Genomic DNA, 57,671 nt, shown 5'->3' on the forward strand with positions numbered 1-57,671 from the left:
AGCTGAAGAATTATTATTGTTGAATTTTTTGATATTTTCTTTGAGTGATTCAATTTTTTCTCTATCTTTTAAAGTTTCTTTTATAATTTTTAAAATATTTGTATTTACAATTTCATCTTCATCTATATAAATGCAAGCATTTTGATTTTTTAGTAGTTTTGCATTTTTAATTTGATCTCCTCTAGAGCCTTTTTTAAATGGAATCAAAATTACACATGTTTTAGCATTTGCAAACTCTTTTATTGCCCCAGCTCCAGCTCTGCTTATTATTATATTGGAAAATTTAACTATGCTTGCCATTTCTTCTGCATTAAAAAATTGTCTTCTTAGGTAATTATCTTCTCTGATGTCATTTAAGTTTTTTCCCGATTGATGGATGAAGTAGATTTCAATATCCTTTTTAATACAGAGTGCAAGGTTGTTTAAAGCATTAGCCCCAAGAGATCCTCCAAGTATACTAACAATTGGTTTGTTAGTGTTGTGGGTTAGTTGTTTGATGATTTTGGGATTTGGATTTAAAAATTCTCTTCTTATGGGAGATCCTGTATAGACAATGTTTTTATGGTTTTTGAAGTATTTTTCACTTTCTTTAAAGCTTATGTGTATTTTGTTTGCAAATTTAGAGTTAATTTTTGTTGCAAGTCCGGGGTCTAAATCCATTTCGTGGGTTATTCTTTTGATTTTTAGCAGGCTAGATGCAATAATTGTGGGGGTTGAAACAAATCCCCCAGTTGCATAGATAATACGAGGTTTATATTTGTGTAAAATGTAGAAGCTTTTTATTATTCCAAGTATTACTTTAAAAAAGTCAGTAAAGTTTTGAAAAGAAAAATAGCGTCTAAGTTTTCCACATGGAACCGAAATAAATTTAATATTATTTTCTTCTTTGATTAATTTTTCTTCTATGGAATTTTTTTTGCCTATCCAAAAAAATTCAATTTCATTGTCAAATTCTTTTAATGCCTGTATTATAGATATTCCTGGAAATACGTGCCCCCCAGTCCCCCCTCCTGTAAAAAATATTATTTTTTTATTTGACATATGTTTGTTTACTCATAAAAATAATAAAGCACTCGCTTTTTAATAGATTTTTTGTACATTTTATTCTATAATGTATTGCAATTCAAATATTTTCTTTTTACTAAAATGTATTTTTTAAAAAATTTTCAATCCGAACCCCTTCTTTTTTTAAAGCATTTTCTTTAATTGAATCTTTTATTATTAAGTGAATAGCTTTTGTTGTTTTTTCTAAGGCCCGTTCTATTTCGAATTTTTCCAAATATCCTATAAGCAAGCTAGTAAATAAGTCCCCCGTTCCACTGAAATTTTGTTCTAATTTTTCTAAAAAAAACTCGGAGTATTCTTTGTTTTTAGGGTTGTAACAAATGTTTCCCAAAAGATCCCCCTTTTTAACGCTTGTAACAACTACTATTCCTTTTATATCAAGATTTAATATTGCTTTTATGATATCATCTTTGTTGTTAAGTTGTGAGCTTTTGCTTAGCATTTTAAGTTCTGTGATATTGGGTGTTATTATGTTTGCGTACTTTATAATTTTTCTAAATCCGTCAATTATTTTATTATCAAATATAGGGTAAATTATTCCATCGTCAGCAAACACAGGGTCAATTACGGTTTTTTCAAATTTTATTAATTTAATTATTTTTTCTATTGTTATTTGTTGTTTTTCACTTCCCAAAAATCCGGTATATAGTATGTCAAAGTGTGCATTTTGCTCTTTCCATATATTGATAAATTTTTCCAGATAATCGGTTAAATCTACTATTTCAAATTTTTTATAAGCTGTGGAAGCAGAAAGGACGGCTGTCACAAAAGGACAAACTTGCATATTAAACGAAGATATTACTGGTATGCACATTGTAAGAGATGTTCTTCCCATGCTTGAAATATCATGCATTGCTAAAATTTTTTTCATTATTTTTTGCCTCCATGCTGGTTTTTATAATTTTCTATTCTTGAATTTGCATCAATTTCGATTGGACTTGCTCCATATTTTAAATACATATTAAATCCAAGTCCCGCAATCATTGCTCCATTATCTGTGCAAAGGTCAAGAGGAGGGTAGTAGGTTTGTATTTTAAGCTTATCTATTTTTTCTCTTAAATATAAATTGCTTGCAACACCGCCAGCTATTACCAATTTGTTGATTTTAGTATCTTTTATTGCCCTTTTTAGTGGGGTGATTAGATTTTCAAAGGCAGCTTTTTGGAAGCTTGCAGCTATATTATTTTTTGTTGTTGGATTATCTTTGCTTTTGAATTTTTCGAGTTGGTGTATGCAAGCTGTTTTTAGTCCAGAGTATGAAAAATCATACCAGTTTTCTTTTTTTTTAAAGGTGGTAACTGGAAATTGAAATGTATTTTCATCACCAGTTTTAGATATTTGTTCGATGTTTGGACCCCCCGGAAATCCCATGTCATAATGTTTTGCTACTTTATCAAAAGCCTCTCCACAAGCATCATCTAGAGTTCTTCCAAGTATTTCAACATCATCGAAATTTTTTTGTTTAGCAATCAATGTATGTCCACCGCTTAATAATAATGATATAAATGGATATTCTATTTTTGAGTGCATTAAAGGGGCATAAAGATGCCCTAAGATGTGATCAATGCAAATAATAGGTTTTTTTAATGAAATTGCTAGACCTTTGGCAAAGTTTAATCCAACTATTAAAGACCCAATAAGTCCAGGCCTAGATGTTACAGCTATTAAGTCAATTTCAGATATTTTAGTATTTGCCTTTTTGAGTGCTTTTATGCAAACAGACATAATAGCTTCAGTATGAAGCCTTGAAGCAATCTCGGGTACTATGCCGTAATATTTTTTGTGTTCGGTTTGATTTAATTTTATATTGCTTAAAATATGAATTCCATTTTCTACTACAGCTATGCAACAGTCGTCACAAGAGGTTTCTATTCCAAGCACTTTCATCTGATTGTTTCCTCGTAAAGATTTAATAAGTTGTCAAATTCGAATTCCCGGTTTAAATTAGGTCCTTCTTTTTTAAGGACTTTTAGCGTATTTTTAGACCAAATGTGTCCGATTACTTTTACCACTCCGTTTTTTCTAGCAATATTTTTTGCTTTTTCAAGCTCCTTGATTACGGACCCCTCTGTATCTTTACTATCAAGAAATACGTCTCTTTTTTCTACTTTAACCCCAATTTCTTTGCCTATTATTTCCGGTATGCCTCCTGCAATAGTTACGCTATCGAAAAAATACCTGTCAATCTCTTTAAGCTTTTCTAAAATAATTTTCATCAAATCTTTATTTGAAGTGATTAAACTTCCCATATGGTTATTCATTATTTTTGCATCAGGATACTTTTTAAATGCTTTTTCGATTTTTTTCTGTATTTCTTCTTTTTTATCTTTTATGCTTATATGAAATTTTTCTATTGAATTTCTATGTTTTGATTGCATTGGGAAATGTATTATTACTGTTTTGTTAGCATTTTTTAGTTTTTTGTATAAACTCATTGATTTTGGTAAAAATGGAATAATAGCATAATTTATTTTAAGATTAAGTTTTATAAATTGTTCTAACATAAATTCATCATAACCCACGTCGTCGATGATTAAGTAAAACTTAGGTTTGCTTTTGGCTTTTTGATCTTCTTTGTTGTTTGTTATTATTAAGCTTTCTTTTTGTATTTCTTCAAGCCTATTTTTAAGTGAGACATTCGCAACTTTTGAGTTGTTGTTAAAATGGAAAAAACTTGCAAATACCTGAGCTATTGTAATAGCAATAGAAATTATAATAAAAATTACAATAATAAACTTGTTTTTTTTAATATAAAATATAAACATTCATGACCACTGACTTAAAAGTAGACCAGAACACGTCATGAATGTCAATGTTAATTTATCTCTTCTTTTAGTTTTTTAAGAACCCTTTTTTCAATCTGTCTTACAGTTTCTGATGATATTCCAAGTTCTGTTGAAATGTCTTTTAAGGTGCTTTTTTTGGGACTATTGTCTAGGTTATATCTTTTTTTGATTATATATCTTTCCTTTTCATTTAATTTTGTTTCAAGTATATAATTCAAATGTTTTAAAGTTGAATCTTGTTCAAGGGTAATTTCAGGATTAAAAGAATTATCCTCGTATAGATTCAATAGTGTTGAATTCTCAGATCCCTCTATTTCTTTGTCCAGAGAATATTCTTTTTCAAGATAGGGAATGATTTTTATATACTGGGCAGGAGATAGGTTGAATCTTTTCATTATTTCTTCTTTTTTGGGCGATTTTTCTTCTTCTGTTAAATATTTATTTATTTGTAGTATTAGATTTTCTTTTCTGTATGGGACTTTTACCAACCTAGTTTTAGTGTTTAGTGCTCTTTGTAGTGATTGCTTAATCCAAAATGATGCATAAGTTGAAAATTTGGTATTTTTATTTGGGTCATATTTTTCAGCAGCCCTTATTAATCCTAAGTTGCCTTCTTGAATTAGATCTTCAATTTTTAGCCCTTTGCCCGCATATCTTTTTATTATTTTTAAAACAAGTCGCAAATTTGCATTTATCATCTTGTTTTTGGCTTTTGCATTGCCTCTTTGTATTTGTCCTGCAAGTTTAATCTCTTCTTCGTGAGTAATTAGCTTGTGTTCTCTTACCGATTTTAAATATATGTTTAAATCCTCATTACTAAATATATTCATAGTATTATATTTTCTCCCCTTTCTTGAATATTGTGATTAAATTTTTACTACTTAACTTTCATGCAAAAATTGTGCCAATTTAGTTTAAAGTTATTTTTAAATTAAATTGGATATAATTTTGAGGGGGGGGTGTTTTTCAAATTATTTACTTTTTTTGTAATTGATTGTAAATTAAATCGGCAAGTCCAAAGCTTTGAGTTTGTGCTATTTGTTTAGCTCTTTGTTCGCAAAGCATGTCTTCAAAAATTTCTTCTACCTGCCCTCCGTTTAGTAAATTTTGATCTTTGTTAAGAGTTTTTTTCATGCTTTCAAGCATTTGCTTGATAAGCATAGCTTCAAATTCTAAAGAAGCTTTTCGAAGTTCTTCATTCTTTTGAAAGGATTTTTTTATTTCCAAAGAATTTTTTAAATTATTTATTTTATGTATTTGATTTTTAAATTTTAGATTTTGTGAATTAATTTTAGTTTCCATCAATTTTCTCCAAAATAATTGCTCCATTTAACTTATTGATTTTTTTAGCAGCTTGAATAATTTGAATTAATTCTTTATTGCTAAGATTGTTCGAATTTTTTAATATAAATTCATTTACTTTCATTGAGTTTACTTGAATTGTTGTTTTATTATTTTTATTTAAAATGTTTTGGTCGTCTTTTTCAATGGAAAATGTAAACGTTCCTATTTTTGCATTTTCACTTGCCAGGATAATACCATTTTTTTTGTCTATTAATATTTTAGGATTTGTTTCTATTTTAATATTTTCAATCTCTTCTAATAAGCTTATGTTTTTTGCTTCTATTTCTATTGTGCTGTCTGATTTAATTTTGTTGTTGATTTTTTTAGAGGTCAATATTTTATGAATTCTATTTATTAATGTATAATTTCCTTTTTTAAGAGGTATATTATAACTGTGGTTAATATTTTGATTCTCATTCATTATTACACTATCTAGAGTATATCCGGATCCTTTTAATTTATTGTTGGTTTTGATAATTCCTGATGCAATTGCTATTATTTCTCCCTTTTTATTTATAAGATTTGTTTGTAAAAGTATTCCATTTGTTAAATCTTTTGAGTCTAGTATTGGTACAATGTAAGCTTTGTGTTTTGAACCTTTGATTGTATTGCCTGTTACCCCCCCCCGGAGGCTAACATTTACCATTGCAATATTTTTACTTTCTATATTATTAGAGCCTATTTCATTTGTTGTATTGCTTTTTTCTAAAATTTTAATTATAAGGTCTTTTTGTTTTGTAGAGTCTCCTTTTCCAGCAAGCCCTGCTACTATTCCAATGCCTGTTAAAAAATTTGTATTTGTGGGATAAATATCCGCAATTTCTTTTAATTTTACGCTTTCAGAAAGGCTATTGTTAAATAATTGTTCTGTTTTTAGTCCTGTTGAATCTTTGTTTGTTTGGGCTAATAGACTTGTTGCAAATGTAATTAACATCAACATTAGTTTGTTCATTTTTTACCCTATTTATTTTATTTCTTTAATATCTATTATTTTATATCAATTATTGCAATTAATTAAACTTTTTTTCGTCAAATTGCTAATTAATCTTTAATTTGTTGAATATTGTCTGTATTAAGGCAAATTAAAATTAATAATAATAATTTTTAGATTGCGTAAGATGAAATGATGCATTATTCTTTTTGCACTTTATTTAATCTTATCTCTTCATTTTTTATTGTGTTGCGTATAACTTTATATTTACTGTCGTTTAATTCATTTAGACTTAAAACATCGTTTATTCCTATTGTGTTAATTTTGTACTTAAAGTATATGTTGTGTTCATTAAGGATTTCATTTTTTTTTAGATTTTCTTTTGCAAATACAATTGGTTCGATTATATCAATATACATATTAATGTAATTATGTCTTTTGTAGCTTTCAAAGTTTTTAGCATAATAAACCATAGTTTTTTGAATTGGAATATTTTTGTACGAGTTGTTGCTTTTTACTTTAAATTTTATTTTTTTGAAAAATTTATCTTCTATGTTTATTTCAGATTCATCAAAGTTAAATTGAAGTATATAGATATTTTCATTTGATAAATTTTTTGTAATATAATAGATCATTTCAAAAATTATTGATTTTTTTGTTAAGTGTGGGGGGATATATATTTTTGATAAACTTTGATTGTTGCATATTTTTGAATACTTCTTTGAAAAGAAATACGCTTTATTAGGAGTAATATTGAAGCACAAATTATGAGTGGCACTTATAATTGGGCTTGTTGTTAAAAATAAAATAAAAACTAATAATCTTTTTTTTATTTTATTGCCTTTTTAAGTTATTTGCAATTCCTAACATATTGTCAGAAGTTTGAATTGCCTTTGAGTTTATTTCATAAGCTCTTTGAGCTACTATCATTGTTACCATTTCTTCAGCAATAGATACATTTGACATTTCAAGTATGCCTTGTCTTAACCTTCCCATGCCTTCACTTCCTGGTATTCCTGCTATTTCTTGGCCTGATCCAGCTGTTTCTTTAAATAAATTACTTCCAATAGCACTTAGTCCTGCAGGATTAACAAATCTTGATATTTCAATTTGTCCAAGCTCTATTGGTTCGTTGCTGTTATCAATTTTTACGGACACCATTCCTTGCTCGGTTATTGTAATTGAGTTTTGGATATATTCTTCTGGGAAAAATATATTAGGTAATAACTTGTATCCCTGGCTTGTTACAAGCTCTCGATTAGAATCTATTTTAAATGATCCGTCTCTAGTATATGCATAAGTTCCATCGGGTAGAAGAATTTTGTAAAATCCATCTCCTTCAATAGCAACATCAGTGAGTAAATTAGTTGATTGCATTTTTCCTTGTTCAAATATTCTCTGAGTTGCAGCAATTTTTGTTCCGTGACCAACTTGATTCCCAAGCGGTCTTAAAGTATTTTCAGTTGCAGGGGTTCCTGCTCTGTATTGGGTCTGATAAATCAAATCTTCAAATTCTGCTCTTATTTTTTTGAATCCTGTAGTATTTACATTTGAAAGATTGTTAGCAATTGTATCTACATTGTATTGTTGGGCAGTCATTCCGCTTGCTGCTGTCCATAATGCTCTCATCATAAAATATGCTCCTTAATATTTTCCAACTTCATTTATTAATTTTCCTAAGAGGCTGTCTTCAGTTTGTATTGTTTTTTGATTAGCTTCATAAGCTCTGTTAATTTCAATCATTAAAACCATTTCTTTAACAGCATTAACATTGGAAGCCTCAAGTGTTTCTGTTTCTATTTTAGGCCTTAATGATACATCAATTTCTTGTGCTTTGCCAGATGTTTTTGTATCGATCCATAAAGAATTTCCCTGTTTTTTGAGGAATCTGGGATTTTCAAAATTTACAATTCTAATAGTATCAAGCAGTTCATAATTTTCCCAAGAATTTTCATATTCACTAATAAGTCTTTTTGGGTCTGATTCAAAGCTTGAATTGTAAAAAATTTGTCCCTGAGGCGTTATTTTAAAATTATTTTTTTTAAGATGTATATATCCCTTTTCTCCTAGAACAGGAAATCCGCTTTTTGTAACAAGGATTCCTTCTTTTCCAATAGTAAAAGAACCGTTTCTTGTGTATCTTTCTCCATCTGAAGTTTGTATTACGAAAAATCCTTGATCTGTGAGCGCTAAATCTAATGGATTGCCAGTAGTTTTTAATGGACCTTGTTCAAATACTGTGTATATTTCATTTTCTTCAACCCCTGTTCCTAGTTTGCCTACAACTGGAGCTGTTTCAAGATGCCCTTTGGGAAATTTATAAAGGCCATCATCATTTAGTCTTCTTATTAACATTTCTGGAAATGCTTTTTGAATGGACAAATCTTTTTTGTATCCAATAAGATCTATATTTGCCAAATTATTTGATACTGTGTCAAGCTTTCGCCTTTCTGCCATCATTCCGCTGGCAGCTGTATAAATTCCTCTTACCACGGTTAAATCCTTCAAGACAATTAACTTTATTAATATTAGCATTAATTGTCCCATATAACAATTAATTTATCCATTGTGTTTTTGTTTAATTTTATATTTTTTGTCCGGGTTTTTATCTTAATAATTGAAATTATAAAATAAGTTGTATAATGATCTTTGTAGCTAATTTTTAAATTAGCTACCTTAAATTAGTATTAGTAATTTAAAAAAAAGAGCCATAATTTAGGATTATTTAGTTTTAAGGAGGATTGATGATTAGAGTTTTTTCAAAGTTTTTTCTTTTTTTTTGTTTTTCAATACTTTTATTTGCAAATTCAGAAGATTCAAATGAAAAAGAAATTGTGAATAAGGGTGAAAGCCCTGGTTTTGAGAATGAAGTTTTGGGGTATTGGATTGGCTATAATGATGTGAGTAACATAAAAAATTCTATTATTTATGTTTATAAATATAATGGAGAAGTTTATGGCCGAATTTTAACTATAATAAAAGATGGCAAAAAGTATGATGCTAAAAATCCTTCAGGAGACACTGTAGTTGGGTTTGAAAATCTTGCAATAGAGGGGCTTGATTTTATGTGGGGCCTTAAGTATTCTTCTTCTTCTAAAAAGTGGGATAGAGGCAAAATAATAGATCCTAAAAACGGTAAAATTTATAATTCCGAGATGAGCGTTGATAGTAAAACGGGGAATCTTATTACTAAGGGGAAAGTTTGGATTTTTGGCAGAAGCAAAATTTGGACAAGAGCTAAAGATGATGAAATACCAAAGGTAGACTTACATAATCTTGTTCCAGAGCCCCCTGTAAAAAAATAAATTGGGCTTTTGGCTTTGCTATTTTGAAAAAATGTATAAACATATAGATGGGATAAGTAGGTTATGAAAAATAAGACAGAGTATTTTGATCAATTTATTTCAAAAATACCCGATTTTCCTAAAAAGGGTGTTCTTTTTTATGATATTACTAGTGTGTTGCTAAAACCTGAGGTTTATAGTTCATTAATAAATGAGATATATTCTTTTTATAATTTAAAAAAGATTGATTGTATTGCGGTTGTGGAGTCCAGGGGATATTTGATAGGGGCTCCTTTGTCTTTAAAAATGCAACTTCCTCTTGTTTTAATTCGAAAAGAGGGCAAATTACCCAGAGAGGTTTTTAGTGAAGAGTATGAGCTTGAATATGGTTTTGGAAGAATAGAGGTGCACAAAGATGATGTTAGGGCGTATTCCAATATTCTTTTAATAGATGATATATTAGCTACCGGCGGAACTTTAAAGTCGTCTGTAGTTTTGCTAGAGAGAGCCGGAGGCAAGGTTAAGGATATTTTTTGTTTTATTGAACTTTGTAGTATTAATGGTAGACAAAGCCTTGAAAGTTATGAAGTTAATTCCCTTGTAAGGTATAATTAATTTAATGCTTGACTTTTCTTTTTTATTAAATTTACAATGTTTAGTTGAGGTAATATATGTATGCACTGGTAGAAATAAATGGCAAGCAATATAAGGCTATTGAAGGTGAATTTTTAAAAATAGATAAAATTTCTCCTATTGAAAAAGATAAGTTGGAATTTAATAGTGTTTTGCTTATTAATAAAGGTGGAGAGGTTAAAATAGGAAAGCCGTATGTTGTAAATTCTCTTATTAGATGTACCTATAAAGAAGATAAAAAGGATAAAAAGGTTGTTTCTTACAGATACAGAAGAAGAAAATCAAGCGAGAGAAAGGTTGGGCACAGACAAACTTATTCTTATATTTTGGTTGATGAAATAGTTTTTTAAGTAATTGATTAATGTTTTAATAAAAGTAAAAGACGATGTAATCATTTATCTTTCAGCCAATGGTCATGCTATAAGCAAGAATAATGTTAACGTTGTCTGTTCTTCTTTTTCTTTTATTTTGAGAACCTTTTTTAGCGTTCTTGATCTTGAAGGTGAGGTTTTTTTTGTGAAAAATTCAAAAAGAGGTTATTTAGAATTTAAGTCCCTTTTTAAGGATTTGAGCAAAAAAAGTCTTTTTTATTATAGTAGATTTTTAATTAGAGGAATAAATGATTTATGTTTTGAGTATCCTGATGATATTAAATTAGTTTTGGAGGAAAATTAATGGCAACAAGTAAAAGTGGTGGTAGTTCAAAAAATGGACGAGATTCTATATCTAAGCGACTTGGAGTTAAAAGAAGTGGCGGTCAGTTTGTTAAAGCCGGAGAAATAATTGTTAGACAAAGAGGTACAAAATTCCATAAGGGTAAAAACGTTGGTCTTGGAAGAGATTATACAATATTTGCGCTTTCATCTGGTAAGGTGGAGTTTAAAACTTTAAGGGGACGAAAATATGTAAGTATTGTTTAGTTTTAATTGAAAATTGGAGATTTTTAGCTTTAATTGAAAGATTGGAGAAAGTTTGTACAACTTTAAAGACTCTGTAAATATAACGGTAGTTTCAGGTAATGGTGGTTCTGGGTGTGTTTCTTTTTTAAGAGAAAGGTTTAATGCAAAAGGCGGTCCAGATGGTGGAAACGGTGGGAGTGGTGGGAGTGTAATTTTCAAAGTGAAAGAAGATCTTAGCACTTTATCTTTTTATAAAAATGGTCATGTTCTTTGTGCCGAAAATGGTAAAGCTGGAATGGGTTTTAAAAAAAGTGGTGCTAATGGTAAAGATTTAATCCTTTTTGTTCCCCCAAATACACAAGTTTATAATGAAAATGATGGAACTCTTTTGTATAGGCTTAAAAATTTAAATGACGAATTTGTTGTTTTAAAAGGTGGCAGAGGAGGTCTTGGCAATTGGAATTTTAAAACTTCAGTTAGAAGGATTCCAAGATTTGCTCAACCCGGAGAAGCGGGCAATAGTTTAAACGTGCGCCTTGAACTTTTTTTGGTGGCGGATATCGGGCTTGTTGGTTTACCCAATGCTGGTAAGTCTTCTCTTCTTAATAGAATAACTTCGGCAAAATCTAGGGTAGCAAATTATCCTTTTACAACAAAGATTCCTCATCTTGGCATGCTGAGGTGCTCTTATAATGATTTAATTATTGCAGATATTCCGGGAATAATTAAAGGTGCTAGCTTTGGAGTAGGACTTGGAACTAAATTTTTAAAACATATTGCCAAAACTAAAATTTTAGCTTTGATTATTGATGTTTCTGAAGCAAATTTTTTGGAATCATACAGCATTCTTTTAAATGAATTAAAATCTTATAGCCATAAACTTTTTAATAAAAAAAAAATTATTATTGCCAACAAACTCGATTTGGATGGTGCTGAGAAAAATTTTGATTGCTTGCAAAAAACCTTAGGAAAAGAAAAGGTTATTGGCATCTCTATTTATGAGAATAGAGGAATTGATGAACTTATTAAAGAATTTTTTATTTTGGCTAAAACTTTTTAATAAAATTGATTTTATTGTGGTATTTTTTATTTTTAAGGCTTGATTTTTGAATATCAGATTTGATTTAGGAAAGAAATCATGAGAATTGCAATATTAGGAGGCACTTATAATCCAGTCCATATTGGACATATTTTTTTGGCTAAAGAAATAGAGTATTTATTAAATATTGACAGGGTAATATTTATTCCTACTTGCAATCCAGTTCATAAATTGATTGATGAGGATGTTAGTATTAACAATAGAATAGATATGCTCAAGCTTGCATTAGAAAATGAAGATAAAATGTTTATAGATGATTGTGACATAATAAATGGTGGTATAACTTATACCGTTGATACTATTTCTTGTGTTAAAAAAAAATACAAAAACGCCAAACTTTTTTTAGTTATTGGTGATGATCTTTTTCAAAATTTTGATTCATGGAAAGATCCCCAAAGCATTGTAAGCTCTGTTGACCTTGTTGTTGCTCACAGAATCTACAAAGAGAGACTTAAAAGTTTTTTTAAGCATATTTATATAGATAATAAAATAATGCCGATTTCCTCATCAGAGATTAGAAATAGAATTGCAAATGGATTTCCAGTTAGCTATTTATTGCCTTTTGGTGTGTTAAAATACATTAAAGATAATAATTTGTATGTTAAAAAGGTAAATGTTTGAAAAAGGATTTAATTTTTTTATTTTTAATTGTTCTAATAATAGCAAGTGTAGCAGTCTTTTTTATTAGAAGCTCAAAAAAAGAGTTGGTTTACTTTGAGCTTAATACAAAGAGTAATATTAGTTTTTTGTTCCTAATAGAAGATCTTAACAAAAACCTTATAAGTATGCAAGAAATTTTTATTAATATGAAAACAGGAAATATTGGATTTTTAGATATTCCAATTCATACTGGATATGAAGATTTAAAAGGGAATATATCTTGGTTTAAAGATCTTTATAAAAAAAATTCTTTTAATAAATTTTTATCTAAAATTTATACACAATTATCTCATGAATCAGATTATTATATTCGGTTTCAAAAAGAAAATTTTGTTAAACTTATTGATTATTTAGGGGGAGTTAGGCTTCTTGTTAAAAACCCAGTAAAAGTTTATAGTTTTGAGGATTCTATTTTAATACCCTCTGGTACTTCTAATTTTGATGGTGATAAAGCGTATGATTATTTGAGATATTTTAATGATGTTAATCAGTTTGAAGAGAGAATTGAATTTTTTAAAGAGTTTTTTAAAAGACTTCTTTTTCAAATTTCGGATTTTGGTATTGAAAATGACAATTTTTTTAAAATATATTCTATGTTAGATACTAACCTTTCAGAGGTTGTTTTTAAATATATTGTTAAAAATTATAAAATAAATAATGATAAAATTATTTCTATTAATATTAAAGGACAAGAAGAGATTTTTAAGGATAATGATAATAATTTGATAAAGGTAGTTTTTCCTTATTATGGGGGCGCTATTTTAAAAGAATCGGTGGATAAATTAAACAAAGAACTTGTTAATGAAGGCGCAGAAGAGATAGTAAAGATTGTTGTTTTGAATGGAACAAAAGTTGTTGGGCTTGCAAAAAAAACAGCAAATATTTTTAATTCTTTAAAATTTAAAGTTTTAAAATTTGGCAATGCAGATAAAAATTCTTATAAAAATACCTTGATTATAAATAATTCGGATAATTTAGAAATGGCTGTTAGGGTTGGAGAAGCAATTAAAACCTCAAATATTAAGCCAATTTCTGAAGTTCAAACTAAAAGATTGTTAGAGCTTGATAATCTTGATATTAATCCTGATGTAATAGTTATTTTAGGAGATGATTTTGATGGAAGATATGTTAAAAGTAAATGATATTAATGATTTATGTAAAATAATAAGTGATTTTAATGGAATTGATGTTATAGGTATTAATGTTAGTGATGTTTGCAATTGGACTGATTTTTTTATAATAGCTACTTTTGTATCATTTAAGCAAATGGAAGCTTTATATGTTGATAAAATAATTAAATTTTTTAAAGAAAAAAAAATTAATCTTAATGTTCAAGGAAAAGGCTTGGTTTATGATTGGACTGTTGTTTCTGGTTCAAATTTGGTAATTCATTTAATGAGTGAAAAATCTAGGGAATACTATGAGCTTGAAAAAATATGGTCCAAAGGAATCATTATTTATCCTTAATGGCTGCTTAGTTTAATTAAAATTAATTAAAAAAACTAAAAATATCATAAAAATATGTTTACAAAAAATAGAAAATATTTTAGATTTAAGTTATGTACTTTTTGCGGGAGGCTTATAAGTGGATATTACAGACATAAGGATTAAGAAAGTTGATAGTAAAAATTCGGGTTCTAAATTATTAGCATATGTTGCAGTTACTTTTGATAACTGTTTGGTTCTTCACAATATTAGAGTTATTAAAGGTCAAAAGGGAGTATTTATTGCTATGCCCAACAGAAGAACTAGAGTCGGTGAATATAAAGACATTGTACATCCTATTAGTCAAGATTTTAGAAAAGCTTTGCAAACTTCTATTTTTAAGGAATATATAAGAGAAAATCCAGCTGATCTTGAACTTGAATTAGATTTTTAGATAATTGTTGACAAAGCTCGTTGTATCTTGTATGCTTGTCAATTGTAAGTATTAATAAGGTATTTGGGACGTCGACAAGTGGTAAGTCAACTGGTTTTGGTCCAGTCATTCGAGGGTTCGAATCCTTCCGTCCCAGTATTTTACATTAGGAGTTTTTTGGTGGAAAATAGCAGGATTTTAAGTTGCCAATATAGGTCAAGTTTTGGATCTTCTAATGCTCGCAGAATAAGAGCTAAGTGTGAAATACCGGCTGTTGTTTACGGTCAAGGCAATGGTGTTTCACACTTAAGAATTAAAAGTAGTGAGTTTAATAAGAAATTTGCAAAATTTACGGATAATACTGTCTTAATATTAGATGATGGCAAGCTTGAAAGATGCGTTTTTGTTAAAGATGTCGCAGAAAATATTGCCAGCAAGCTTATTTATCATATTGATTTTTACGAAGTAGATAGGGATGTTGAGCTTGAAAAATATGTTCCTATTAAGTTTATTGGAGCTTCTATTGGGGTTAAAGAGGGTGGAATTTTGACTGTTTTAAAAGAGCGGGTTAGGGTAAGGTCTTTGCCCTTGGATTTGCCAGAATTTATAGAGCTTGATTTAACTCCTATTAATAAAGGGGATAGCGTTCTTCTTAAAGATCTTGTGTTGCCTTCTAATGTTAGGCTTGCAGAAAATGACGAGAATTTGGAAGTTGTTATTATAAAGTGATTTTATGGGGTTGTTGATACTTGGATTAGGAAACCCTGGATTGGAATTTTCTTTAACTAGGCATAATGTTGGTTTTTCTCTTTTGGATAGAATTGTTTCTAAAAATGGCCTTTTTTTAAAAAGAAAAAAAAAATATGAATATTCAGAATTAAAAATGATTTCTGGAAGTGTAATTTTGGTTAAGCCATTGACCTATATGAATCTAAGTGGGTCTTTATTTCCTTCAATATTTTCAGATTTTTATATGTGTATAAATAATTTATTAGTGGTTCTTGATAATGTTGATCTTCCTTTGGGAAAATGCAGGCTTAAAGAGCGAGGTGGCGTGTCTACTCATAATGGTCTTAGGTCAATTTCAAGTGTTCTTGGAAGCTCTAATTATAGTAGACTTTATATTGGGGTTGGAAGCAACGTTATGTGCGATATAAAGAGTTTTGTTCTTTCTAGATTTCGCAAGGATGAAATAGATAGGCTTGAAAAATTGTATGATTTTTTAAGCGATGAGCTTATTGATATTAGCAAAGCTAATTTTAAAAATAAGGTTCAAAAAATCAATTCTAGTAATTTTTAATGCATTTTTTAGACGATAATATACAAATTAAAATAGATAAATTTTATAAAAAAAACTCTTTAAATAAAAATCGGGTTATTGTTGCTTTTTCTGGTGGGGCTGATTCTACAGCTTTGCTATTGAATTTAAAATATTACTTAAGCAATAATGTTGTTGCATTTTATTTTGCTCATTTTATTAGATCTGATAATGAACAAAATCAAGAGATAGAGCATGTAAAGGGGTTTTGCGATCTTTACAATGTTGCTTTACAAATTAAAAAATGTGATATAGATATAAAAAGTGAATCAGCTAGGTTGGGAGTATCTATTGAAGAGCTTGCAAGAGAATGCAGATATACTGCCTTAGGAAATGCTCTTAAAGAAAATAGTGCAGATTATATTGCACTTGCTCATAACGAAAACGATCAAATTGAAACAATAATTATGAGATTTTTTCAAGGATCTTTTTTGGATGGTCTTTCAGGCATTCCTAGTGTCAATAGAAACATTATAAGACCCTTGCTTGGGGTTTCAAGACTAGAAATTGAAAATTTTTTATCTTTGAATAATATTGGATTTTTCGTTGATAGTACAAATGCTCAAGATTTATATCTAAGAAATAGAGTTAGAAATAATTTACTACCCGCTATAAAAAAGGTTTTTAAAGGATATGAAAAATGTATTAAAAGAATATCTGAATTTTCAAAGGAATTTGTGGATTATTTTGAAAAAGATGAATTTTTTCCTGTTGAGAAGGGCAAATATTATTATTCTTTTGACTTGAAAACTTTTTTAGATTTTCCTAAGTATTTGGTGTTTAGATTGATTTTTAAAATTTTAAATTCAGAAGGAATTGCAGCTAAAATTTCCTATAAAGCTCTTAATGAAGCATTTAAAGTAGAAATTAATAGAAAGAAAAATAATGTTTTGCTAAAAACCAATGAATTTTTTTTAGAAAAAAGGCATAATAAAATTAATTTGATTTTTAAAAGGGATGAAAAATTTTACAAACCTTTTGATTTTATTTTGGAAGTTGGTAAATGGCATAGTTTATCTTTAGGTAAGATTTTGTTAAAATATTTAGAGTGTAATGTAGATTCTGTATCAAGATTAAAATGTTGTTCTTATGAGTTTAGGTATAAATTTTTTAAGGATAGATTAAAAGCAAAAAAATTTTTTTCTAAGTTTATAAGGTGTAATCCAATTTATTTAATGTTGTTAGCATTAGATAACAGATTAATTGGAATTGTTGATTTAAATACTTTAAACTTAGTATGGAGTGAAAAAAGCATTCTTAAAAAAATTAGTATATCTTTGATTGGAGGGCTTTTAAAGGAATGAATGGCAATAATAATATGAATAATAATGGAAAATCTAATAACAAAAAGAAGAATAAAAATTGGATTTTAGGGCTTGTTGTTGTTTTTCTAATTTCAGCAATATTTATGTCATATTTTATAAGGGGGGGGGGGAGCTATAAAAATGTTCCTTACAGCACTTTTCAGAGTTATTTAGACAATGGTCTAGTTGAGTCTGTAGTAATAATTGATAAAAATTTGATTCAATTTGTTGTCAAGGGTTCTAACTTTGCAAAGTCTTATTTTTCTACCAGTATTCCCTATCTTGATATAAATTTACTTTCAGAACTAAAAAGTAAAAAAGTTGAGCTTAGCTCAGGAAAAAGTCAAGCTTCTCTGATTGGTGTGTTATTACAAACTTTGCCATGGATTTTATTTTTTATTTTCTTTTTCTTTATATTTCGTCAAACTCAAGGTGGTGGTGGAAAGGTTTTTACATTTGGAAAAAGTAATGCTCAAAAGTATGAAGCTGGAAAGAATAAAATCACCTTTAAAGATGTGGCTGGTCAAGAAGAGGTTAAGCAGGAGCTTCGCGAAGTTGTTGAATTTCTTAAAAATCCAAAAAAATTTGAAAAAATAGGTGCAAAAATTCCCAAAGGAGTGCTTTTAGTTGGCTCTCCAGGTACTGGCAAGACTTTGCTTGCCAAAGCCGTTGCCGGTGAAGCTGGAGTTAGTTTTTTTCATATGTCAGGCTCGGATTTTGTTGAAATGTTTGTTGGGGTTGGAGCAAGTCGTGTTAGAGATTTATTTGATAATGCTAGAAAAAATTCTCCATGTATTATTTTTATTGATGAGCTTGATGCTGTTGGTCGAAGTCGTGGCGCAGGGCTTGGCGGTGGTCATGATGAAAGAGAACAAACTCTTAATCAGCTGTTGGTTGAAATGGATGGATTTGGAACGCATACCAATGTAATTGTTATGGCTGCTACAAATCGTCCAGATGTTCTTGACTCTGCTTTGCTTAGGCCCGGACGATTTGACAGGCAAGTAACAGTTTCTTTGCCTGATATTAAGGAAAGAGAGGCAATATTAAATATTCATTCTGCAAAAACAAAGCTTTCAAAAGATATTAATTTACAGGTAATAGCAAGAGCTACTCCTGGAGCTAGTGGTGCTGATCTTGCAAATTTAATTAATGAAGGAGCCTTAATAGCCGCAAGGAATAATCAGAATGAAATTTTAATGAAGGATATGGAAGAAGCCAGAGATAAAATATTGATGGGGGTTGCAAAAAAATCCATGACTATTACTGATAGGCAAAAGCTTGAGACGGCTTATCATGAGGCAGGCCATGCCTTGCTTCACTACTATCTTGAACATGCTGATCCACTTCACAAGGTTACCATTATTCCAAGGGGCAGGGCACTTGGTGTTGCATTTTCTCTTCCAAGGGAAGATAGGCTTTCAATAAATAAGCACCAAATTCTTGATAAAATAAAGATATTTTATGGTGGTTATGCTAGTGAGCAAATAAATTTAGGTGTTACAACAGCGGGTGTTCAAAATGATTTAATGCAAGCTACTAGTTTGGCTAAAAAAATGGTTACAGAGTGGGGAATGGGTGAAGAAGTTGGTCCAATATTTTTAGTAGATGATGAAGCACCCATTTTTCTTCCAAAAGAGTTTTCAAAGGCTAAGGCTTATTCTGAGAACACTGCCGATAAAGTTGACAGAGAGGTGAAAAGAATACTTGAAGAATGCTTAAAAGAGGCGTCAGATATCCTTGTAAAGCATAAGGATCAACTTGTTAGGCTTGCAAAAGAACTTGTTTTAAAAGAAACTTTGACAGATAAAGAAGTAAGAGAGCTTTTGGGTTTTGAAGCTAATAAAGATGAATACAATTTATTTTTATCAGATTCTTCAGACTCTAATGCAAAAGGAGTAAAGGAGGAAGATATAAAAGGTTAGGTAAGTATTTATGTTTTATTTAAAGATGGGTTTCATTCTTTTTATTTCTATAAACCTATATGCAATTTCAGTTAAAGAAGATGAAGATATTTCAAGTATTCTTTTTAATGAGTCTAAAAATTTTTCCAATTTACAAAAAGGGAATGATTTAATTTATGGATCTCTTGATTTCAATTTGCTAGCTTCAGATGCTCTTTATGAGCTTTCATTAAAAGAGAATGTTGCTTTAACGGATAAAATTTATTTATTAAAAGAAGCAATTAATATTAATAAATTTAAAGTAACAGCTCTTAAAGAAGTATACGCTTATTATTTTTCGTTGCTTTTAAGACAAAATGAAAATAAGAGTATGTATGAAGAAATTATTACTTTGTATGGAAACTTGAATGAAGAATTGCAAATAGATAAAGATTTGATCTGTATGAGGCTTGAAGCTTCTGGAAGACTTGAAAGCTTTGGAGATGATTTTAAAAAAATTTTATTTAAAGCTTTTTCTTTATATGGTAATGATTTTTTATTTTTTAAGTGGTTTTTAAAAGAAGATAGATTTTTTTTTAGCATTTTTAATACTATTAGATCAAAAGAAAATTTTTTCTTTACAACCGAAAACATTAATTATATATTTAGAAATTCCAATTTTAATTATGACAATTCTGTTTCTTTGTTTTCTTTTCTTAAGGGCAAAATTAAAGAATATAATGGAATTCACGGCATTTATTTTTTAAAATACAAACTTTTAGAACCTGCTGAAGCTTATAAGGTTTTTAAAAAATTTCCACCCGAGACAATAAATGAATATAAAATGTTTTATGATCTTTTAGAGGATCCCGACATGAAGAGGAAATTTTTAGAAGATTATAAAAGTTTGTCAGGAATTTATTGCATTGATAATAAAAACAATGTTGTCATACTCAAAGATGGAGTTTTAGTAGGTATTTTTTCAGGGATAGTAGATTTTGACAACAAATTTAGTTTAAATAGCAAATATTTTAATAAAATTTATTTTAAAGATAAATCTCCAGTTTATTATGAGAATAGTTTGCTTGGCTATAAAATAAATTATTCTGTTTACCCGTATGTTGATATGATTGAGGTTCAATATCCTGATAAAAGAGATGTTTATACCTTTGCTTTGCATACTTTTAAGTGCAATCTTTTTAACAATTTGGGTTACAATTTTAATAGTCTTGGGATTAGGGAGTTGTTCTTGATTGATATTAAAGATTTTTTCATGTCAAATGCTTTAAATTTATTTTTTGAAAAAACTTCTGTTTTAGATATTAGATCAAGCTTGATAAGCAAAAAAAAATATTTTGGATCTAATTTGGTAGAAATTAAAAATTATCTGGTTGGAAGCTTGGTTTCAATTTATAGAAAAGTTAATGGTTCTAAAAAATTTAATTATATTGAAATTTATGAGAAGAATAAACTAAAAATAAAGAAAGCTTTGTTAGATGATGATGGTTTTGAAAATTATTGTTCTTTTGAATAATAACTTGAATAAAAATTTAATAAAAAATTAAATTATCAATTTTTAGGCTTTTTAATTTTAATGGTTTTTGTTGTTTTTATTTATTCAATTGAATTTTAATTTACTTTGGGGAGGATTTTTGGGTTTTTGTTTGGACTTTGCTAATAAAGAAGATACTAAATTATCAAATAGCATTGTTTCTATTAGTCATTTTGATTTTAAAGTAAAAATAAACTTAATTCTTGTAGTTGGACCTATGGGAAGTGGAAAAACAGAATATGCTGCAAAAATTTATAAAGATTCGCTTGTTGTAAGAAAAAAATCTTTCAAGGTATTGGGTAATATTATTAAAGGAAATAGAAGCAGGGTTAATGTATTTTTTATTAGAAATTTTTTAGACAAAAGAAGGTTTCAAGATTATCCAGAAAACGTAATACCATATAGAGGTGGTGGAAAAGATAAAATTGATGAAATTGGTTTTGCTAGCAACTCTTTTGATATTGAAAATTTAATAGCTTCTAATCCTAGTTGTGGTACTTTTATTATTGATGAAGCATGTTTTTATGATGAACGTTTAATTTTTGTTTTAAATAAAATTTCATTAAATGAGAATATTTTATTTATATTGCCTACGCTGCTTTATAATTTTAGAAAAGAATCTTTTAATGATACTGCTAAACTTTTGGTAGAATATTCAGACAAGATTTATAAGCTTGGGGCTTATTGTGGGCACATTGATTGCATGGAAGAATCTTTTTTTTCGTATAGGTATTATTTTTACAACAATAAAGAAATTCCAGCCCCTTATTTTGATCCTTTGCTTATTGTTGGTGGCGATGAAGATATTGAATCTGCTATTTACCCAAATTATTCTACAAGATGTTTAATGCACCATTATCTTGTAGGCAAGGAATATTTTTTTTCGTTTTTAAAGCCATTTGCTTTGCTATATTCACAAGGAGATAAAAAATTTCTTGAAAATGAAATTGTAGCGCTAAGCACCAATGTTGAAAATTCTAATTTTGCAAATTCTTTAGATAGTGAAAAAGCATGTGAATTTAGATCTGAAATTTTAAGGAATATTTTAGAACTGCCTTTTTTAGCAGAAAGAGCCCTAATAACTCTTTTCTCAGAATATAGTATTTTGAGTAAGGATAATTTTAAAGACCTTGTTTTTAAGTTTTCTTTAAATAAGGATTATATAAATAAAATTTTTTTTTCCAAAGCGGGCAAGGAGTTTTTTTAATAATAGTTTGGCCTTTGTTCAAAAAATTCTTTAGTTTCTTCAATTCTTAGTAGTTCTTTTTTAATAATGTTATAGTAATTAGGCTCTTTAAGAGAAATTTTATGATATTCATCTTCCCAGTTTGTTATTCCATCGTTTTCTAGTTTAACAAATTTGTAATTTTCAAGTTTTTTGTGGTATTTTAGTGCTTCATTGTAGTAATTAATAGCCAGTTTATATAATTTTTTTGATTTTTCTAGATTGGAAATAATTCCATTTTTTTCTGGAGTTTTGAAAAAATATAAATTTCTTGTGTCGAATAAATCTCCTAAATGTAAGTTTTGCTTAACTAGAAGCAAGTTTACATGCATTTTGAAAAGCAGTTTATATTTTTCCCACTGCTTTTTAGTTTCAATTTTAGTTAGTGAGTATTTTGGATTTCCAAATGGGTATTTTAAGGCTTTTTGAAGAAAAAATATATTTTTTTTATAGTTTTCAGAGTTTTTTTTCATTTGAGAGCTAAAGATTATATACCATTGTTCTGCATAATAAAATTTGGACGATGCATTTATCTTTACAACCGATGCTAAAAGAAGTAAAATAATTAAATTTATTTGGAAGGTGACATTTTTAAAAATATAATTAATCATATGATTAATTATATTAGAATTTTATTAGATTAAAAATTTTTTTTGCGTTTTTATCCAAATTATCTTTTATTGAATTGTCAATATAAATTACATTAATTTTTTTTTCCAGTTTTTTGAATATTTTCAAATATTTTAGAGCAATTTGTTCAAAAGTTTGATATTTTTCAAGCTCAAAAAGATCACTTTGTGTTCTATTGTTTTGTATTCTTTCATAGGCTATGTTTGGAGCTGTTTCAATAAAGAATACTTTTTCAGGTAATGGAAAATTTTTATTTAATTCATATCCTAGTTTTCCTTGATAGGCAATTGATGAGAATAAGTAGCGATCAGTTATTATTTTTGTCGATTTTGTTTTTAAAATTTCTAGTATTCCATCTTTTTTATATAAATGATCATGTCGATCTGCAGCATAAAGATATGCAAATGTTGATTCTTTTAAAGGATTTTCAAAATTCATTAATTGTTTTCTTATCATTTCTCCAACTATTCCGCTTGATGGTTCTTTTGTAAAATAATACCTTAATTCATCGTTGCAAAGAGCTTTCAATTTATTGGCGATGCTTGTTTTCCCGCTTCCATCAATTCCTTCTATGCAATAAAAGTTTTTTAATATTTTAATCACAAATATTTTTCTCTTCCTTTCTTTTGATGTCAATAATTAGGTTATCGATAATTATTATATAATAATTATCGATAGAGTGTATGAATTTATTGTTTTTGAGAAATAAGACTTTTTTATTATGGATTTTACCATTTTTTATTTTTGTTTTAATAATTTTTTCCATTAATACATTTGTTCAAGCTCAAATTTATTCTGCAAAGTTTTTTGCTATAAAATATCTTGAATCAAAATTTGGCTTTAATATTAAATATGATAGAATTTCACCATATTTCTTATCATCAATCAAGATAGACGGTTTAGAGTTAAGCTTGGATGGAAAAGATAAAATATTAATAGATATCGTTAGGGTAGATTTGAATCTGTTTAAATTAATTTTAGGTGATGAAAATATTATTTTAAATGTTTATGTTAAAGGGAGTAATTTTAATTTTGATATAAACGACTTTAGTTTATCTGGCGATTTAAATCCTAGCAGTGTCTATCCTGACAATGAAAATGTAATTTTAAATAAAATTTTATACTATCTTTATAGATTAAATATTAATTTAGAAAATATTAATATTAATATTAGGCTTAATAATGATAGTCGGTTGAATTTTAAAGTTAAAAATTTTTCTTTAAGTACCGTAGATGAAGATTTTTTATTTAGCTCTGTAGTTGATTTTAGTGCTGTTAAGGATTTAGAAATTAATTTACCGCCCGAAAGAATTGATGATGGAATTCTGGATTCAACTTTCTATTTTGAGGGGAAATTCAAAAAAGGCTTTGAGGATGGTTATATTAATTTTAGTTTTTTTGAATTTAAAACAAGTTATTTTTCTTTACTTGAGCAAGGGTTTCAAATAAATTATTCAAAAGGAAATTTAAAAATTTTTAATTTACGAAGAGAGAATTTTGATTTTAATTTAAGTTATGACAAGGCTAATGGTTTTGTTCGATTAGATGCTTTATTTTTCAATATTAATCTTTTAGATTGGATTAAGCTGAACAAAGGCTTTGAAATTTATAAGGATTATTTTGATATAAATTTAAATGGGCAATTGGCATTTTCTTATGATTTTAAGGATAAAGATTTAAGATATTCAGGAATAATAGATTCATCTTTAAATGTAGATACCATAGGTAAAGAAATTCAAGGCTTGCAGCTTGAAATTAAGGGAGATGATAGAATTGTAAGCGTTAAGAATGCTTTTTTAAAGCTTAAAAGGGGGGTTGTAAATTATAAAGGTTATTATTCTTTAAAAGATTTGCTTCCAATAGGACGTCTTAATTTTAAGTCTGCAAAAATTTTAAACTTTAACGACCTAAATGGATATTTGGATTTTAATAAAGATAAAGATATTTTTTCGGTTAAGTCTAATAATTTTAGTCTTGGAAATCTTGGTTTTCAAAATTTAAGTTTAAAAACTTATTTTTTAAAGGATAAAGTTTTTGTTGACTATGTGATTTATTTAGAAAATAAAAACTCTCAAATTTCTTTAAAAGGAGATCTTAATGATGAAGAATTTTCTTTAAGTTTAGGCATTAAAGAATTTCCTTTGCTTTTTTTAAAAGAAGTTATTCCTAGTTCTCACTTGATAAATTTTTTTCCTAAGACTTTATTTTCAGGTAAATATTTAAATTTGGTTTCTGATTTTAATTTTAATAAATTTGATTATCATAAAAATAAATTAAAAAAATTCAATTTCATGGTATTTTCGAAGTTAAACAATTTCAAATTTGTGCTTGATGCTAGTGGAGAAAAAAATTTTTACAAATCAAACAATTTTGATTTGCATTATAATGATCACAATTTGAATTCCAATTTATTTGTTAAACTATTTGAAGGTGGATTTAATATTAGCACGAATTTTTCTTATTTGAACAAAGTTTATCCTTTGCATTTTAATGTTAATCTTAAAGATAGGTTTATTGTTGCCGAATCTCCTCTTGGTATTAAATTAGATTTTAATTATTTTGATTCCAAAACAGTTTATACTCTTAATGTTAATGATTTTAGAGTTTATAATAAAACTTCTGATCTTTTAATAAATATAAATTTTAATGGGAGTTATTTAGGCCTTAATGAAGATTTGAAATTTAAAATAGACGAGTTTAATATAATAAAAGCTTCTAAGATACCTGCTTATAATTTCAATTTTGGCTTTAAGGGCTTATATGAATATGATAAATTGTACATTTCTGATGTTAAACTTGTAAACAAACTTTCAAATTTGCAAGGATATGGACAATTTAATTTAAAAGATAATTTTAATGGAAGTTTAAATCTATTTTCTAGCTTAAATTCAGAACGATATTTTTTAGGGATTAATTCCGATGAATATGGAAGTTATTTTTTGCTTAAATTTCAAGACTTAGATTTTAACAATTTTAATTCTTTATCCCTTTTAGAAGGAAAGATTAATGGTAATTTTTTGCTAAATTTAAAAAAGAATGATTTTAAAAATTATTCTTTGAGTGGATATCTTGAGGCAGATAAATTAACGTTATTGGGCGTTCCCGTTCAGTTTTCTATGAATTTGGGATTATTGGACAATAAGCTTAACATATATGACATAAAAGCCAAGCGCAATAAAAAAGAATTTCTTACTGGAAGCCTAAGATATGATCTAATCAGTTCTCTAGGTGTATCTAATATGGTTTTTAATAGTGACTTGCTTACTTATAAGTTTAATGCAAATTTTAGAAATTCCCAAAGTGGAGTTGAAGAGCAATTTGGGGTTTTGAAAACCAAAACAGAGGGCGAATTTTTATTTAGAGATATTAAATATAAAAATGAATTTTTATCCAATCTTACTATTGAATTTAGCAATGATTTTGAAAAATTTAATATGACTTCAATTGATTATGACCTTATTAATGTTTTATACCATTATGGAAGTGGAGAATATAGCTTTATTTTAAAAGATTATTTGCCTCTTAGTTTTAATTCGTCAGGCAAAATAATTAAAAATAAAATTCTTGGGAATGTTAGAGATATTAAATTTGATTCAAAAATAATCACCAAGGATTTTTTGGATTCACATTCTTTATTTAATGTTGACAATCATTTTATTCTTTACGATGTTGTTTTAAATGGTGAATTTGATATTGATGGGGATTTGTATAATCCCAATATTAGTGGAAGTTTAAATATTCAAAAAGGATCAATTAGTACCGAGTATTTAAGAGCTTCTAGGAAATTTGGTGGTGATAGGGCTTTGGAAATATTTGATGTACCAGTTGAAATTCAGGATAATAAAATCATTTTTAGCAATGAGTTTAACCTAGATCGATATTCTAAGATTTTTGTTTTTACTAGTTTAAATTTAAATTTTTTAAGTGATACTATTATTGATTATTACAAAATAGATATTAATGTAACTGGTAGAACGGGAGCTCCTATTAAATTTGACAAAATTGCCTTAAGCTTTATAGGCTATGCTTTAGGCAATTTTTCAATTGAAGGAAATGCTGATGAAATTATGTTTAAAGGCGTTTTAAATATTTCAAATGCTTGGGTTTATTCTCTTGAAAGTTCTGTGGTTGATTTATTAATAAATCCTTTCAAGCGAGCAAAAAGATTGCAAACCGTTAATATTAATTTTCTAGATTTTGATATTTTAACTGATCTTGAGATAAATTTTGACAGCGGCGTTACTTTTCATTGGCCAGATAGTAATATTTCTTTTTTACAAGCTACTATTTCAAGAGGGGATAAACTTGTAATAAAATCTGACACAAAAACAGACGATTTTATTATTAAGGGGGATTTGAATATTGCAAGTGGTTTTGTTAATTATAATAATAAAAAATTTGTCTTTAAAAGTGGTTCTTATATATCCTTTAATGAGAGTAGAGCTAAATTTGATCCATGGATAAAAGCGGAGGCTACAAATACTATTAAGGATAGAAATGATAAACTGCTTGTTACAATAAGTATTGATAGTCCTTTAAGTTTATGGAAAATTGAGTTTATGTCATTTCCTTCTAGAAATGAGCAGGAAATTAAATATTTGCTTTCAGGCTCAACAATAGAGGGGACTGAGGGAGGATTGCGATCGGCAGGGACTAATGCTGCTGAAATGGCAATTGGAATAGTGAGTGACATTGCTCTTGATTTTTTAATTCAACCCATTGAAGATTATATGCGTTCTGTATTAAACTTAGACTTGTTGAGTATAAAGACAGATATATTGAAGAATTCTATTAATAGTAATTTTTTCAAAATCGGGAATCCTACTTTTGTTGATGTTCTTGACAATACAAGTGTTAAGGTAGGTAAATATCTTGTTGAAGGCGTTTTTATTAGTGGGGGTTTTGGTTTTTTGAAAGAACAAATGTCTCCTTTTTCAAAAGATTTAAATTTTGTTGTCAATTTGGGTATTGAGTTTGATTCTCCATTTTTTTTGGTTAATTATGAGTTTGATTACAATTTTATGAAAAAAGGTTTAGATGGAATAGGAAATAATATAGGCATTTCTTGGAAATTTAAATATTAAATTGTTAAGGGGTTAAGATGGGTTCAATTAGAGGTTTGTTTTTTGTAAGTTTTTTAATATTTTTTGTTGTTTTTAGTTTTGGTCAAGTTGAAAATTACAAAGGAAAGATAATAAAGGGCGTTAATTTTGAAGGACTTAAGAATAAGAAGGAGAGAGATTTTATTAATATTTTAAAACCTTACATTGGCGTGGCATATTCTAATGAAATTTTTGATAAATTGCAAATTGATCTTTATTCTCTTGATTATTTTTCTGGGCTTATTAAGCCTATATTTAAAATGGATGGTGATGATCTTTTTATTACATTTATTGTAAAAGAAAAATCTTTAGTTAATTCTGTTTCTTTTTTTGATAGCAGTAGAGTTTTTTGGAATAGTGAGCTTGTTGAGAAGGTGAATATTAAAACCAATGAGCCTTTAAATCTTGCGAGTGTTAATAAAGGTATTGACAAGCTTGAAGAGATGTATAAAGACATGGGATATCTTGAGGTTTCTGCAAATTTTGAAATCAAAGAAGAAGAAAATTTAGTTGATATTATTTTTAATATAGTAGCTGGACCTAAATATGTTGTTAAAGGAATTGACTTTGAAGGAAATTTGAGCTTTAAAAGTAGCACTTTAAGAAAATCTTTAGCATCAAGAGTAGTGTCTCTTTTCTCAGATGGCAAATATTTAAAAAGTAATGTTGATAAGGATAAGCGTCAATTGGAGTCTTTTTATAAAAATAATGGATATATTGATGTTAAGATTATCAATAGTACTGTTGATATTAAAGATGCCCTTAGGGATTCTAAAAGGCCAGAAAAGGAAGTTTTTTTGAAATATTTTCTTTCAGAAGGCAATGTTTTTAGATTTGGAAAGCTTGAAATTTCTGGTAATTCAGTTTTTACTTTGGAAGAATTAAAAAGTTTTATTACCTTTAGTGAAGGTGATATTTTTAATGATTCTAAATTTGAGCAGGATTTTGGCAAAATTAAGGAAAGTTATTTTAAGGAAGGATATATTTTTACAGAAATTATTTCTTCACAAAAGATAAGAGGAGAATTTGTTGATTTGTTAATTAAAATTACAGAAAAGGATAAAGCTCATATTGAATCTATTAATGTTTTTAAAAATAAAAATACAGCTTCGCATGTAATACTTAGAGAGATTCCTCTTAAAGAGGGAGATGTTTTTAGTTTGGACAAGTTTAAGATGGGTATGGCAAACTTACAGCAGCTTGGTTATTTTTCAAATGTAATTCCTGATATTGTTCCAGGCAATACAGAGGGGCTTATGAAAATAAATTTAAACATTGAGGAGCGAGCAACAAGTAATTTTGGATTTGGTATGAATTTTGGAGGCAATTCAAACTCTTCGTTTCCATTCTCAGTATTTGGGCAGTGGGAGCTTTCTAATTTTTTAGGCGAAGGCTACTATTTTGCCGCAAGACTAAATTTATCTTTTTTAGAGCAGAGTCTTAGTTTGACATTTAGAGATAATTGGTTTTTTCAGAAAAGATGGACCGTTGGTGGATTTATAGATTTTTCACACTCTGTTAATACTGCTTATCAGGATATTAATGGGCCTATTTTTTCTGGCAAAAGGGAAGTTCCTGATCCATTTACAAGTTGGGAAGAATATCGAGATGCTAAAAGCTTTTCTGATTTTAATTCCATGAATTATTCTTTGCTTAAACTTGGTTTTGGAGCGTTTACCGGGTATACTTTTTCTAATTATCTTGGTAAGCAAACCCTTCTTGGTACTTTGCAAACTGCTTTAAAATATGTTTTTTATGATAATGAGGTCAACAGACCTTCAAATTATTATTTAAGAGATAATTACAAAACTTTTAGATTTGAAAATTCTCTTAGTTTGAGTGCGGCTTGGGATACAAGAAATTCTACCTCTTTATCTAATAATGGATTTTTACTTAAGCAACAGTTTGATTTTTTTGGTGGATTTTTATTTGGTCAGAGCCATTTTATTAAATCTTCTACAACCTTTGAGAGATATTTTTCTCTTTTAGGATATGAGGATGTGTTTACTCCTTATTTTGATATTATTTTAACCTTAAGAAGTGTCTATTCTAATATATTGCCTCCTCTTGGTAATGGTTTTGAAATTGAAATTCAACCCCATCACCATATAATTCTTAGTGAAAATTTTATGCAGGCTAGAGGTTGGGGGATTTTGAAAAATATTTACAGTTCTTTTGTAAATACTGTTCAGATATCAATTCCTTTGTTAAAAAATATTTTAGTTTGGGATGCCTTTTTTATAGATTTTGCTTCCTATTCTTTGGAAGGGCAAGAAAATTCTTTGTTTAGACCTTTTAGTAGTTTTGCTTTTAGCTGGGGAACTGGAGTTAGAAGTCTTTTGCCTCAATTGCCGCTGTCTTTTGTAATAGCTTATCCTTTTTATTTTGACAATAATAAAGCCAAAAGTTATTACCAATATTATTCTGGATTTAAATTTTTCTTAGGAATTGAGATGAGATATTGATTAATGCTATGAAGAAATTTGTGTTTTTTTTGATTTTACCATTGTTTTTTTTATTTTCTTTTAATGTTTTTGCGATAGATGTTATTAAAATAGGAATTGTTGATTTTGATAGAATTGTGATTGAAGTTTTAAATCCTCAATTGAAAGCTAATCTTGATCAAATAAAAAATCGGTATCAAGAACAAATAAATACGTTAAATTTAGAGCTTAAAAATTTAAGGGATATGTATGATAAATCTATTGCTGATAATGATTTAGATAATGCAAGATCTTTTGGAAATCAATATAATTTGAAAGTTGATGAGCTAAAGAGAGTGTCTAGTTTGGCAAAGAATAATTTAGAACAGCAGAGATTGGCCAATATTAATAGTTTGAATAATAATAGTGAATCTCTAAGCAAAATACTTCATGCTATTCAATATGTTGCAGAAATTAATGGGTTTTCTTTGATTATGAAGAAAAATAATCCATATATCCTTTACCACAATAGCACTGTTGATATAACAGACGATGTTGTTAAGCATCTTTTAGAAAAGGATAATAAAAATCCTTAAAGGCTTTTCCTTTCAAAATATTACGTTCTTTTTTAAAATTTTCAATTTCGCTTCAAAATAAGTTTAAATCTAACTTAAACAAAAAATATTGTTTATTGTGAAAAGTTTTTTGCAAATTTTTTAAAATTAATTAAATTTAAAACAGTAGGCTTTTTAATATTAGATATCTTTTGATTGTATAAAATATTTCTTTTACGGTCTTTTAATCATTTTATATTCTTCCTTTTTTTTAATTGGATTATATTTATTTTATAATATCAATTGTAATTCAATATTATTTAGGAAGCATATGGAAAAAAATGTTACCCCAATGATGAGGCAGTATTTAGATATCAAAAAAAAATATAAAGATGCTATTCTTTTTTTCAGAGTAGGAAGTTTTTATGAAATGTTTTTTGATGATGCAATTGAAGCAAGCAAGCTTCTTAATTTAACATTGACAAAAAGAGAAAATGTTCCAATGTGTGGGGTGCCTTATCATACCAGTAAAGAATATATAAGGAAATTAATTTTATTTGATAAAAAGGTTGCAATTTGTGAACAAGCGTCTAATTCTACTTCTGGGGGGCCTTTAGAAAGAGAGGTCGTTGAAGTAATAACCCCAGGCGTTATTATTGATGAAGATTTTTTAAATGATGATGTTAATAACTATTTAGTTGCTATCAGTGATTATAAAAATTATTATTCATTTTCTTATATAGATTTATCTACTTCTAGTCTTGGGATAATGTTTTATGAGAATGGGTTTTTTGAAAAACTTAAAAGGGATCTTGAGAAATATTCTCCTAAAGAGATAATAGTTTCTGAAAATTTTTATTATGAATACTCAGAGAAACTTAATTTTAGTAGGTTTTTAATCAACAGAGTTCCCACTTGGCATCTTGATAAGGATATTGCAATAAAAACAATAAAGGAGCATTTTAATATACTTGGATTGAGCTCTCTTGGATTTGATGAGGAAAAGCCCTATTACATTTCAATTTTTCTTATTATAAATCATATAAAAAATAATTTAAAAAATTTATTAAGTAATATTGATAAAATAGATATTAATAATGATTCTTCGTACATGTTTCTTGATGACGTAACTCAAGTTAATCTTGAACTTGTAAAAAATAACAATGATTTTTCTTCTCAATATTCATTATATTCTGTGTTAAATGATTGCAAAACTGCAATGGGAAAAAGACTTTTAAGGGAATTTATTTTAAATCCAATTTTAAATATTTCTGAGATTAATACCAGACTAGATCATGTTGAGTTTTTTTGCAAAAATATTAGCTTAACTGTGACTTTAAGAGAAACTTTTATTAATATATGGGATATTGAGAGAATAATATCTAGGATTCAAATGAAAAGGTATATTAAAAAAGATTTTTTATTTATTGAAAAAGCCCTTTCTGTATTTTTTACGGTAAAAAAGTTATTTAACAAGCATAATTTTGATTATTGGAATTTTAATAAGTTTGAAGAAGATAGTATTTCTAAGGTTTATTTTTTAATAAATAGTGCAATTTCAAGCTCGCCTGATGAGCTTATTAAAAGAGGTTATGATTTAAAGCTTGATGGCTTAAAAGATTTAAAGATTAATGCAAATAAATATATTGATCAATATCTTGAATCAGAGAGATTGTTTAGCAAGATCAATAACTTAAAGATTAGAAAAACCAATAATAGGGGATTATTTTTTGAAGTTACAAAAAGTAATTATGCCCAAGTTCCATCACATTTTATGGAAAGCCAAGCTTTAAATTCTTCAAAAAGATATAAAACAGAAAAACTTATTTCTCTTGAAGCAGATATTAATAATGCTGAAGACAATGTGGTTGCTTTTGAACAGGAAATTTTTGATGAAATAGCATCAAATGTTGTTAAACATAATAAAGTTCTTAAAAAGGTTTCAGAATTTTTTGCATATATTGATTTAGTTGTTAACTTCGGTTATTTGGCAAAAAAAAATGAATACAAAAGGCCTTTATTAACGTCAGGTAAAGAAATTTTTCTTGATAAATCTCGTCATCCTGTTGTTGAGCACTACACTAAAAATACTGAAATCTTTACTGAAAATTTTGTAAGGATTAATAAAGAAAAGTATTTTTGTTTAATTACTGGACCTAATATGGCAGGTAAATCAACCTATTTGCGTCAAGTGGCTTTAATTACTTTAATGGCTCACATAGGTTCTTTTGTCCCGGCTTCTAAAGCTGTAATAGGCATTACAGATAAAATTTTTTGCAGAATTGGAGCAAGTGATAACATTTCCAAAGGCGAATCTACTTTTTTAGTTGAAATGAATGAAACAGCCAATATTTTAAGGAATGCAACAGAAAAGAGTTTAATAATTATGGATGAGGTTGGAAGAGGTACTAGCACTAATGATGGGCTTGCTATTGCTTATTCTATTATAGAATATATTTTAGAGTATATTAAAGCTAGAAGTTTGTTTGCCACACATTTTCATGAATTGTCATCTATTAATCACAAAGCTTTTATTAATCTTTCAATGAAAATTGAAAAGCAAGGCAACGATCTTGTTTTCTTAAGAGAAATTGAAGAAAAACCATCACTTAATTCTTATGGGATTTATGTTGCTCGTATAGCAGGACTTCCTTTAAGAGTGATAGATAGAGCTAATGTTATTCTAGAAACTTTGCTGGGCCGAGAGGGCAGTTCTTGTTTAGAGCTTTTTCCCTGTGTTTCTTCTGATGGTAATGATAAAGAGGTTTTGAAAAATGATACTGATATTCATATAAAATTAAGTGAGTATTTGGAGTTAAAAAATTTTATTTCTAACATAGATATTAATAATATTACCCCTTTTCAATCAATTGAGCTTTTAAATCAAATTGTTTTAAAGGTTGTTTCTTGGTCTAGTTAGTATGAGTTATTTAAATGCTTTGAAGAGTATATTTTTACCTTTTTGTGTTTTTTGTAGAAAAAGATATGTATCTTCTAATGCTCTTTGTGATCAATGTAAGCCACTTTTTAATTTTAAAATTAAATTTGATGAGAATTTGATTTATTTTTTTGAATATAAAGAGCACTACAAATCTTTAATTTTGTCTTATAAGAAGGATGCTCAAAAGTCAATTGGCAAATTTTTAGCAAGTGGAATTGCTGAATGTTTAAATAATATTGATTTTGATCAAATAGTAACTGTTCCCTGTAGTTTTAAAAGAAAATTATTTTATGGTTTTGATCATATGGAATATATTGGTATTTTATTAAGCCGTTTTGGTTTTAATTATATAAATATTTTTTCAAGAAAGTATGGAAAAAGTCAGAAATTAATGAAAGGCAATCTCAGATTTAAAAATCTTGAAAATAAAATTAAATTAAGATCAAAATATAAAAATTTTCAGTTTAAAAAGATTGTTTTGCTTGATGATATTGTTACTACAGGAGCATCTATGTGTATTTGTGAGGATCTTATTATGCAATTGGGAGCTTATAAGGTTATAAAGCTTTCTTTGGCTAGATCTTATAATTTGGTTTAATGTTGACATTATTTTTGCTAAGTGTTAACCTTGATATGAGGTTTAGTTTATGTATTTAATAAGGTTCTTTAAAAGAACCTTATTATTTTTAGGAATACAGTTGATTAAATATTTTGATAAAAATAATGAAGTTTTTAATTTGATAAAAGATTTAACAGGGCGTTTAAATGTTGAGATATTGGAAATTAATATCTTTAGAAATAAAAATAATGGAAAAATTCAAATAGTTCTTTATAGTAAAGATTTTTCCTTAGGTGTTGATTTGTTGACTGATTTGCACAAGATGATTTTATTAATTTTAGAAGCAAATCTTAAATATGGTTTTATTTTAGAACTTTCTACTCCAGGAATAGATAGAAAAATAAAAAGTGACAGAGAGTTTAAAATTTTTGAAGGTAAAAAGATTAAATTGATGCTAGATAATGAATTTGAAGAAGGTTTTATATTAGAGTCAAAGCCAAAAAGTTTTATTTTTAAAACAGATAGCAAAGAAGTAAATGTTTTTTATAGTGATGTTAAGAAAGCCAGATTAGTTTAAGGAGGAATTTTGGATGATAAAGGGCACGGGGCATATGATTGTAAATATTGCAAATGATCGTGGCATGAGTATAGATTCTATTAGAAAAACAATTAAAGAATCGATATTAATAGCTTATAAGAAGTATTTTGGAAGCAATGAGAATGCTTTTATTAAGTTTGATGATGATACTGGAGATTTGTCTGTTTATGCAAAAAAGAAAATTGTAAAAGAGGTAAAAGATTCTTTGCTTGAAATATTAGAAAAAGATATCTCAAAGGAAAATATTGTAGAAGGTGGTTATGCTTACATTGAAATTAATCCTAAAGTTTTTGATAGGCTTTCTATTCAGGTTGCCAAACAAAGAACCAAAAATGACTTGCAAGGAATTGAGGATAATGAGATTTTATCAGAATTTAAAAGCAAGTTGAATAAAGTTATTATTGGATACGTTCAACAAAATAGAAATGGCGATCTTTATGTTAATCTTGGCAATACAGATGGTATCATTCCCAAAAAGTATCAGTCGCCAAGAGAAGTTTATAACCTTAATGATAAGATTAGGGTTTTAGTTTATAGTGTCAAAAAGGGGAAAAATGGTATTGAAGTTATTCTTTCTAGAACCCATCCAAAGTTTATTGAAGAGCTTTTGGCACTTGAGATTCCAGAAATCGAAGAAGGTATTATTAAGATTCATAAAATAGTTCGCGATCCTGGTTACAGAATCAAAGTTGCTGTTTATTCTGAAAAAGAAGAGATTGATCCTGTTGGTCCTTGTATAGGGCAAAAAGGGGTCAGAATTCAATCTATAATTAAGGAACTTGAAGGAGAAAAAATCGATATTATCCCTTATAGTAAAGACATTAAAGAATTTATAAAGGATTCTTTGACCCCTTCTAAGATAGAACATGTTTATATTCTTGACGAGGATTTACATAAAGCTTTAGTAGTTGTTAGCGATGACCAACTTTCTCTTGCTATAGGTAAAATGGGCCAAAATGTTAGACTTGCCAATAGACTTCTTGACTGGGCTATTGATGTTAAAACTAGCAGTCAATTTGCAGAAATGAAAGCTAATTCAGAGTTTAAGCAAGAAACACTCGAAATGTTTGATAAAGTTATGCAGGATGTTGTTGAAGAGGAGCAATTTGAAGAGATAAGTAAAATAAGTGATCTTAAATTACTCGATCCTTCTGTGATTTCTAATTTATCAAAAGAGGGGTTTGATGATATTAATAATTTTTTACAAGCAGATGAGGGGGTGCTTTTTAATCTTGGTGTAAGTTATGAAAACCAAGAAGAAATTAACAAAATATTAAAAGAGGGGATGATAATAATTTCTAATGACAATAATGAGTCTATGGAAAAGGCAGAAGAAGATGAAGAGCTTCTTTGCCCTGAATGTGGTGTTGTTATTAATGAAAATATGACCTCCTGTCCGGGTTGTAAAATAGGGCTTAGTTTTGAGTTTGAGGAGGAGTAGGTTTGTCGAAAAATATTGATGATATTAAAAATGAAGATGGCAAAAAAATTAAGATTATTAAGTTAAAAAAGAAGGTAGTAAAAATTGTAACACACAATGATTTAAACAGTAAAAATGATTCAAATGGTTCTGTTGATTTGCATAAGCACAGCAGAACTGGTGGATATTCGCAAAACAGGGATAACAGAACTGGTGGATATTCACAAAACAGAGACAACAGGGCTGGTGGATATTCACAAAACAGAGACAACAGGGCTGGTGGATATTCACAACAAAACAGAGATAACAGGGCTGGTGGATATTCACAAAACAGGGACAATAGAACTGGTGGATATTCACAACAAAACAGAGACAACAGAACTGGTGGATATTCACAAAACAGGGACAATAGAACTGGTGGATATTCACAAAACAGAGACAACAGGGCTGGTGGATATTCACAAAACAGAGACAACAGAACCGGTGGATATTCACAAAACAGAGACAACTCAACTTCTCAATATCAAGGTTTGGCAAAGAGAACATATGTTGCCAAAAATAATCCTCAAAATAAATATACTTCTATTTCCATGTCTTTTAGAAGAGTTGTCAAAGCCAAAATTCCTGTTGTTGGCAGCACACCTTCAGCAGATTCTGAGAATAGTAAAGAGTTAAATCGTAAACTTGGTGAGAAAAAAAAACAGCAACAAGAGAGTCAAAAAAGCTATAAGAGAAAAAAAGCAGAAACTGAGAGCAAAACAATTGAGCAAAAAGTTTTTGATCAACTTCAAAAAAAGAAAAGAGAAAATTTAGCTAACCCTATTCCAAAGTCAATTGATATTATGGGTAGCATTACTGTTTCTGATCTTGCAAGAAAGATGAATTTAAAATCTTCTGATTTGATTGCTAAATTAATGGCTTTGGGTGTAATGGTGACTATTAATGAAAAAATAGATTCTGATACGGCAACTATTTTAGTTGAAGAATATGGTTCAAAAGTTAATGTTGTTTCTATTTATGATGAAACGATTATAGAAGAAGAGGTGGAGGATCAAAGTAAAAGAGTTGAAAAACCTCCTGTTATTACAATAATGGGTCATGTTGATCATGGCAAGACTAAACTACTTTCTGTACTTCAAAATATAGATATAAATCAAACAGAGTCTGGTGGCATTACTCAACATATTGGAGCTTATACTATTGTTTATAATGATCGAGAAATAACATTTTTAGATACTCCTGGCCATGAAGCTTTTACTATGATGAGAAGTCGTGGGGCGCAGGTTACAGACATTGTTGTTCTTGTCGTGTCAGCAATTGATGGTGTTATGCCTCAAACTATTGAGGCCATAAATCATGCAAAAGAAGCAAATGTTCCAATTATTGTTGCTATAAATAAGATTGATTTGCCGGATTCAAATCCCGATAAGATTAAGCACCAGCTTTCAGAATATGGTTTAGTATCCGAGGATTGGGGGGGAGACACTATTTTTGTGCAGATTTCTGCTCTTAAAAAGATAGGAATTTCTGAACTTCTTGATATGATTCTTTTACAGTCAGATATGATGTTATTAAAGGCAAATCCATCCAAAAGAGCTATTGGAAAAGTACTTGATGCCAAGATTGATTTGGGGCGAGGAATAGTTTGTTCTGTTATTATTGAGGATGGAACTCTTTATGTGGGAGATTCTTTTGTGGGTGGGGCGTGCTATGGTAAAGTTAAGGCATTAATTAGCGACAAGGGTGTTCCTGTTAAGAGCGTTGGGCCTGCTAAGGCCATTAGTGTTTTGGGATTTTCTTCAATGCCTCAGGCTGGGGACCCTTTTCAAGTAACCAAAACTGAAAAAGAAGCAAAATTGATCAGCTCCAAAAGACAAGATCTTAAAAAATATGAATCTTCCAAAAATGTAAAAAAAGTTACCATGTTAAATCTTTATGATTCAATCAAAGAAGGAGCGCTTAAAGAGCTTAAAATAATTTTAAAAGCAGATGTTCAAGGCTCAGTCGAAGCGTTAAAGAATTCTCTTGAAAAATTAACAAACGATGAGGTTCGAGTAAGGGTTGTGCATTCATCAGCAGGGGTGATAACTGAAACAGATATTAGTTTTGCTTCAGCAAGCGATGCTATTGTTATTGGATTTCATGTAAGGCCTACTGCAAAAGCTCAGGTGCTAGCAGATCAGGAAAAAGTTGAGATTAGAAAGTATAATGTTATTTATGATGCTATAAATGATGTTAAGTCAGTTCTTGAGGGAATGCTTGAACCAAATGTTGAGCAGCAGTTTATTGGTTTTGCTGAAGTAAGAGCTGTAATAAATGTTCCAAAAATTGGGGTAATAGCCGGTTGTTATGTTTCTCAAGGACTAATAAAGCGAGATGCGATTACTAATGTAATGAGAGATGGTTTGCAGATTCATTCCGGCAAAATTTCATCTTTAAAGCGATTTAAAGATGATGTTAAAGAAGTTGCTGAGCAATATGAGTGTGGCGTTGTGATTGATAATTATGCTAATATTAAAGAAGGAGATATAATTGAAGCATTTGAGATAAAAAAGGTGAAAAAATCTTTTAAAACTTAGTATTGCTTTATTTATATGTGTTTATGTATAAGGATATTAAAAAGTTTAAACTTGAAAGTTTTATTGCTCAAGAAATTGGCAATTTAATAGTAAGTGGAGGGATTAAAGATCCCAGAATTCATTCATTTTTAACGGTGGTTAAAGTAGAATTTTCAAAAGATTTAATAAATGCTAAGGTGTTTGTGGGCTCTATTAAAGAGGGCGCTTCTTTGGATAATGCAGTTAAAGCTTTAAATAATGCTAAGGGATTCATTCAAAGTCAAATTATTAAGCGAATTAAAGTTAGAAGTACTCCTAAGTTATTATTTGTTAAGGATGATTCTCTTTCTAAATCATTTTATGTTAATAAGTTAATTGAAGGATTAAATGCTACAAGAGAGAATTAAATTTGGAAAATGGATTCCTTTTAATTAATAAAGAACAAGGTAAAACCTCTTTTGAAACTCTTTTCCCTGTAAAAAAATATTTTAATACAAATCGTGTTGGGCATGCTGGCACGCTTGACAAATTTGCAAGTGGAATTTTGATTGGTCTTGTGGGAAAATATACAAAGCTTTCAAGTTATTTTGCTTCTTTAGATAAAGAGTATGTAGCAGAATTTAGATTTGGATTAGAAACAGATACCCTTGATCCAAATGGAAGAATAGTGAATAAAACCGATCATATTCCTAATTTGGAGGATATAGATTTAAAGCTTAAAGATTTTGTAGGAGAGATTTATCAAAGTCCCCCCAAATTTTCTTCTGTTCATATTGGTGGCAGCAGAGCCTATAAACTTGCTTTGAATGGAAAGTTTTTTGAAATTAAAAAACGAAGAGTGACTGTTTATAATATTCAAAGATTAAGTTATGATTTTAGTTCTTCCTTGCTTGGTTTGAAAATTAACTGCTCAAAAGGTACTTATATTAGGAGTATTGCAAGAGATTTAGCCTATTCTCTAAATTCTTGCGCGTATGTTAGCAGTTTAAAAAGAACCAAAGTAGGTATGTTTAGATTAAAAGATTCAACATTGTGTGAAAATTTAAGTAAAGCCCCCTTAATTAGTCTAGAATCTTTAAAAAGTTTTAAAAAGGTTTACATTGATTCTAATAAGATAAATTTTGTTAAAAATGGTGTTTATTTTGAAATTAAAATCAATATTAATGAATTTAGGATTTTAAAATCCAGAGAAGAAAAAGTATTAGCGGTAATTCAAGGGGTGGGTTTGAATAAATATAAATATGTTATTATATTTTAATTATAAATATTTTATGACATTTTAATTTTATATTTGTTTTTTTAAACAATTTAATAATTTATTATTAAAAATAACTTGAAAAGGGCACATTGCTTTTGTTATTTTTAAGAAAAAATATTATAATCTATTGTAGTAGTTATTTTAAATTATAGCAAGAGGTTTGTTAGAGCTTTGCTATAATGGTATAGGAGTTGCTTTATGATAGATAAAAAGCAAAAGCAAAAAATAGTTTCTGAATTTGGAAAAAATGAAAGCGATACTGGTTCTGTTGGGGTTCAGATTGCACTTATTACAGGTAGAATAAAGTATTTAACTGAACATTTAAAGATAAATAAAAAAGATCATAGTTCAAAAAGAGGTTTATTGAAGTTGGTAGGGCAAAGACGAAGTTTGTTGCGGTATTACCAGAAAAAAGATTTAGAGGCTTATAGGATGTTGATATCTAAACTTGGTCTTAGAAAATAAAAAGAGGTTGAATTTTGAGGAAAATATTAAAGTTGAAAATAGGCAGAGACGAGTTAGTGTTTGAGACCGGATTTATGGCTAAACAGGCTAATGGATCAGTTCTTGCAACTTATGGGGGATCTTCGGTTCTTGCAACTGTTTGTTGTTCGAGTAATGTGAGAGAAGATTTGGATTTTGTTCCGCTTTCTGTTGAATATAATGAGAAATATTATGCAGCTGGTAAAATCCCGGGAGGATTTATCAAAAGAGAAGGAAAGCCAAAGGATAAGGAAATACTTGTTTCCAGGTTAATAGATAGGCCAATGAGGCCTCTTTTTGATAAAAGATTTGGTCGAGAAATTCAAGTAATTCCTACGACTTTAGCTACAGATCAGCTGAATCCTCCTGATATTGTAGGGATGAATGCTGCTTTTACGGCAGTTTTTTTGTCAGATATTCCGTTTAACGGTCCAATTGCGGCTGTTAGAATGGTTTATTTGAATGGTAAGTTTATAGTAAACCCTTCATTTGAAGAGATTCATGATTCTGATCTTGATATTGTTGTTGCCGGAAGTTTAAATGGAATTACTATGGTAGAAGGTGGTGCTAATGAGGTTGGTGAGGATATTTTGCTCTCAGCAATAGACGGTGCGCATGAATATATTAAACAAATTTGCAATGCTCAAAAAGAATTTTTAGATATTGTAGGCAAAAAAGAAAAACTTCCTTTAGCTTTTGAAGAAAAAATATTTGAATTTAAAGATGAGCTTAGAGATTTTGTTTATGATGATCTTAAAGAAGCTTGCTTTGTTAAGGGAAAGCTTAATAGAGATAAAGCGATAACTTTGCTGCGAAATAAATCCTATGAGCATTTTTCTTCTCTTGAGAAGTTGACTGATAGCAATGAATCTCTTTTTCATAAAGCTTTTGATGATTTTGAGAAGGAGATTGTTAGAAGTTCTATTCTTAACGACAATATTAGAACAGATGGCAGAACTCCCAGTGAGATAAGAGATATTATTTCAGAAGTTGATATTTTAAGTAGGACGCATGGATCTGCACTTTTTACAAGGGGCGAAACGCAAGCTTTAGCGGTAACTACTCTTGGTACAAGCATTGATGAGCAAATAATGGATGATATTGATGGCGATAAGCGCCTTAATTTTATGCTCCATTATAATTTTCCTCCATTTTCAGTTGGTGAGACCGGTAGACTTATGACCGGCAGGCGCGAGATTGGGCATGGTCATTTAGCTCAAAGAGCTTTAGAATCAATGGTTCCTGGAAAAAATGATTTTCCTTATACTATTAGAGTAGTTTCTGAGGTTTTAGAGTCTAACGGATCTTCTTCAATGGCTACTGTTTGTGCTGGGAGCATGTCTTTAATGTCAGCAGGGGTTCCTGTTAAAGGGCAAGTTGCAGGAATAGCCATGGGGCTTATTAGCGAAGGGGATAAATATGTGGTTTTAAGTGATATTCTTGGAGAAGAGGATCATTTAGGTGATATGGACTTCAAAGTGGCTGGTACAAAAAATGGAATTACTGGATTTCAAATGGATATTAAGATTGAAAATGTTACCAAAGATTTAATGAGGGATGCTCTTGAGCAGGCAAGAATAGGTAGAATACATATATTATCTATTATGAATACTGTAATTTCTAATTCAAGAGTTGGCATATCTAAGTATGCTCCCAAAATTGTTCAACTTCAAATTGACATTGACAAGATATCTCTTGTGATAGGATCTACTGGAAAAACCGTTAAGGCTATAACAGATGAGTTTGAAGTTAAGGTTCAAATTGAACAGAATGGGAAAATCATTCTTTTCGGGGATGATGATTTTAAGATGCAAAAGGCCAAAGAAAGAATAGAGAGTATTGTAAGAGAACCAAAGGTAGGCGAAATTTATGAAGGAATTGTTAAAAAGATTAATAGCTTTGGGGCCTTTATTGAACTTACTCCTGCAAAGGAAGGATTTTTAAGTACTCGTTTAAAACCTAGAGACAGTAAGTATGGTTCTGGAAGATTTGGGAATAGTAATAGATATTCTAGATTTGGTAGTGGTGGAGATAATATAAGAGGTAATGCGGGGTTAGTTCGTCCTCCAAAATTAGAAGAAGGTCAGCGAATTAAGGTTAAAATAATTGATATAGACAAATTTGGAAAAATTGATCTTGAAATTGTTAGAGATAAAGATTATTAAAATAATATGAAATTTGTTTTGAATAATTTATTTAAAGGTTGTCTTATATGTTTTTTCTTGTTTTTTTCCTGCCTTACTACAAATAAATCTATTCAAGATTCTAATATTAGTAATATTGTAGAGAATAAAAAAGAATCAGTTATTATTGATGATAATAACGATGCTTTTGAGAGTGAATTTAAAAGAGACTATTTGATAGGATTAAAAGATAATGAATCTTTTTTTCTTAGTGATGCTTTTTTAAAAGAAAATAATTTTTATTTCAAAAAAGCCAGAGAAAGTTATGCTAAAAAAAATATTGGCTTGACAAATTATTATTTGAATAAAATAGTAGCCAATGGGGATAAGCACAGCAGGGAATTGCTAGCTAAGGCGAATTTGCTTTTTGGATATGTAAATTATGAGAGTGGTTTTTATGATCTTTCCGAATATAATTTTGATTTATTTTTAAAAGACTATAAATATTCTCATGCTAGTTTAAGATCAGCTGAATTGAAATATCTTGCTAGAGAAAAATCGGATGCAATTTCTGTATTTAAAGAGATTAACGAATTTTCTATCTCAGGTTATGATAAAGAGATTTATGACTTTTTAAGTAATAAACTTGGGATAAGTCATTTAAAATTAGAGTCTTTAGGATTCCTTGACAACAGTGTTTTTGATACATTTGTCTTTAATGATAATATATTTGTAACTAATATATTGGGAGGGCTTTTAAGATATAATATTAAAAAAAATGATTGTAGAGTTTATCTTAAGGATAAAAAGAGCATTTTTTTAAATGGCATTAGGGGTTTTGCAGATTATAATGGAACAATTTATATTGGTGGTAAAAATGTTGTTTATTATATAGATGATGTTGATGGGGATTTAAAGCAAATAAATGTTCCCAGTAATGCTGATTTTAGCAATGTGCAAGTTTTGATCGGTGTTAAAAATGGAATATTTGTTGGTACTTTAAATTCTGGGTTATGGTTTTATGATTTAAAAAATTGGAAAAATGTACCTCTTGGATCCAATAAAATTTCTTCACTCTGCTTTGATAGTTTAAAAAATTTATTGTTGGTTGGAACAGTTGACAAGGCTATTTATAGTATTAATGTAGATAATTTGAAAAAGATCGAACATTTGGATTTTTTTAGTAAGAATGATAATGAGAAAAATATTAATTTTATAAAAAAATATAAAGATAGTTATTTTGTAGGGACATATGGCGGGGGGCTTTTTGAATTCAATTTAAATAAAAATAGCTATAAAAAGCACGTTATTGCCAATAATGTTGATGTTAATTATTTTATGGATATGGAGATTAAAGATAAAAAGTTATTGTTTGCAACCTTTGATCATGGCCTATTGATTTATGATTCTGAAAATGACAATTGGGATTATTTTGGACCCAATAATGGACTTCTTAATTTAAATTTAATAAAAGTTTCTAGATTTGAAAATTATGTCATATTGGGCACTCTTAATAACGGTTTGGTTTTTGTAGATGAAAATATTAAAAAACAGTTATGAGTCTTACATAATTACTGAATTTTTAAAATATTTTTTAATTACTTTTTTATTTTTCTTTTTCGTATTTTTTATAAATCAAGTTTTATTCTTTATGAGAATACTTCTTCAAAATTATGTTCCCTTTTTGAAGGCTTTTATTTTTATTATATATTCTCTTCCTATGGTTATTGCGCTTTCTCCTCCCTTTGCTTCTTTGATTTCAGTAATTCTTACTATTCATAAATTCAAGCTTCACAATGAAATTTTAGCTTTTCGTTCAATTGGCATATCAATTTTTGATTTACTTGTCCCATTTTTTAAATTGGGAATAGTTATTGTTTTTATATCTTTTATATCTAATGATATTTTACTTCCACTTGGATCTATTGGTAGGTTAAAAATTTTTAATGAAATAAAAGAAGAAGTTCCCCATTTGGTATTAAAGCCTTATTCAAGCAAGCAATATGGAGATTTGATTTTTGTTTCTGGTGAGAAATCGGAAAATGGTTATAAAAATGTAACTTTTTTTGATAACACTGGGCTTAAGGGTTTTGATAGAATATTTATGGCAAAAAATCTTGATATTAGAAAAGAAAATTTTCAAGTATATTTTATTTTAAATGATGTTATATCTATTGCTTTAACAGACAGTGAAAGTGGATTTTATGATTATTTTTATGCAGATAAGATGAAATATTCAATCGATCAGGTTACATTTAGTGATAGTTTTTTATTAAATTATGTAACTCCTTCTCAAATGAGCATGAGGGATGTTATACAATTAATTAAAAAGCAAAATAATTTAATTGCAGATTCAAATATAAAAAATAATCTAGAAGGAGACTTTTTAAGTTTAAATTTTTCAAATCTTTATTTAAATTATTTATACAATCAAAACTATTATATGGATGAATCTTATGTTTTTGAAAATTTAAACTATATGTATAATTTAAATTTAAATTTTAAACCTTATCAAGATAGAAGCATGAAGCAAAATTTGGCTCTGTTTAATCTTGAATTTTATCAAAAAATTAGTTTACCACTTTCAGTTTTATTTTTTATTTTTTTAGCTTTTTCAATGGGAATGTATTCTAATAGAAAATATTCCATTATTCTTGAACTTGTAATTTCAATTATTGTTTGTGTTTTTTATTGGGTAATGTTTATTGGTGGAAAAGTTTATACTGTGCAGTATGCACCAAATCCTATTATTGTTACTATTTTGCCCAATTTAATTTTAATTATTGCAGGAGCAATTCTCTTTTTGAGATTGTTAAAAAAATGAAAATAGATAAGCTTTTTATAAAAAGCATCATTCTTACTTTTTTGTCCATGAACTTACTTTTCATGATTTTAATTATGCTTGGTGATTTGTTTGTTAATCTTCTTAATTATCTTGAAAAGAATATTGGCCTTAAGGATATTCTTTATATTTATTATTTATATTTGCCAAAGGCATTCTCAGATGGGGTTGCTTTATCTTTTCTTTTTGCTATTTCGAATCTTATTGGCAATCTTTCTATGAGAAATGAAATAATAGGTCTTTTTAGTTGTGGAGTTCCACTTACCAGGATATTAAAACCAATCATTTTAATTAGTATATTTATTTCAGTTAGTCTTTTCTTTTTTGATAATTATTTAGTAATAGACACTATAGCAAAAAGAGATGTTCTTATTAAGAATAGCATTGGCAATAGTGGATCTGGTGATAAAACCATAATAATAAGAGATCTTGCTAGAGAAATTTATAATATTAAATCTTACGATATTGATGAGAATACTTTTGCTAATTTGATGATTATAATTAAAGACAGCAAAGATGAATTTCAAACAAGGTACGATATAAATAAAGCCGAATGGAAAGATAATAAATGGAAGCTTTATGGTATTAGAGAGTTTGTTAGGGTTGATAAAAAAATTAAAGAGAATGCCTACGATGTTCTTGATGGAACAGGAATTATTAAGCTGGCACCTGATTACATAAGAACCGTAATGCTCTCATCAAAGGCATTAAATTTTACTAAACTTATAAATTGGATAAGTTTTCTCAAAGCCGAACGTTTAAATTATTCTGATGCGTTGTTTGATTTGTTAAATAGGATATTCTTTTCATTTAGATTGATTCTTCTCAGCTTTACTGTTGGTTTTATTGCTCTTGCTCTTAAAAAAAATATTTTTATACTCAGCTTATTAAATAGCATTGCTTTTGCTGTTGTTTATGTTATTTCTATTGTAATTTTTAATTTTTTAGCGGATCTTGGTTATTTACACATATATATAGCAAGCTCTTTTACAACTATATTTTTTTTGATTATCAATTTTTTTGTTTATAGGATTGTTAGGAAATAATATATATAATAATTATTTGAGATATTTATATGTTTAGTGTAATTAAGAATGACAAATATTCTAATGCGAGGGTTGGATTTCTAAATCTTCCTCATGGTAGAGTAGATACTCCTTGTTTTATGCCGGTTGGTACTTTGGGAGCAATGAAAGGATTGAAACATACTGTTCTTGAGAAGTTGGAATGTAATTTGATGCTTGCAAATACTTATCATTTATATTTAAGACCGGGGATTAAAACTATTGAAAAATATGGTGGTCTTCATAATTTTACAACTTGGAATAAAAATTTTTTAACTGATTCGGGTGGATTTCAGGTATTTTCTCTTTCTGGTCTGAGAAAAATTGATCTAAAAGGTGTACATTTTAAATCTCATCTAGATGGATCGTATCATTACTTTACTCCTGAGGGAGTATTTGCTATGCAAGAAATTTTTGGTAGTGATATTATTATGCCACTTGACATTTGCAGTTCTTACGGGATTGATTATAATGAAGCCAATTTATATACAAATATTACAACTAATTGGGCTAGCAGAACATTCAAATCTTATAAAAACAGAAAAGAGGGGTATAACGGTCTTTTATTTTTAATAACTCAAGGAAATTTTTTTAAAGATTTGAGGAAAAGAAGCATCAATGATATATTAGAATTAAACAGTCCAGGTATTGCCATCGGAGGCATTTCTGTTGGAGAACCAAGAGAGAAATATTTAGAAATTCTTGAATATAGCTCTTTGTTGATACCAAAAGAAAAACCAAGGTATGTAATGGGTATTGGTACTCCCCATTACATACTTGATGCCATATATTACGGTATTGATATTTTTGATTGCGTTAATCCCGCAAGAATTGCTAGGCATGGGTCTCTTTTGACAGATAATGGGGTAATGCGTATTGGTAGAAAGGAGTATAAGGATGATACTTCTAGTGTAGAGAAAAATTGCGGCTGTACTTTATGTACAAGGTATTCAAGAGGATATTTAAGACATTTGATGAAATCAAAAGAGCTTTTTGGAATAGTTTTGGCAAGTGAGCATAATATTTACTATATGTTTCGATTGATTTCCAAGATCAGAACCGCAATTCTAAATGATAATTTTTTAAACTTTAGAACTTCATATTTAAAAAAGTATGAAGAGGGAAATTTTGATGAATAAATATGTTGTTTCTACAATTTTGGTCATGATTTCCACTTTTTTTTCAAGAATAATGGGCTTTGCAAAGATAAAGATTTTCTCTTATTATTTTGGTGCAAATCTTGATGCCGATATTTTTAACTATGTTTTTAATATTCCTAATAATTTGCGCAAAATTCTTTCAGAGGGTGCAATGACTTCGGCTTTTTTACCTGAATTTACACATGAAAAAAACAAATCGCACGCAAAAGCCGTTTCTTTTTTCAGAACTGTCATAACCTTTAACATTATTTCCATTGGGTTAATTGTGTTAGTTATGATTATTTTTGCAAAGCCTATTATGTATTTTATATCTTATTATAGGGGCGAAAACTTAATTTTTGCAAGTTCTGTATTTAGTTATTTGGTATTATATATTTTGCTAATAAGCCTATCATCAATCTTCGTATCTGTTCTAAATTCGTATAGGATTTTTTTCATTCCTTCATTTTCGCCTATTATGCTTTCTTTTGGAATAATATTGAGCATATTCTTATTTTATGGCCGTTTTGGAATATATAGTGCTGTTATTGGCGTAATTTTTGGGGGGATTTTTCAATTTTTGATTCCGTTTGCAAATTGCCTTATGATTGGTTTTACCTTGAAACCGACATTTTATTTTAGAGAAAAAGTATTTTTAAATTTTTTAACCAGATGGTTTCGCATGATTTTTGGATTTTCCATTTCAATTGTTACTCAGCAGATTTCATTTGCATTAGCATCTACTCTTGAGATAGGAAGTGTTTCTATTCTTAGTAATGCTGTAGTTTATTATCAGCTTCCTGTAGGAATTTTTTATATTTCTATTGCAACAGTAATTTTCCCTAAAATGGCAGAGCATGCTGCTTTGGGTAATAATATAAAATTAAATGCCCTTTTATTAGATGGAATTAAAATTTTATTGTTAATTTTTATTCCAGTATCTTTTTTAATGTTTATTTGGTCTGATTATATTTTGAATTTATTTCTTATGGGGGGAAAGTTTTCTATTTATGATACTCAAAAAACAGCAGGTGTTTTGAAATGTTTTCTTTTAGGTTTACTTTTTTATTCAATGTTTAGTTTTTTTCAAAAATATTATTTTTCTATTCGTGATGCAAAAACACCATTTTATTTGAGTGTTTTATTTTCTATTCTTGATGTTGCACTTTCTGTTTTTGGCATTAATTATTATGGTTTGAATGCTTTAGCATTAGCCCAATCTATTTCTTTTATGATTTGTGTAATTGTTTTCTATTTTATAATATTAAAAAGCGGGGTTAAAATTGATTTAATTGAAATTTTATTTGTTCTTTTAAAGTCAATTATTACACTTTTTCCTTTATATGCAATTTATTTCTTTTTTGAAAAGTTTCAGTGGGATGTGGGGTTTAGTCTTAAAAATCTTTATTTTTTAATTGCAGCTGGAATTATTAGCATTTTTATTTTGTTTATTTGTTATTCTGTTTTGGGAATAAATAAGCTTTTTAGGTATATTAGGAGGGATGCTTTATGAAATACTTTGATTTTTTATTTTTTTTACTCATTTTTAATGTATATGCTCAAAATGTTAATCCTCCAACTCTTCCCAGTCCTCCTTTGTTGCCCAAAATTACAGAAAATAAACTTGTTGAGAAGAAAAATTCTTCTAAGGGGGAGGGGGAGAATTTTTCTAATGTTGGTTTAGATGGTAAGTATGTTGACGATACAATTCTTTATGGGCTTGATAGTCAAGTTACAAACATTATAAAAGCTCTTAAAAAATCAAGCGATAGTCAATATAATTTTTCTCTTAAAAAAAGACTTGAGAAAACTTTTAATGCTGAGATTAAAAAGGAAATACTTGAATTGTTTATTTCTCTTAAGTATTCAGGGGGCATTGATACAGCAAATTATATTCTTGAAAATTATGAGAGCAAAAGATATTCAACTGCTTTATTTGGCTTGGCAATTTCATATCTTAAGGAGTTTGACGATAAGGAAAAATTAAAAAAAACTCTTATTGACATTCTTGAAAATAAAGAAGGTAATGTGGTATCTATTGCAGCTTATTATTTAGGAGAGCTTAATTCTCTTGAGTATTCTAAAAATATGATGGAAGTTTTTGAAAAATATTCTGGAAATGATGGAGCTAGAAGAGAAATACTTATTGCTCTTGGAAAAATGACTGCTATTGATTATCAAGATAGAATTTATGAAATTTCGTTAGATAATTACGAGGGTCCATCAATTAAGGCTGCCGCAATTGAAGCGTTGTCATATCTTGCTCCAGATAAAGTAACTTCAAATGCTGATTTATATCTTCAGAGTAATAACAATAATTTAAATGTTAAATTAGCTATTATTGCTTCTTTATCTAAAGACCCTTCTTTAAAGTCCAAAGAGATTTTACAAGGATTTTTAAGAGATTCTGATGATAATATTAGATTTAAAGCTGTTAATGCAATCAAAGGACATGGGGATTCTTCAGCAAAGGATATTTTGATTTACAAGCTTAAAAGTGATCCATCTCTTAAAGTTAGAGAGGCTTCCGCTAAGGCCTTAATTGATATGGATCTTGGGGATATTGAGATAAAAAACATTATGTTTGATTTTAAGATTGAAAATAATTTTAAAATTTTAATGTTTAGTTACCTTTTGGATAAAGATTCTTTAAAAGCATTGTCAATTGCTTTAGAAATTGTTAATAAAGAAAATGTTAATAAACCCTCAAATGTTTTAATAGGCATTGCTTCAATGCTGGCTGGTAAAAAGGGTAATTTTGATAATTTTTATTCTAAAATCATTGACAGCAAAAATGTAGATTTAAGACATTTTGCATTAAAAGGAGCCGTTTATAATAAATCTTCATCGCTTTCTGATAAACTTAAAAAAATTAAAAGTGAAACGAACTCCGAATATATTAAAATGCTTTTAAAAGATTATTGATTATTAATAAACCATTAGCATATTAGTATAAAATTTTTAAAATCTCTTTAGCTATTTCTGATTTTTCCATTTCTGGCAATTCTTTTGTCCTTTGTTTATTTATTATATAAACCTTGTTTAAGTTTGAACCAAAATATTTAAGTTCATTTGCAATGATAAAGTTTAAGTTTTTCTTTTTTAATTTTTCTTTAGCTTTTTGAATTAAATTTTTGGAATTCTCAGCGCAAAATCCAATAACAATTTGGTTTTTGAGCTTATTGTGTCCTATGTGTTTGATTATGTCGGGATTTTTTACCAATTTTATATATAATCTGTTGGTTTTGTTTTTTTTAATTTTACTATTGAAAATGCGTTTGGGTTTAAAATCGGCAACAGCTGCAGCTCCAATTATTATTTCAAATTTATTATATATTTTTAGAGCTTCCTTGTACATTTCCATTGCGGTTTTTATTTTTATAATATTGACCCCTTCAGGCTCATTTTCATTGGTTGGTCCTGTAATAATTGTAACGTGAGCTCCTAGTTTGACAGCCTCTTTTGCTAAGCAAAACCCCATTTTTCCCGTTGATGTATTTGAAAAATAGCGGATTGGGTCTATTAATTCTTCAGTTCTGGATGCTGTTATAAGTATTTTTTTGTTTTTTAGGTAATCTTTTTGTTTAAATTCATTCAATATTATTTTTATAATTTTATCTTCATTTTTAAGGCGCCCCAAAGCATTTGATGAGCAAGCCAAAAATCCTTTATCAGGCTCAATGAATTTATAATTATAAGCTTTAAGCTTTTTTATATTTTCTTTTAAAATAGGGTTTGAATACATTATATTATTCATTGCTATTGCAAAATAAGTAGGGGCTGTGCTTGCAGATATTATTGTAGTTAATGCATCATCGGCAATTCCTGATGCAATTTTAGATATTGTGTTGTAAGTAGCAGGAATAATAAGAATTAGATGTGCCCATTTTGCAATTTTTATATGCTCAACCTCATTGTGATCTAAATCCCATAAATTATTAATTATTTTGTTCTTAGAAATGGTTTCTAGAGTTAATGGAGCAATAAATTTGGTTGCATTTTGTGTCATTACAACTTTAACTTTGTATCCTAATTTGACTAAACTAGAAACTATGTAAACTGACTTGTAAGAGGCTATTCCTCCACATATACCAATTAATATATGTTTGTTTTTATTCATATAATATATATTATATAATATGCGTTATATTTGGATTTATAAATTTTAATGTTCTTTTGTTAAGGTTGCTTTAAATGAGAAATAGGATTTTATACGCGGTATTATTGTATGTTTTTATGTTTGTATTGTGGTTTTGTTTTGCCTATTTTATTGACACATCGGCTACTATATTTAATATTCCTTTGTGGTTTTTTTGCTCAGGAATTTTATTCCCCAGTATAAATTTTTTTTTGGTTTGTTTTCTTGTTTTAGTAATTAGTAAAACTTGATACATTATTGATAATTTTTATTTTAAATTTCTTTAAAATAAAAGAAATATAGGTAGATTTTTGTTATTAAATAAATATTTTCTTGCAAATCGAAATATCAATTTTATTGTTATGGCTTTGTTATTTGCTTCTAGCTATATTAGTGCTAGTAGTTTTATTTCTGGTCCTTCTGCTGTTTATAAGTATGGGTTATCTTTTATGTTATTAGCTACCATACAAATTCCTACGACTTTAATTGTTTTTATTATTGTTGGCCAGAAATTAAATCGCGAATCAAAAAAAATTAATGCAATTAATATTATTGATTATATTAGGCATAGATATGAAAGTGATTTTTTGGCGTTAATGAGCGGATTTGTATTGATTTTTTTTTCAATGTTTTTGATTTCTGCCCAATTAATAGGTGGTGCTAAGCTTATAGAAGTTTTTTGGGGTATTGATTATGCAGTTGGTCTTTTGTTTTTTGCCTTATTGGTTTTTATTTATGTATTTTTTGGTGGTTTTAAGGCAGTAGCTTATACGGATTTGATTCAAGTATTTTTAATGCTAGTTTCATCCGTTATTTTGTTTTCCAAGATGCTAGATTTGGGGGGAGGTATTAATAATTTATTCAAAATAGCAACGTCTAGCTTAGATAAAAGCCTTTTACTTCCTTCAAATGTTGATCTAAGCCCCCAATATATAATTTCTTTTTGGATATTAATAGGAATAGGAATATTGGGACAACCTCAGATTATTAATAATTTTATAGCATTTAAAGACGAGAATGCTATAAAATTTTCTCTTCCCATTTCTACTTTTATTATCAGCTTTTTAATTTTTTTAATGCATTTAATAGGGTTTTTTGCTATTATTCTTTTTCCAGATTTAAATCAAAATGATAAAGTTGTTTTAAATGTAGCTTTAAAAGTTTTAAGTCCTTTTTATTGTTTTATGTTTTTTATGGGTCTTTTATCTGCAATAATGTCTACAGTAGATTCAAATTTACTTCTAATGACATCTGTTTTAATAAAGTCAATATTTATTTATAAAAAAGATTTGAAAGAAGATGTAAAGGTTGGCAGAGTGATAATGATTTCTAATATTTTTTTTATTTTAATAATACTTATATTTTCTCTATTTCCTCCCAATTTTTTATTCTTCGTTAATATTTTTGCTTTTGGAGCTTTGGAAGTTTCATTTTTTTCTATTATTGTTTTTGGACTTTATTTAAATTTTGTAAGCAAAATAGCCGCTTTTGCTTCTATGTTTTTGGGCTTAATATTTTATTTGTCCATTTTATTTTTTAGTTTAAATATTTGGTTTTTTCACCCCGTTTTTCCATCATTTTTTGTTTCTATATTTACATTTTTAATAGTTAATTTTTTTTGTAAAAAAAATAGTAAGGTTTGTTAGGGATATTTTTTGCGTTTTGATAAATATATTGTTTTAGATGTACTTGCTAATGATAATGGCAAGCGACTAGATTCAATTTTAATTAAAATTTTAAATTTATCTAAAGCTTTGATAATAAAACATATTAGAAAGGGTGATATTAGGCTAAATGGTCTAAAAGCAGATTTTTCATGTAGAGTTTGCAAAGGCGATAAAATTTATTTGTATAAATCTTTAGCCCAAAGTTTGAATTTGACTACGGATGAATGCTTTAAAGACAATATTGATTTTCAATATATTAAAAAAAGAATAATTTATGAAGACAGCAATTTGCTTGTTTTGGATAAGCAAAGAGGCATTTTAGTTCATGGAGGTAAAAATTCTCTTGATTTTTTAGTAAATGCTTATCTTTTAAGTCAAAATTTAAGATCTCTAAGCTTTAAGCCTTCGGCAGTTCATAGGCTTGATAGGAATACTTCTGGTATTATTATTTTTGCAAAAAATATAAATGCTGCAAGAAAGTTAAGTGCGGCATTTAGTGGTGGATCTATAATTAAAAAATATTTTGCAATCCTTTTGGGTGAGGTTAAATCAACTATTGTTTATAAAAATCATTTATTTAGAAATAAAAGGTTGAAAAAAACTTTTGTTTTAGAGAATAAAGGAGATATTAATGCAATTACAAAGGTTAATCCAATATTATCTTTCAAAAGAGCTACTCTTGCCGAGATTGTTATTGAAACAGGCTTTACTCATCAAATAAGGTCTCAGTGTTCCTTTAACAATCATCCTTTAATTAATGACAAGAAATACTGTGATAAATTCAAGAAAAGCGATTACTTTTTACATGCTTTTTTGGTAAAATTTAATGGGACGTTCTTTAAAAAGAATGAATTTTACTCTAAGCCCAGTTTAGAATTTTTAAAGCAAGTAAAAGATATTTTTAATGTCTATGAATTTTCAGAGTTTTTTAAGTGATTTTTTTTTAAAAAAAATATTAAGCAAGGTTAAAAACTTTGCAACTAGCATTAAACATAAATTTGTTAGAGTTAAGGTATATGCATTAGTAGGATCTGCTGGAACTGGTAAGAGTTTTAGATCGCATTTGGTAGCAGATAAATATTCAATACCTTTAATCATTGATGATGGTGTTTTAATTAAAAACATGAAAATTATTGCTGGAAGTTCTGCCAAGTTTGAAGATAATGTTTTTAAAGCGGTAAAGCGATCTGTATTTGAAGATGATGCTCATTGTAGAGAAATGCTTGAGGTGCTTGCAAAAGAAGAATTTAATAAAATATTAATATTAGGAACAAGTCTTAAAATGATAGATAAAATAATTTCAAGACTTTTGTTGCCAAATGTTTTTAAGACTATTTATATAACAGATGTTTCAACCAGACAGGAAATAGAAAAAGCAAGGATTTCAAGGCAAATGGGGGAGCATGTTGTGCCAGCAGCTGCTTTTGAAATAACGTCTATTAGGCCCAATTTGCTATTAAACTCAATTAAAGTTTTTTTTAAAAGCGGATGGTTTTTTGCTAGGAAGAAAAATTATATTCGATCTGTTGTAAGGCCTCATTTTCATGAAGAAGGTGTTTTATCTATTTCTAAGAGAGCTGTAAAGCAAATTATTGAACATTGTGTTTCTGAGTATGATAGAAGTTATATTGTTTATGATCTTAAAATCAGAAAAGATGGAAACAATTACCTTTTTAAGCTATTTTTAAACATTCCTCTTGGAAATAACTTGCTTAATAATACAGAAATGCTTAGAACCTATATTATTACGAATGTACTTAAGTATACAATAATTAATATATTATCTATTGATATAGTTATACATAAATTTTATGACAAAAAAGATTATTTAGAAGAGAGTTATGAAGATTGATTTTGACGATTTGAATAATATTTTTTTTGTAGGAATAAAAGGAAGTGGAACTTGTTCTCTGGCTTGTTTTTTGAATTCAAAAGGGTATTGTGTAGAAGGGGTAGATGTTCCTGATAAATTTCATACCGATGAAATTTTAAGTAATAATAAAATATCTTATTATGAGAATATTTACGAGTTTTCATTAAAAGAGCTTGATAGGCTTTTTGATTTAATAGTATATTCTTCAGCCTATGATAAGGATAGCTTGCAAGTTTTGCTTGAGGCAAAAGAGTTGAATATACCTATTTTATCTTATCCTGAGGTTCTTGGTGAGCTTTCTAGAAAGTACTATAGCATTGGAATTGCAGGCTCTCATGGCAAAACTACTACTACGACATTTTTAGGTATTCTTTTTGACAAATTAGGATTAAATCCTAATGTTATTGTGGGGTCAAGTGTTAAAGATTTTGAAGGTAATTCTGCAATAGCAGGTATTAGTAATATTTTTATTGTTGAGACTTGTGAGTATAAAAAACATTTTTTGAATTTTAACCCCAATGTGCTTATTTTAACTAATGTTGACTACGAACATGTTGATTTTTTTAAAAATTATGAGGCTCTTGAAGACGCTTTTTTACAGTATATTAATAATTTAAAGAAAAATGGAATATTAATAATTAATTCTGATGATAATAATTTGCTTAAAATTAAAAGCCAAATCAACAGAAAAGATATAAGTATTTTTAGCTATGGATCTGGAGATTTATCTGATTTTCAAATAAGTAATATTTCAGTTAAGAGTGAATATTTTTGTTTTTCTTTTTTAGGCTTGTTAAACGTTGAGCTTAAGACAGTTTTATTTCATAATGTATTAAATTTTTCAGCGGCACTTTTGGCTTTAAATCTTTTTTTAGAAAGTAGTGGAAAATCAATTTTTGATTTTGAAGAAACAGTAAAGAGAATTGCAAAAAATTATAGTGGTATAAAAAGAAGGGTTGAAGTTGTTAAAGAGGAAAATGGAGTGATTTACATGGACGATTATGCTCATCATCCTAGGGAAATTAAAAATACACTTTTTGGTATTAAAAATTTTTATAAGAACAAACGTATAATTTTGGATTTTATGCCCCACACCTTTACAAGAACAAAGGAATTTTTTGCTGATTTTGTTGAAGTTCTAAGTGCTGCTGATATATTAATTTTGCACAATATATATCTTTCAAATAGAGAAAATTTTAATCCAGATGAACTTTCTGTTAGATTGTTTTTAAATATTAAAAAAATAAATAAAAATACTTATTTTTTTAAAGATGTTAAAGACTCTATTAATTTTATAAAAAATTTATTAATATCGGGAGACTTATTTATTACAATGGGCGCTGGAAATAATTTTATTTTACATGATTTTCTGTAAGGGTGTTTATAGTGAAAAGCATGACGGGATTTTTTTATTTGGAAAAGATAATTGGTAACTATATGTTTAGTGTTAATTTAAAATCCTATAATGGAAAGTTTTTAGAATTTAAATTTAGGTTGCCAGAAATTTTTTCTGGTTATGATCTTGATATAAGAAATTTGATTTCAAAATATATTAGCAGAGGCAATGTTTTTTTAAATGTAGGATATAAAGAATTGGTTCCTCGTGTGAATTTTACAGTTAATCCTAATTATATTGAGGCTATTTCTAGACTTAGAGATTCTTTGGCACATACCAATCTTAATATTAAAAACGAGCTAAGTTTGGGCGATTTTTTATCATTAAAGGGAGCTTTGATAATTGATGAGGACAGTGAACATCAAGAAGAGATTTATGGTTTGTTCAAGGGTGTTTTAGAAGAGGCCTTATTAAATTACAATAATGGAAGAAGTTTTGAAGGAGAAAATACTAAGTCAGACATAGTGTCAACCCTTGTGTTAATAGAGCGAGATCTTAAAATTGTTAAAGATGCTTGCAGTGATATAAATGTCAGATTATTTGCAAGCATTAAAGAAAATATTTCTAAATTAATGGATGAATTTAGAGATTTAAATATTGCAGAAGAGGCAGCTAAAATGGCAATTCGTCTGGACATCAATGAAGAGATCATGCGCTTAGATTCTCATATAGAAACTTTTTATAAAAATCTTGAATATGAGATATGTGGCAAAGTTCTTGAATTTATTTCTCAAGAAATGCACAGAGAAATAACAACCATGAGTAATAAGGCGGTTGATCTTGATATTAAGAATTTGATTTTAAATATGAAGTTAAATTTAGAAAAAATAAAAGAGCAAATAAGGAATGTTGAATGAAAATAGCGCTTTCTGGTAAGAGTGGTTGTGGCAATACTACTGTAAGCGGGATGATTGCCAAACATTACGGTCTTGAATTTATTAATTATACTTTTCATGATATTGCAAGAGAGCATAATATTCCTTTTTCAGAGTTTTATGAAAAAGAGATAATAGGAAGAAATGATTATTATTGGGATAGATATCTTGATAATAGATTGTCTGT

53 protein-coding genes, 1 tRNA gene and 1 pseudogene (1 of these 55 running past the window's edge) are annotated in these 57,671 nt (G+C 28.2%); 42 read left to right on the forward strand and 13 right to left on the reverse strand.

What is annotated here, in order from left to right:
- The 10 genes and pseudogenes from murG to flgF all read right to left on the reverse strand — a co-directional run.
- Nucleotides 1-1,041 (reverse strand): undecaprenyldiphospho-muramoylpentapeptide beta-N-acetylglucosaminyltransferase (gene murG / locus LRB30_RS02545; protein ID WP_231018851.1); only part of this gene is annotated, 1,041 nt, incomplete at its 3' end.
- Between the two features lie 100 nt (nucleotides 1,042-1,141).
- Nucleotides 1,142-1,936, reverse strand: a complete 795-nt coding sequence (locus LRB30_RS02550) for a PfkB family carbohydrate kinase (protein ID WP_231014466.1) — start codon at nucleotides 1,934-1,936, stop codon at nucleotides 1,142-1,144.
- A pseudogene (tsaD, locus tag LRB30_RS02555) lies at nucleotides 1,911-2,952 on the reverse strand (tRNA (adenosine(37)-N6)-threonylcarbamoyltransferase complex transferase subunit TsaD). The gene LRB30_RS02550 and the pseudogene tsaD overlap by 26 nt, the downstream one beginning before the upstream one ends.
- Nucleotides 2,949-3,830, reverse strand: coding sequence for a divergent polysaccharide deacetylase family protein (locus LRB30_RS02560; protein ID WP_231014465.1), 882 nt, complete (start codon nucleotides 3,828-3,830; stop codon nucleotides 2,949-2,951). Before LRB30_RS02560 ends, tsaD begins: the two are co-directional and overlap by 4 nt.
- Before the next feature lie 50 nt (nucleotides 3,831-3,880).
- Nucleotides 3,881-4,681, reverse strand: a complete 801-nt coding sequence (gene rpoS, locus LRB30_RS02565) for an RNA polymerase sigma factor RpoS (RefSeq protein ID WP_002557358.1) — start codon at nucleotides 4,679-4,681, stop codon at nucleotides 3,881-3,883.
- 145 nt (nucleotides 4,682-4,826) lie between these two features.
- On the reverse strand, nucleotides 4,827-5,153 hold the full coding sequence (locus tag LRB30_RS02570) for a rod-binding protein (RefSeq protein WP_231018855.1): 327 nt from the start codon (nucleotides 5,151-5,153) through the stop codon (nucleotides 4,827-4,829).
- Nucleotides 5,143-6,147: a flagellar basal body P-ring protein FlgI gene (locus LRB30_RS02575; protein WP_231018857.1), complete on the reverse strand. Its 1,005-nt coding sequence runs from the start codon at nucleotides 6,145-6,147 to the stop codon at nucleotides 5,143-5,145. Before LRB30_RS02575 ends, LRB30_RS02570 begins: the two co-directional genes overlap by 11 nt.
- 179 nt (nucleotides 6,148-6,326) lie before the next feature.
- A complete protein-coding gene (locus tag LRB30_RS02580) occupies nucleotides 6,327-6,761 on the reverse strand; it encodes a hypothetical protein (RefSeq protein ID WP_231018859.1) in 435 nt (144 codons plus the stop codon).
- Between the two features lie 199 nt (nucleotides 6,762-6,960).
- Entirely contained in the window at nucleotides 6,961-7,758 is a 798-nt protein-coding gene (gene flgG, locus LRB30_RS02585) for a flagellar basal-body rod protein FlgG (RefSeq protein ID WP_231014459.1), read from the reverse strand.
- Between the two features lie 12 nt (nucleotides 7,759-7,770).
- Nucleotides 7,771-8,619 carry a flagellar basal-body rod protein FlgF gene (gene flgF / locus LRB30_RS02590; protein WP_231014460.1) on the reverse strand — a complete coding sequence of 283 codons (849 nt, stop codon included), beginning with the start codon at nucleotides 8,617-8,619 and terminating at the stop codon, nucleotides 7,771-7,773.
- 251 nt (nucleotides 8,620-8,870) lie between these two features.
- Between flgF and LRB30_RS02595 the strand changes: the two genes are divergently transcribed.
- From LRB30_RS02595 to LRB30_RS02675, 17 genes are all read left to right on the forward strand, one after another.
- Complete coding sequence (locus LRB30_RS02595; protein WP_231018863.1) at nucleotides 8,871-9,431, forward strand: DUF2147 domain-containing protein; 561 nt, start codon at nucleotides 8,871-8,873, stop codon at nucleotides 9,429-9,431.
- A 63-nt stretch (nucleotides 9,432-9,494) separates the two neighbouring features.
- Entirely contained in the window at nucleotides 9,495-10,025 is a 531-nt protein-coding gene (locus LRB30_RS02600; protein WP_231014457.1) for an adenine phosphoribosyltransferase, read from the forward strand.
- 56 nt (nucleotides 10,026-10,081) lie between these two features.
- Nucleotides 10,082-10,393: a 50S ribosomal protein L21 gene (rplU, locus tag LRB30_RS02605; RefSeq protein ID WP_231014456.1), complete on the forward strand. Its 312-nt coding sequence runs from the start codon at nucleotides 10,082-10,084 to the stop codon at nucleotides 10,391-10,393.
- Between the two features lie 4 nt (nucleotides 10,394-10,397).
- Complete coding sequence (locus LRB30_RS02610) at nucleotides 10,398-10,718, forward strand: ribosomal-processing cysteine protease Prp (protein WP_231014455.1); 321 nt, start codon at nucleotides 10,398-10,400, stop codon at nucleotides 10,716-10,718.
- Nucleotides 10,718-10,963, forward strand: a complete 246-nt coding sequence (gene rpmA, locus LRB30_RS02615; RefSeq protein ID WP_231014454.1) for a 50S ribosomal protein L27 — start codon at nucleotides 10,718-10,720, stop codon at nucleotides 10,961-10,963. Before LRB30_RS02610 ends, rpmA begins: the two co-directional genes overlap by 1 nt.
- Nucleotides 10,964-11,015: 52 nt before the next feature.
- On the forward strand, nucleotides 11,016-12,002 hold the full coding sequence (obgE, locus tag LRB30_RS02620) for a GTPase ObgE (RefSeq protein WP_231014453.1): 987 nt from the start codon (nucleotides 11,016-11,018) through the stop codon (nucleotides 12,000-12,002).
- A 78-nt stretch (nucleotides 12,003-12,080) separates the two neighbouring features.
- On the forward strand, nucleotides 12,081-12,662 hold the full coding sequence (gene nadD, locus LRB30_RS02625; RefSeq protein WP_231014452.1) for a nicotinate (nicotinamide) nucleotide adenylyltransferase: 582 nt from the start codon (nucleotides 12,081-12,083) through the stop codon (nucleotides 12,660-12,662).
- Nucleotides 12,659-13,843: an LCP family protein gene (locus LRB30_RS02630; protein ID WP_231014451.1), complete on the forward strand. Its 1,185-nt coding sequence runs from the start codon at nucleotides 12,659-12,661 to the stop codon at nucleotides 13,841-13,843. Before nadD ends, LRB30_RS02630 begins: the two co-directional genes overlap by 4 nt.
- On the forward strand, nucleotides 13,818-14,168 hold the full coding sequence (gene rsfS / locus LRB30_RS02635) for a ribosome silencing factor (RefSeq protein WP_231014450.1): 351 nt from the start codon (nucleotides 13,818-13,820) through the stop codon (nucleotides 14,166-14,168). The genes LRB30_RS02630 and rsfS overlap by 26 nt, the downstream gene beginning before the upstream one ends.
- 118 nt (nucleotides 14,169-14,286) lie before the next feature.
- Entirely contained in the window at nucleotides 14,287-14,580 is a 294-nt protein-coding gene (gene spoVG, locus LRB30_RS02640; RefSeq protein WP_002557374.1) for a DNA-binding protein SpoVG, read from the forward strand.
- A gap of 64 nt (nucleotides 14,581-14,644) precedes the next feature.
- Nucleotides 14,645-14,716 (forward strand) — tRNA-Gln (locus tag LRB30_RS02645).
- Nucleotides 14,717-14,739: 23 nt separating this feature from the next.
- Nucleotides 14,740-15,288, forward strand: coding sequence for a 50S ribosomal protein L25/general stress protein Ctc (locus tag LRB30_RS02650; RefSeq protein ID WP_231018866.1), 549 nt, complete (start codon nucleotides 14,740-14,742; stop codon nucleotides 15,286-15,288).
- A gap of 4 nt (nucleotides 15,289-15,292) precedes the next feature.
- Nucleotides 15,293-15,859 carry an aminoacyl-tRNA hydrolase gene (gene pth, locus LRB30_RS02655; protein ID WP_231018869.1) on the forward strand — a complete coding sequence of 189 codons (567 nt, stop codon included), beginning with the start codon at nucleotides 15,293-15,295 and terminating at the stop codon, nucleotides 15,857-15,859.
- The gene (tilS, locus tag LRB30_RS02660; protein ID WP_231018885.1) at nucleotides 15,859-17,181 is read left to right on the forward strand and encodes a tRNA lysidine(34) synthetase TilS; all 1,323 of its coding nucleotides are present in this window, start codon (nucleotides 15,859-15,861) and stop codon (nucleotides 17,179-17,181) included. The genes pth and tilS overlap by 1 nt, the downstream gene beginning before the upstream one ends.
- The gene (gene ftsH / locus LRB30_RS02665; protein WP_231018893.1) at nucleotides 17,178-19,106 is read left to right on the forward strand and encodes an ATP-dependent zinc metalloprotease FtsH; all 1,929 of its coding nucleotides are present in this window, start codon (nucleotides 17,178-17,180) and stop codon (nucleotides 19,104-19,106) included. The genes tilS and ftsH overlap by 4 nt, the downstream gene beginning before the upstream one ends.
- Nucleotides 19,107-19,116: 10 nt before the next feature.
- Entirely contained in the window at nucleotides 19,117-20,598 is a 1,482-nt protein-coding gene (locus tag LRB30_RS02670) for a hypothetical protein (protein WP_231018900.1), read from the forward strand.
- A 118-nt stretch (nucleotides 20,599-20,716) separates the two neighbouring features.
- A complete protein-coding gene (locus tag LRB30_RS02675) occupies nucleotides 20,717-21,823 on the forward strand; it encodes a thymidine kinase (protein ID WP_231018902.1) in 1,107 nt (368 codons plus the stop codon).
- Here the strand turns inward: LRB30_RS02675 and LRB30_RS02680 are convergent.
- A complete protein-coding gene (locus LRB30_RS02680; protein WP_231018904.1) occupies nucleotides 21,820-22,452 on the reverse strand; it encodes a hypothetical protein in 633 nt (210 codons plus the stop codon). The genes LRB30_RS02675 and LRB30_RS02680 overlap by 4 nt on opposite strands.
- Nucleotides 22,453-22,465: 13 nt before the next feature.
- Nucleotides 22,466-23,074 (reverse strand): dTMP kinase, encoded by a 609-nt coding sequence (tmk, locus tag LRB30_RS02685; protein ID WP_231018918.1) that lies wholly within the window; start codon nucleotides 23,072-23,074, stop codon nucleotides 22,466-22,468.
- A gap of 80 nt (nucleotides 23,075-23,154) precedes the next feature.
- On the opposite strand from tmk, the gene LRB30_RS02690 reads away from it, so the two are divergent.
- The 18 genes from LRB30_RS02690 to LRB30_RS02775 all read left to right on the forward strand — a co-directional run bounded on the left by LRB30_RS02690 (nucleotide 23,155) and on the right by LRB30_RS02775 (nucleotide 50,460).
- Nucleotides 23,155-27,555, forward strand: coding sequence for a translocation/assembly module TamB domain-containing protein (locus LRB30_RS02690; protein WP_231014363.1), 4,401 nt, complete (start codon nucleotides 23,155-23,157; stop codon nucleotides 27,553-27,555).
- A 17-nt stretch (nucleotides 27,556-27,572) separates the two neighbouring features.
- Nucleotides 27,573-30,038 (forward strand): outer membrane protein assembly factor BamA, encoded by a 2,466-nt coding sequence (bamA, locus tag LRB30_RS02695; protein ID WP_231014364.1) that lies wholly within the window; start codon nucleotides 27,573-27,575, stop codon nucleotides 30,036-30,038.
- A gap of 20 nt (nucleotides 30,039-30,058) precedes the next feature.
- Complete coding sequence (locus LRB30_RS02700) at nucleotides 30,059-30,592, forward strand: OmpH family outer membrane protein (RefSeq protein WP_231014369.1); 534 nt, start codon at nucleotides 30,059-30,061, stop codon at nucleotides 30,590-30,592.
- Between the two features lie 289 nt (nucleotides 30,593-30,881).
- Nucleotides 30,882-33,470 (forward strand): DNA mismatch repair protein MutS, encoded by a 2,589-nt coding sequence (gene mutS / locus LRB30_RS02705; protein WP_231018926.1) that lies wholly within the window; start codon nucleotides 30,882-30,884, stop codon nucleotides 33,468-33,470.
- A 1-nt stretch (nucleotide 33,471) separates the two neighbouring features.
- Complete coding sequence (locus tag LRB30_RS02710) at nucleotides 33,472-34,089, forward strand: ComF family protein (RefSeq protein WP_231018927.1); 618 nt, start codon at nucleotides 33,472-33,474, stop codon at nucleotides 34,087-34,089.
- A gap of 100 nt (nucleotides 34,090-34,189) precedes the next feature.
- Nucleotides 34,190-34,627, forward strand: coding sequence for a ribosome maturation factor RimP (rimP, locus tag LRB30_RS02715; RefSeq protein ID WP_231014371.1), 438 nt, complete (start codon nucleotides 34,190-34,192; stop codon nucleotides 34,625-34,627).
- A 13-nt stretch (nucleotides 34,628-34,640) separates the two neighbouring features.
- On the forward strand, nucleotides 34,641-36,089 hold the full coding sequence (nusA, locus tag LRB30_RS02720) for a transcription termination factor NusA (RefSeq protein WP_231018935.1): 1,449 nt from the start codon (nucleotides 34,641-34,643) through the stop codon (nucleotides 36,087-36,089).
- Nucleotides 36,090-36,091: 2 nt separating this feature from the next.
- Nucleotides 36,092-38,647 (forward strand): translation initiation factor IF-2, encoded by a 2,556-nt coding sequence (gene infB, locus LRB30_RS02725; protein WP_231018943.1) that lies wholly within the window; start codon nucleotides 36,092-36,094, stop codon nucleotides 38,645-38,647.
- Nucleotides 38,648-38,670: 23 nt separating this feature from the next.
- Complete coding sequence (gene rbfA, locus LRB30_RS02730) at nucleotides 38,671-39,033, forward strand: 30S ribosome-binding factor RbfA (RefSeq protein ID WP_231014604.1); 363 nt, start codon at nucleotides 38,671-38,673, stop codon at nucleotides 39,031-39,033.
- A gap of 2 nt (nucleotides 39,034-39,035) precedes the next feature.
- Nucleotides 39,036-39,884, forward strand: a complete 849-nt coding sequence (truB, locus tag LRB30_RS02735; RefSeq protein WP_231018952.1) for a tRNA pseudouridine(55) synthase TruB — start codon at nucleotides 39,036-39,038, stop codon at nucleotides 39,882-39,884.
- Between the two features lie 198 nt (nucleotides 39,885-40,082).
- Nucleotides 40,083-40,349 (forward strand): 30S ribosomal protein S15, encoded by a 267-nt coding sequence (gene rpsO / locus LRB30_RS02740; protein ID WP_002557393.1) that lies wholly within the window; start codon nucleotides 40,083-40,085, stop codon nucleotides 40,347-40,349.
- 14 nt (nucleotides 40,350-40,363) lie between these two features.
- Nucleotides 40,364-42,532: a polyribonucleotide nucleotidyltransferase gene (pnp, locus tag LRB30_RS02745; protein ID WP_231014602.1), complete on the forward strand. Its 2,169-nt coding sequence runs from the start codon at nucleotides 40,364-40,366 to the stop codon at nucleotides 42,530-42,532.
- A 6-nt stretch (nucleotides 42,533-42,538) separates the two neighbouring features.
- Complete coding sequence (locus LRB30_RS02750; protein ID WP_231018954.1) at nucleotides 42,539-44,050, forward strand: ligand-binding sensor domain-containing protein; 1,512 nt, start codon at nucleotides 42,539-42,541, stop codon at nucleotides 44,048-44,050.
- On the forward strand, nucleotides 44,025-45,314 hold the full coding sequence (locus LRB30_RS02755; RefSeq protein ID WP_231014573.1) for an LptF/LptG family permease: 1,290 nt from the start codon (nucleotides 44,025-44,027) through the stop codon (nucleotides 45,312-45,314). The genes LRB30_RS02750 and LRB30_RS02755 overlap by 26 nt, the downstream gene beginning before the upstream one ends.
- Nucleotides 45,311-46,378: an LptF/LptG family permease gene (locus LRB30_RS02760; RefSeq protein WP_231014572.1), complete on the forward strand. Its 1,068-nt coding sequence runs from the start codon at nucleotides 45,311-45,313 to the stop codon at nucleotides 46,376-46,378. The genes LRB30_RS02755 and LRB30_RS02760 overlap by 4 nt, the downstream gene beginning before the upstream one ends.
- Nucleotides 46,379-46,407: 29 nt before the next feature.
- The gene (gene tgt, locus LRB30_RS02765) at nucleotides 46,408-47,535 is read left to right on the forward strand and encodes a tRNA guanosine(34) transglycosylase Tgt (protein ID WP_231014571.1); all 1,128 of its coding nucleotides are present in this window, start codon (nucleotides 46,408-46,410) and stop codon (nucleotides 47,533-47,535) included.
- Nucleotides 47,528-49,048 (forward strand): murein biosynthesis integral membrane protein MurJ, encoded by a 1,521-nt coding sequence (gene murJ / locus LRB30_RS02770; protein ID WP_231014570.1) that lies wholly within the window; start codon nucleotides 47,528-47,530, stop codon nucleotides 49,046-49,048. The genes tgt and murJ overlap by 8 nt, the downstream gene beginning before the upstream one ends.
- Entirely contained in the window at nucleotides 49,045-50,460 is a 1,416-nt protein-coding gene (locus tag LRB30_RS02775; protein WP_231018971.1) for a HEAT repeat domain-containing protein, read from the forward strand. Before murJ ends, LRB30_RS02775 begins: the two co-directional genes overlap by 4 nt.
- 22 nt (nucleotides 50,461-50,482) lie before the next feature.
- Here the strand turns inward: LRB30_RS02775 and coaBC are convergent, their stop codons facing one another.
- A complete protein-coding gene (gene coaBC, locus LRB30_RS02780; RefSeq protein ID WP_231018979.1) occupies nucleotides 50,483-51,655 on the reverse strand; it encodes a bifunctional phosphopantothenoylcysteine decarboxylase/phosphopantothenate--cysteine ligase CoaBC in 1,173 nt (390 codons plus the stop codon).
- Between the two features lie 116 nt (nucleotides 51,656-51,771).
- On the opposite strand from coaBC, the gene LRB30_RS02785 reads away from it, so the two are divergent.
- The 7 genes in view from LRB30_RS02785 to cmk are tightly spaced (at most 60 nt apart) and all read left to right on the forward strand, a layout consistent with a single transcriptional unit that may run on beyond the window.
- Nucleotides 51,772-51,924 carry a hypothetical protein gene (locus tag LRB30_RS02785; protein ID WP_231014707.1) on the forward strand — a complete coding sequence of 51 codons (153 nt, stop codon included), beginning with the start codon at nucleotides 51,772-51,774 and terminating at the stop codon, nucleotides 51,922-51,924.
- Nucleotides 51,925-51,984: 60 nt separating this feature from the next.
- The gene (panF, locus tag LRB30_RS02790) at nucleotides 51,985-53,319 is read left to right on the forward strand and encodes a sodium/pantothenate symporter (protein WP_231018986.1); all 1,335 of its coding nucleotides are present in this window, start codon (nucleotides 51,985-51,987) and stop codon (nucleotides 53,317-53,319) included.
- A gap of 9 nt (nucleotides 53,320-53,328) precedes the next feature.
- Entirely contained in the window at nucleotides 53,329-54,276 is a 948-nt protein-coding gene (locus LRB30_RS02795; protein WP_231018988.1) for a pseudouridine synthase family protein, read from the forward strand.
- Nucleotides 54,245-55,192, forward strand: coding sequence for a hypothetical protein (locus LRB30_RS02800; RefSeq protein WP_231014614.1), 948 nt, complete (start codon nucleotides 54,245-54,247; stop codon nucleotides 55,190-55,192). The genes LRB30_RS02795 and LRB30_RS02800 overlap by 32 nt, the downstream gene beginning before the upstream one ends.
- A complete protein-coding gene (gene murC / locus LRB30_RS02805; RefSeq protein WP_231014613.1) occupies nucleotides 55,182-56,588 on the forward strand; it encodes a UDP-N-acetylmuramate--L-alanine ligase in 1,407 nt (468 codons plus the stop codon). The genes LRB30_RS02800 and murC overlap by 11 nt, the downstream gene beginning before the upstream one ends.
- An 11-nt stretch (nucleotides 56,589-56,599) precedes the next feature.
- Nucleotides 56,600-57,466 carry a YicC/YloC family endoribonuclease gene (locus LRB30_RS02810; RefSeq protein ID WP_231014612.1) on the forward strand — a complete coding sequence of 289 codons (867 nt, stop codon included), beginning with the start codon at nucleotides 56,600-56,602 and terminating at the stop codon, nucleotides 57,464-57,466.
- Nucleotides 57,463-57,671 carry the 5' portion of a (d)CMP kinase gene (gene cmk / locus LRB30_RS02815; protein WP_231014611.1) on the forward strand. The gene runs 334 nt beyond the window's last position, so 209 of the gene's 543 nt are visible here — the first part of the coding sequence; the start codon lies at nucleotides 57,463-57,465; its stop codon lies off the right edge, out of view. Before LRB30_RS02810 ends, cmk begins: the two co-directional genes overlap by 4 nt.

Source organism: Borreliella americana, from assembly GCF_021043605.1.
GTDB classification, from domain to species: domain Bacteria; phylum Spirochaetota; class Spirochaetia; order Borreliales; family Borreliaceae; genus Borreliella; species Borreliella americana.

Excerpts from the sequence above, each read along its gene's own strand:
- LRB30_RS02575 (WP_231018857.1), bottom strand. The coding sequence starts at position 6,147 with ATGAACAAACTAATGTTGATGTTAATTACATTTGCAACAAGTCTATTA.
- rplU (WP_231014456.1), top strand. The coding sequence starts at position 10,082 with ATGTATGCACTGGTAGAAATAAATGGCAAGCAATATAAGGCTATTGAA.
- ftsH (WP_231018893.1), top strand. The coding sequence starts at position 17,178 with ATGAATGGCAATAATAATATGAATAATAATGGAAAATCTAATAACAAA.
- bamA (WP_231014364.1), top strand. The coding sequence starts at position 27,573 with ATGGGTTCAATTAGAGGTTTGTTTTTTGTAAGTTTTTTAATATTTTTT.
- nusA (WP_231018935.1), top strand. The coding sequence starts at position 34,641 with ATGATAAAGGGCACGGGGCATATGATTGTAAATATTGCAAATGATCGT.
- LRB30_RS02785 (WP_231014707.1), top strand. The coding sequence starts at position 51,772 with ATGTTTGTATTGTGGTTTTGTTTTGCCTATTTTATTGACACATCGGCT.
- LRB30_RS02580 (WP_231018859.1), bottom strand. The coding sequence starts at position 6,761 with ATGATCTATTATATTACAAAAAATTTATCAAATGAAAATATCTATATA.
- LRB30_RS02775 (WP_231018971.1), top strand. The coding sequence starts at position 49,045 with ATGAAATACTTTGATTTTTTATTTTTTTTACTCATTTTTAATGTATAT.
- flgG (WP_231014459.1), bottom strand. The coding sequence starts at position 7,758 with ATGATGAGAGCATTATGGACAGCAGCAAGCGGAATGACTGCCCAACAA.
- rbfA (WP_231014604.1), top strand. The coding sequence starts at position 38,671 with ATGTATAAGGATATTAAAAAGTTTAAACTTGAAAGTTTTATTGCTCAA.
- coaBC (WP_231018979.1), bottom strand. The coding sequence starts at position 51,655 with ATGAATAAAAACAAACATATATTAATTGGTATATGTGGAGGAATAGCC.
- LRB30_RS02560 (WP_231014465.1), bottom strand. The coding sequence starts at position 3,830 with ATGTTTATATTTTATATTAAAAAAAACAAGTTTATTATTGTAATTTTT.
- LRB30_RS02710 (WP_231018927.1), top strand. The coding sequence starts at position 33,472 with ATGAGTTATTTAAATGCTTTGAAGAGTATATTTTTACCTTTTTGTGTT.
- LRB30_RS02800 (WP_231014614.1), top strand. The coding sequence starts at position 54,245 with ATGTCTATGAATTTTCAGAGTTTTTTAAGTGATTTTTTTTTAAAAAAA.
- LRB30_RS02670 (WP_231018900.1), top strand. The coding sequence starts at position 19,117 with ATGTTTTATTTAAAGATGGGTTTCATTCTTTTTATTTCTATAAACCTA.
- LRB30_RS02760 (WP_231014572.1), top strand. The coding sequence starts at position 45,311 with ATGAAAATAGATAAGCTTTTTATAAAAAGCATCATTCTTACTTTTTTG.
- rsfS (WP_231014450.1), top strand. The coding sequence starts at position 13,818 with ATGGAAGATATGTTAAAAGTAAATGATATTAATGATTTATGTAAAATA.
- mutS (WP_231018926.1), top strand. The coding sequence starts at position 30,882 with ATGGAAAAAAATGTTACCCCAATGATGAGGCAGTATTTAGATATCAAA.
- LRB30_RS02750 (WP_231018954.1), top strand. The coding sequence starts at position 42,539 with ATGAAATTTGTTTTGAATAATTTATTTAAAGGTTGTCTTATATGTTTT.
- pth (WP_231018869.1), top strand. The coding sequence starts at position 15,293 with ATGGGGTTGTTGATACTTGGATTAGGAAACCCTGGATTGGAATTTTCT.
- LRB30_RS02690 (WP_231014363.1), top strand. The coding sequence starts at position 23,155 with ATGAATTTATTGTTTTTGAGAAATAAGACTTTTTTATTATGGATTTTA.
- LRB30_RS02595 (WP_231018863.1), top strand. The coding sequence starts at position 8,871 with ATGATTAGAGTTTTTTCAAAGTTTTTTCTTTTTTTTTGTTTTTCAATA.
- LRB30_RS02600 (WP_231014457.1), top strand. The coding sequence starts at position 9,495 with ATGAAAAATAAGACAGAGTATTTTGATCAATTTATTTCAAAAATACCC.
- LRB30_RS02570 (WP_231018855.1), bottom strand. The coding sequence starts at position 5,153 with ATGGAAACTAAAATTAATTCACAAAATCTAAAATTTAAAAATCAAATA.
- LRB30_RS02680 (WP_231018904.1), bottom strand. The coding sequence starts at position 22,452 with ATGATTAATTATATTTTTAAAAATGTCACCTTCCAAATAAATTTAATT.
- nadD (WP_231014452.1), top strand. The coding sequence starts at position 12,081 with ATGAGAATTGCAATATTAGGAGGCACTTATAATCCAGTCCATATTGGA.
- LRB30_RS02550 (WP_231014466.1), bottom strand. The coding sequence starts at position 1,936 with ATGAAAAAAATTTTAGCAATGCATGATATTTCAAGCATGGGAAGAACA.
- rpsO (WP_002557393.1), top strand. The coding sequence starts at position 40,083 with ATGATAGATAAAAAGCAAAAGCAAAAAATAGTTTCTGAATTTGGAAAA.
- tgt (WP_231014571.1), top strand. The coding sequence starts at position 46,408 with ATGTTTAGTGTAATTAAGAATGACAAATATTCTAATGCGAGGGTTGGA.
- tilS (WP_231018885.1), top strand. The coding sequence starts at position 15,859 with ATGCATTTTTTAGACGATAATATACAAATTAAAATAGATAAATTTTAT.
- rpoS (WP_002557358.1), bottom strand. The coding sequence starts at position 4,681 with ATGAATATATTTAGTAATGAGGATTTAAACATATATTTAAAATCGGTA.
- rpmA (WP_231014454.1), top strand. The coding sequence starts at position 10,718 with ATGGCAACAAGTAAAAGTGGTGGTAGTTCAAAAAATGGACGAGATTCT.
- LRB30_RS02755 (WP_231014573.1), top strand. The coding sequence starts at position 44,025 with ATGAAAATATTAAAAAACAGTTATGAGTCTTACATAATTACTGAATTT.
- murJ (WP_231014570.1), top strand. The coding sequence starts at position 47,528 with ATGAATAAATATGTTGTTTCTACAATTTTGGTCATGATTTCCACTTTT.
- murC (WP_231014613.1), top strand. The coding sequence starts at position 55,182 with ATGAAGATTGATTTTGACGATTTGAATAATATTTTTTTTGTAGGAATA.